Origin of the sequence: Hydrogenophaga sp. Root209 (genome assembly GCF_001428625.1) — a bacterium.
In the GTDB taxonomy this organism is placed as follows: Bacteria; Pseudomonadota; Gammaproteobacteria; order Burkholderiales; family Burkholderiaceae_C; genus Hydrogenophaga.
In genome coordinates this window covers 169378-225831 of record NZ_LMIE01000031.1, presented here as the reverse complement: position 1 = coordinate 225831, position 56454 = coordinate 169378, and the positions used below count along the sequence as shown (strand labels likewise).

The 56454-nt window shown below is 65.7% G+C and carries 51 protein-coding genes, 1 tRNA gene and 1 pseudogene (2 of these 53 cut by a window edge); 23 read left to right on the top strand and 30 right to left on the bottom strand.

From position 1 onward, the window contains the following. The 9 genes from ASE11_RS19545 to ASE11_RS19505 form a co-directional block, all read right to left on the bottom strand. Positions 1-296 carry the 5' portion of a type IV pilin protein gene (locus ASE11_RS19545; protein WP_056275441.1) on the bottom strand. Its footprint begins 190 nt before the window's first position, so 296 of the gene's 486 nt are visible here — the first part of the coding sequence; the start codon lies at positions 294-296; its stop codon lies beyond the left edge, outside the window. Positions 297-300: 4 nt separating this feature from the next. Beyond that, a complete protein-coding gene (locus ASE11_RS19540) occupies positions 301-3984 on the bottom strand; it encodes a pilus assembly protein (protein WP_162258071.1) in 3684 nt (1227 codons plus the stop codon). A 132-nt stretch (positions 3985-4116) separates the two neighbouring features. Then, positions 4117-4839, bottom strand: coding sequence for a PilX N-terminal domain-containing pilus assembly protein (locus tag ASE11_RS26170; RefSeq protein ID WP_056275437.1), 723 nt, complete (start codon positions 4837-4839; stop codon positions 4117-4119). A gap of 7 nt (positions 4840-4846) precedes the next feature. Then, complete coding sequence (locus tag ASE11_RS19530) at positions 4847-5905, bottom strand: PilW family protein (protein ID WP_082585915.1); 1059 nt, start codon at positions 5903-5905, stop codon at positions 4847-4849. Then, the gene (gene pilV / locus ASE11_RS19525) at positions 5902-6498 is read right to left on the bottom strand and encodes a type IV pilus modification protein PilV (RefSeq protein ID WP_056275432.1); all 597 of its coding nucleotides are present in this window, start codon (positions 6496-6498) and stop codon (positions 5902-5904) included. The genes ASE11_RS19530 and pilV overlap by 4 nt, the downstream gene beginning before the upstream one ends. After that, positions 6495-7037 carry a GspH/FimT family pseudopilin gene (locus tag ASE11_RS19520; protein WP_056275430.1) on the bottom strand — a complete coding sequence of 181 codons (543 nt, stop codon included), beginning with the start codon at positions 7035-7037 and terminating at the stop codon, positions 6495-6497. Before ASE11_RS19520 ends, pilV begins: the two co-directional genes overlap by 4 nt. A 195-nt stretch (positions 7038-7232) precedes the next feature. Next, the gene (gene nrdR / locus ASE11_RS19515; RefSeq protein ID WP_056275427.1) at positions 7233-7682 is read right to left on the bottom strand and encodes a transcriptional regulator NrdR; all 450 of its coding nucleotides are present in this window, start codon (positions 7680-7682) and stop codon (positions 7233-7235) included. A gap of 17 nt (positions 7683-7699) precedes the next feature. Next, positions 7700-8944, bottom strand: coding sequence for a serine hydroxymethyltransferase (gene glyA, locus ASE11_RS19510; protein WP_056275424.1), 1245 nt, complete (start codon positions 8942-8944; stop codon positions 7700-7702). 270 nt (positions 8945-9214) lie between these two features. After that, positions 9215-10111 carry a lytic transglycosylase domain-containing protein gene (locus tag ASE11_RS19505; protein ID WP_082585878.1) on the bottom strand — a complete coding sequence of 299 codons (897 nt, stop codon included), beginning with the start codon at positions 10109-10111 and terminating at the stop codon, positions 9215-9217. A 711-nt stretch (positions 10112-10822) separates the two neighbouring features. Here ASE11_RS19505 and ASE11_RS19500 point away from each other — a divergent pair. After that, the gene (locus tag ASE11_RS19500) at positions 10823-14461 is read left to right on the top strand and encodes a DUF748 domain-containing protein (RefSeq protein WP_082585877.1); all 3639 of its coding nucleotides are present in this window, start codon (positions 10823-10825) and stop codon (positions 14459-14461) included. A 121-nt stretch (positions 14462-14582) separates the two neighbouring features. Further along, the gene (locus tag ASE11_RS19495; RefSeq protein WP_056275418.1) at positions 14583-17321 is read left to right on the top strand and encodes a DUF349 domain-containing protein; all 2739 of its coding nucleotides are present in this window, start codon (positions 14583-14585) and stop codon (positions 17319-17321) included. Between the two features lie 36 nt (positions 17322-17357). Here the strand turns inward: ASE11_RS19495 and ASE11_RS19490 are convergent, their stop codons facing one another. From ASE11_RS19490 to ASE11_RS19465, 6 genes are all read right to left on the bottom strand, one after another. Next, positions 17358-18233 (bottom strand): zinc-dependent peptidase, encoded by an 876-nt coding sequence (locus ASE11_RS19490; protein ID WP_056275415.1) that lies wholly within the window; start codon positions 18231-18233, stop codon positions 17358-17360. Continuing rightward, positions 18230-19057 carry a UDP-2,3-diacylglucosamine diphosphatase gene (locus tag ASE11_RS19485; RefSeq protein ID WP_056275412.1) on the bottom strand — a complete coding sequence of 276 codons (828 nt, stop codon included), beginning with the start codon at positions 19055-19057 and terminating at the stop codon, positions 18230-18232. Before ASE11_RS19485 ends, ASE11_RS19490 begins: the two co-directional genes overlap by 4 nt. Positions 19058-19092: 35 nt before the next feature. Beyond that, entirely contained in the window at positions 19093-19599 is a 507-nt protein-coding gene (locus tag ASE11_RS19480) for a peptidylprolyl isomerase (protein ID WP_056275409.1), read from the bottom strand. A 2-nt stretch (positions 19600-19601) separates the two neighbouring features. Then, the gene (locus ASE11_RS19475) at positions 19602-20297 is read right to left on the bottom strand and encodes a peptidylprolyl isomerase (protein WP_056275407.1); all 696 of its coding nucleotides are present in this window, start codon (positions 20295-20297) and stop codon (positions 19602-19604) included. Then, on the bottom strand, positions 20297-21697 hold the full coding sequence (locus ASE11_RS19470) for a L,D-transpeptidase (RefSeq protein ID WP_056275404.1): 1401 nt from the start codon (positions 21695-21697) through the stop codon (positions 20297-20299). Before ASE11_RS19470 ends, ASE11_RS19475 begins: the two co-directional genes overlap by 1 nt. 71 nt (positions 21698-21768) lie before the next feature. Further along, complete coding sequence (locus ASE11_RS19465) at positions 21769-22770, bottom strand: nuclear transport factor 2 family protein (RefSeq protein WP_056276383.1); 1002 nt, start codon at positions 22768-22770, stop codon at positions 21769-21771. Between the two features lie 326 nt (positions 22771-23096). Here ASE11_RS19465 and cysS point away from each other — a divergent pair, with 326 nt between their 5' ends. The 6 genes from cysS to ASE11_RS19435 all read left to right on the top strand — a co-directional run bounded on the left by cysS (position 23097) and on the right by ASE11_RS19435 (position 28690). Further along, the gene (gene cysS / locus ASE11_RS19460) at positions 23097-24485 is read left to right on the top strand and encodes a cysteine--tRNA ligase (protein WP_056275401.1); all 1389 of its coding nucleotides are present in this window, start codon (positions 23097-23099) and stop codon (positions 24483-24485) included. After that, positions 24485-25135, top strand: a complete 651-nt coding sequence (locus ASE11_RS19455; RefSeq protein ID WP_056275398.1) for a DNA-3-methyladenine glycosylase family protein — start codon at positions 24485-24487, stop codon at positions 25133-25135. The genes cysS and ASE11_RS19455 overlap by 1 nt, the downstream gene beginning before the upstream one ends. 106 nt (positions 25136-25241) lie before the next feature. After that, a complete protein-coding gene (locus tag ASE11_RS19450; RefSeq protein WP_056275395.1) occupies positions 25242-26231 on the top strand; it encodes an acetyl-CoA carboxylase carboxyltransferase subunit alpha in 990 nt (329 codons plus the stop codon). A gap of 1 nt (position 26232) precedes the next feature. Further along, positions 26233-27207, top strand: coding sequence for a tRNA lysidine(34) synthetase TilS (tilS, locus tag ASE11_RS19445; RefSeq protein ID WP_414842469.1), 975 nt, complete (start codon positions 26233-26235; stop codon positions 27205-27207). 56 nt (positions 27208-27263) lie between these two features. Next, positions 27264-28544: an aspartate kinase gene (locus tag ASE11_RS19440; protein WP_056275390.1), complete on the top strand. Its 1281-nt coding sequence runs from the start codon at positions 27264-27266 to the stop codon at positions 28542-28544. A gap of 53 nt (positions 28545-28597) precedes the next feature. After that, a tRNA-Ser gene (locus ASE11_RS19435) sits at positions 28598-28690 on the top strand. An 82-nt stretch (positions 28691-28772) separates the two neighbouring features. Here ASE11_RS19435 and ASE11_RS19430 read toward each other — a convergent pair. From ASE11_RS19430 to ASE11_RS19385, 10 genes are all read right to left on the bottom strand, one after another. Then, the gene (locus ASE11_RS19430; protein ID WP_082585875.1) at positions 28773-29225 is read right to left on the bottom strand and encodes a nuclear transport factor 2 family protein; all 453 of its coding nucleotides are present in this window, start codon (positions 29223-29225) and stop codon (positions 28773-28775) included. Next, positions 29222-30085, bottom strand: a complete 864-nt coding sequence (locus ASE11_RS19425; protein ID WP_056275387.1) for a class III extradiol dioxygenase subunit beta — start codon at positions 30083-30085, stop codon at positions 29222-29224. Before ASE11_RS19425 ends, ASE11_RS19430 begins: the two co-directional genes overlap by 4 nt. After that, positions 30085-30489, bottom strand: a complete 405-nt coding sequence (ligA, locus tag ASE11_RS19420; RefSeq protein WP_056275385.1) for a protocatechuate 4,5-dioxygenase subunit alpha — start codon at positions 30487-30489, stop codon at positions 30085-30087. Before ligA ends, ASE11_RS19425 begins: the two co-directional genes overlap by 1 nt. Before the next feature lie 13 nt (positions 30490-30502). Beyond that, positions 30503-31234, bottom strand: coding sequence for an alpha/beta fold hydrolase (locus ASE11_RS19415; protein WP_056275382.1), 732 nt, complete (start codon positions 31232-31234; stop codon positions 30503-30505). Beyond that, on the bottom strand, positions 31224-31973 hold the full coding sequence (locus ASE11_RS19410) for an ABC transporter ATP-binding protein (RefSeq protein ID WP_056275379.1): 750 nt from the start codon (positions 31971-31973) through the stop codon (positions 31224-31226). The genes ASE11_RS19415 and ASE11_RS19410 overlap by 11 nt, the downstream gene beginning before the upstream one ends. After that, positions 31966-32748 (bottom strand): ABC transporter ATP-binding protein, encoded by a 783-nt coding sequence (locus tag ASE11_RS19405; protein WP_056275376.1) that lies wholly within the window; start codon positions 32746-32748, stop codon positions 31966-31968. Before ASE11_RS19405 ends, ASE11_RS19410 begins: the two co-directional genes overlap by 8 nt. After that, the gene (locus ASE11_RS19400; RefSeq protein ID WP_056275372.1) at positions 32745-33731 is read right to left on the bottom strand and encodes a branched-chain amino acid ABC transporter permease; all 987 of its coding nucleotides are present in this window, start codon (positions 33729-33731) and stop codon (positions 32745-32747) included. Before ASE11_RS19400 ends, ASE11_RS19405 begins: the two co-directional genes overlap by 4 nt. Beyond that, complete coding sequence (locus ASE11_RS19395) at positions 33728-34597, bottom strand: branched-chain amino acid ABC transporter permease (RefSeq protein ID WP_056275369.1); 870 nt, start codon at positions 34595-34597, stop codon at positions 33728-33730. The genes ASE11_RS19400 and ASE11_RS19395 overlap by 4 nt, the downstream gene beginning before the upstream one ends. Positions 34598-34673: 76 nt before the next feature. Further along, the gene (locus ASE11_RS19390; protein WP_056275366.1) at positions 34674-35843 is read right to left on the bottom strand and encodes an ABC transporter substrate-binding protein; all 1170 of its coding nucleotides are present in this window, start codon (positions 35841-35843) and stop codon (positions 34674-34676) included. A 115-nt stretch (positions 35844-35958) separates the two neighbouring features. After that, positions 35959-37230, bottom strand: a complete 1272-nt coding sequence (locus ASE11_RS19385; protein ID WP_056275363.1) for a LysR family transcriptional regulator — start codon at positions 37228-37230, stop codon at positions 35959-35961. Between the two features lie 139 nt (positions 37231-37369). Here ASE11_RS19385 and ASE11_RS19380 point away from each other — a divergent pair, with 139 nt between their 5' ends. From ASE11_RS19380 to ASE11_RS19365, 4 genes are all read left to right on the top strand, one after another. Beyond that, on the top strand, positions 37370-37873 hold the full coding sequence (locus tag ASE11_RS19380) for a MarR family winged helix-turn-helix transcriptional regulator (protein WP_082585874.1): 504 nt from the start codon (positions 37370-37372) through the stop codon (positions 37871-37873). 111 nt (positions 37874-37984) lie between these two features. Continuing rightward, complete coding sequence (locus ASE11_RS19375) at positions 37985-39022, top strand: aromatic ring-hydroxylating oxygenase subunit alpha (protein ID WP_056275358.1); 1038 nt, start codon at positions 37985-37987, stop codon at positions 39020-39022. Positions 39023-39044: 22 nt separating this feature from the next. Further along, on the top strand, positions 39045-40016 hold the full coding sequence (locus tag ASE11_RS19370; protein WP_056275355.1) for a PDR/VanB family oxidoreductase: 972 nt from the start codon (positions 39045-39047) through the stop codon (positions 40014-40016). Positions 40017-40093: 77 nt separating this feature from the next. Then, a complete protein-coding gene (locus ASE11_RS19365) occupies positions 40094-41008 on the top strand; it encodes a DMT family transporter (RefSeq protein WP_056275351.1) in 915 nt (304 codons plus the stop codon). 223 nt (positions 41009-41231) lie between these two features. On the opposite strand, the gene ASE11_RS19360 is transcribed toward ASE11_RS19365, so the two are convergent. Genes ASE11_RS19360 through ASE11_RS19350 form a run of 3 tightly spaced genes read right to left on the bottom strand, consistent with a single transcriptional unit; the run spans position 41232 to position 43821 of the window. Further along, the gene (locus ASE11_RS19360; protein ID WP_056275346.1) at positions 41232-41690 is read right to left on the bottom strand and encodes an RNA-binding S4 domain-containing protein; all 459 of its coding nucleotides are present in this window, start codon (positions 41688-41690) and stop codon (positions 41232-41234) included. After that, complete coding sequence (locus tag ASE11_RS19355) at positions 41687-43138, bottom strand: sensor histidine kinase (protein ID WP_056275345.1); 1452 nt, start codon at positions 43136-43138, stop codon at positions 41687-41689. Before ASE11_RS19355 ends, ASE11_RS19360 begins: the two co-directional genes overlap by 4 nt. Continuing rightward, entirely contained in the window at positions 43138-43821 is a 684-nt protein-coding gene (locus ASE11_RS19350; RefSeq protein WP_056275341.1) for a response regulator transcription factor, read from the bottom strand. Before ASE11_RS19350 ends, ASE11_RS19355 begins: the two co-directional genes overlap by 1 nt. A 179-nt stretch (positions 43822-44000) precedes the next feature. Here ASE11_RS19350 and ASE11_RS19345 point away from each other — a divergent pair, with 179 nt between their 5' ends. The 11 genes and pseudogenes from ASE11_RS19345 to ASE11_RS19300 all read left to right on the top strand — a co-directional run bounded on the left by ASE11_RS19345 (position 44001) and on the right by ASE11_RS19300 (position 55882). After that, positions 44001-45017, top strand: coding sequence for a porin (locus tag ASE11_RS19345; RefSeq protein ID WP_056275338.1), 1017 nt, complete (start codon positions 44001-44003; stop codon positions 45015-45017). 109 nt (positions 45018-45126) lie between these two features. Then, a pseudogene (locus ASE11_RS26325) lies at positions 45127-46011 on the top strand (tripartite tricarboxylate transporter substrate binding protein); the annotation flags it as partial. Next, complete coding sequence (locus ASE11_RS26320) at positions 45991-46659, top strand: tripartite tricarboxylate transporter TctB family protein (protein ID WP_321166271.1); 669 nt, start codon at positions 45991-45993, stop codon at positions 46657-46659. The pseudogene ASE11_RS26325 and the gene ASE11_RS26320, both read left to right, overlap by 21 nt. Before the next feature lie 7 nt (positions 46660-46666). Further along, a complete protein-coding gene (locus tag ASE11_RS19335; RefSeq protein WP_056275334.1) occupies positions 46667-48157 on the top strand; it encodes a tripartite tricarboxylate transporter permease in 1491 nt (496 codons plus the stop codon). Positions 48158-48359: 202 nt separating this feature from the next. After that, complete coding sequence (locus tag ASE11_RS19330; RefSeq protein ID WP_056275331.1) at positions 48360-49841, top strand: sigma-54 interaction domain-containing protein; 1482 nt, start codon at positions 48360-48362, stop codon at positions 49839-49841. 162 nt (positions 49842-50003) lie between these two features. Beyond that, entirely contained in the window at positions 50004-51212 is a 1209-nt protein-coding gene (locus ASE11_RS19325) for a substrate-binding domain-containing protein (protein ID WP_056275328.1), read from the top strand. 140 nt (positions 51213-51352) lie between these two features. Then, the gene (locus ASE11_RS19320) at positions 51353-52105 is read left to right on the top strand and encodes an ABC transporter ATP-binding protein (protein ID WP_056275325.1); all 753 of its coding nucleotides are present in this window, start codon (positions 51353-51355) and stop codon (positions 52103-52105) included. An 85-nt stretch (positions 52106-52190) separates the two neighbouring features. After that, positions 52191-52925 carry an ABC transporter ATP-binding protein gene (locus ASE11_RS19315; protein ID WP_056275322.1) on the top strand — a complete coding sequence of 245 codons (735 nt, stop codon included), beginning with the start codon at positions 52191-52193 and terminating at the stop codon, positions 52923-52925. Beyond that, the gene (locus ASE11_RS19310) at positions 52922-53911 is read left to right on the top strand and encodes a branched-chain amino acid ABC transporter permease (RefSeq protein ID WP_056275319.1); all 990 of its coding nucleotides are present in this window, start codon (positions 52922-52924) and stop codon (positions 53909-53911) included. The genes ASE11_RS19315 and ASE11_RS19310 overlap by 4 nt, the downstream gene beginning before the upstream one ends. Before the next feature lie 10 nt (positions 53912-53921). Then, positions 53922-55022, top strand: coding sequence for a branched-chain amino acid ABC transporter permease (locus ASE11_RS19305; RefSeq protein ID WP_056275316.1), 1101 nt, complete (start codon positions 53922-53924; stop codon positions 55020-55022). Next, positions 55019-55882 carry an alpha/beta fold hydrolase gene (locus ASE11_RS19300; RefSeq protein WP_056275312.1) on the top strand — a complete coding sequence of 288 codons (864 nt, stop codon included), beginning with the start codon at positions 55019-55021 and terminating at the stop codon, positions 55880-55882. Before ASE11_RS19305 ends, ASE11_RS19300 begins: the two co-directional genes overlap by 4 nt. A gap of 28 nt (positions 55883-55910) precedes the next feature. On the opposite strand, the gene ASE11_RS19295 is transcribed toward ASE11_RS19300, so the two are convergent. Further along, on the bottom strand, positions 55911-56261 hold the full coding sequence (locus ASE11_RS19295) for a DUF2200 domain-containing protein (RefSeq protein WP_056276376.1): 351 nt from the start codon (positions 56259-56261) through the stop codon (positions 55911-55913). Positions 56262-56285: 24 nt separating this feature from the next. Then, on the bottom strand, positions 56286-56454 hold the 3' portion of the coding sequence (gene hemH / locus ASE11_RS19290; RefSeq protein ID WP_056275309.1) for a ferrochelatase. It continues 923 nt past the right edge of the window; the window shows 169 of its 1092 coding nt (coding positions 924-1092); its start codon lies beyond the right edge, outside the window; the stop codon is at positions 56286-56288.

Below are 56454 nucleotides of genomic sequence, written 5' to 3'. Positions count from 1 at the left end.
ATGTTGTACCGGGGGGGTCCACCCGCAGGCACCACGGCAAAGCCGGTCGCGTTGATGAAGGCAGCGCCGATGGCTACACCGTCCTGCGTGGCGTCGTAGCGGCCGGCCAGTGAGTAGTTCTGCTCCAGCCGCTGTGCCACGGACTGCAGATAACTCTTGGCGTCCGCGCGGTGGCTGCGCTGCACGTAGGCGGTGTAGCTTGGGAACGCAATGGCGGACAGGATGCCGATCACCGCGACCACGATCATCACCTCAATCAGGGTGAAGCCGTGGCTGTGAGTTCTGAAGGATTTCATGGTGTCACTTCGAAAGGATTTCACGCCAAGAATAACGGCCACGCGGAGCCGACTGCCCCAGCAGGCTGGGCGGGCGGCATTCAGCTTTGGTCTGGTCCGCGCAGCGAGGTTTGCAGTCGTCTTGGTTGCACACCACCGTCTGCTTGTTGTCCGTGTTGGTGTAGGTGTTGCTGACCTTGACGATACCCGAAGAGTCGATGGCCAAACCTCCCACAGACACGCCGTTGACGATCAGGTCGCCGGTTTTGCCCGAGCAGACGTTGACCGACATGAGGTAGCCGGAGTTGCCCGGCGTGCAGACATCTCCCGTGGGTTGCGTGGTTCCGAACAGCACCGCACCGGTGTCGGGTGGCAACGTGGAGTTGGTCAGCACCCGCTCGCCACCGGTGAAGGTCATTCTCCACCCGCGTTTGGAGGTCATGTCCGGTGTGTCCCAGATCCGCCCGACCACGCCCACATCAAGCGTGGTTTCAGTGAGGGGAGAGATGTGGGCGAGATCGGACTTTGGCACGGTGAGTGTCGAGGACGGAGACTTGTCCAGCACGTTGTAGAAGCCGCGTGCAACAGTGTCGGTGTAGTCAGCGTCTTCGTTGAGCTTGCCCGTACCGAAGAGCACATTCCAGCCCACACCTTCGCACGCTGGCACGACCGATGGAGCTGTGGTGATGGGTTCAATCTTGGGGACGGTTTCCGATGTGGTGGCGGTGTACACCTTGCCCAGGTAGCGCCATGCCGCACCTGAATCCGATGGTCGTGCCAGCACGAAGTCCGGTCCCAGGACTTTCGAAAACTGGAACTTGTGCATATTGCCCTTGATGTCCCCGGCATAAATCGTGTCCATCAGACCGTCACGATCGGTGTCCACGGGCGTGGGTGACGACAAGCCGTTGGCGCCAGTGCTGTCGGCGATCAGTTTGGTCTCGGCTGCACCGGTGTTGGCATTGAGCAAGAAGAGCACGGCCTTTCCGCCGCCCGTCGAGGTGCCATCGCCTACAGAGCCATAGCCGTTGCCGACCAGGACTCGCCACGCCCCCGTGGTCACCGAAGCATCGGCCATCTTCGCAATCTGTCTGTAAACGCCGTTGACCGGATTGATCGATGGTTCGTTGAAGGTGTATCCCAGGTCGGTGTCCTGCACATCGGTGAACTCCCACATGGGCAGGGTGGATGCCAGCGAGGCTTCGGTGGCGGTGGAAAAAGTGCTCTGGCTGCTGATATCCAGGGCGTAGTAGCCCTTGCCGCCAGCGCCGAGACCGCCAACCAGCATCGTTCCCCAACTGGGGGAGGTCGGAGTTGAGCCTGCTTTCTCGAAGTCACCGACCATCGGCGTGCTGTCGACGAAATACTGGTGCCTGAAGCTGAAGTCCGAAAGGCCTTTGAGCTTGCCAAACACGCTTCGAGGGATGTAGCCGAAGAGCTCCTTGCCATTGGAGCCATTCAGTGCGTGCAGCATGCCATCGTTGCCACCCACATAGACGACGGCGGGACGGGTGCGGGTGGTGTCGCGGTAGATCTTGTGCCCGGGGAATTTGCTGCCAGTCAGTGCAGGCCCCGCTCCTGCCAGGTAGGTGACGCCGGAGTTGACGATGTCGCCGAAGAGGTTGCTTGGACGGGTGCGGAAGAGCGTGCCTTCGTGCGTGCGGCTGCCGCGCAGGAACTCGACCCGGTTGGCGCCGTTGCTGTCGGTGTTCAGCTCACCTTGTTGCGTGGAGTTGAGACTGTCCCATTTGAAGGGCATGGAAGAGAAGGCAAACGGGGTGGTCGGGTTGCGGAACGACGTGAAGATCTTGCGCGTGGCCGACGTGAGTTTGGCGGCATCGGCCACCGCGGTGGAGTCGCGATTGATCCAGTTGGAGGCATCCCAGCTCGGGCTGGTGGAACACTCCAATGCGGTTTGCTCAGGTGCGCAAGCGCGCACGTTGCCCGTCCAGTCCTTTGGGTTGTACCCGGCGTAAATGATTTCGCTGCTGGAGGTCTGGCGGCTGGAGGTCACGGCGGCGCTGGATGCTGCGGCTGCGCCTGCCTCGCTGTTGATCTTGCTGAAGGCGGCCGAGAGGCCCGACTTCAACAGGCTGGGGGTGCTTCCCGCAAACCAGTTGTCGGGCACGCCATCGGCGTTCTTGTCCCACGCCACAGCGACCGTAGCGTCTGCAGGATCGATCTTGACATTGGGGTTGTCTCCCGGCGTCAGCGTCGTGTCGAACCCGCCGTATTTCGCGGCCAGCCAGTACTGCGTTTTCAATGTGCCGGCGGACGGCATGCCACCCACACCGTTGCCATTTTCCAGCACGTCGACCCAGTAGGTCGCCATGGTTTGGGTGCCCGTCAGATCGCTGCGGATGTCGTTCGTGTTGGCCCAGTGCGCCAGGGCCGCCATGTAGGGCGTACCGCCGCTGGATCCCCCTGTCCAGCTTGCAGATCCCTCTTGAGTCGTCAGGCGGGTCCACAAGGTATCAACGTTCAAGCTGTCGGCGTCGGTGGGACCACCCGTTCTGCCTGGCAGCTGGCCGTCCTGGTGGGTGTAGATGTCGCCGATACCCAGCATGAAGTTTTTCTGGCATGTGTTGATGATCGGATCGCGGCTGCCGCCGCGCCCGTGCGCGGCGCCAGTGATGACGGGGAACCCGTCTTTGTAGGCATCGGTCAGGCCGTTGGTGTACGAGTCGGGCAGTGCATAACCACGCATGTAGCGCTGGGCAGCGTAGTACATCTCGCTCACTGGGTCGTTGCCCTTGTATCCGGCGGTGTAGCCGAACTTGTTGAGGTAGTTCATCAGCCCCGAATTGCTCACGCCGCTGGCCGTGGCGTCGTCTGGATTCGGGTTGGCGAGGATCACGCCCGTCGTGGTGTTCCATTCGAAATTGGGGTTGGCGACAACACCGGTGCTGGTGGCTGCTACCGGTCCCACGCTCTTCATTGCGGCTCGCAGAACGCCGCCGTTGCGGTCGTTACCGGTTTGGTTCAGATAGCCGAAAGCACCAAATCGCAAGGAGGCGGCATATTCCTGAATCAGGCCTTCGGGCTTTGCAACGCCCGAATACTTGGCTTGGCAATTGGCCTCCCGAGTGTCCCCGCTGACCCCTTGCGCCGGCGACATGACGCAGGCGGACACGCGAATGTTGAAGCAACCCAGGCGGTTCAGTCCGGTGTGCCCGCTGCAACTTTGTCTTTGTTGTGTGGTGGTCATGTCGGAGAAACCACTGTCCGAGATGATGAATTTGGAACCATATCCCCCCGAGCGCACCGTTTTCCCTCTGAAACCGCTGGGAATCGGCGCGCTGGCGCCCGAGGGCAAAGTCTTGTTGGGGTTGTATTCGTTGCGGTCGCTGAACGAACGAATCAGGATGGTTCTGGCGGTCGTGTCACCGTGGTAGTCGCTGCTGCTCAGGGCCTTGGTGGTGAAGTTGTCGCGCGTGCCTCCCGTCATGACCGAGCGAAACTGATCGATGTTCGTCATCGTCAGCCAGTTGAGCAAATTACCGCTCCATTCCGCGCTTCCGCAGAGACCATCGCTGGTGATCGCAGTGCCGGGGTTGAACACCTCGCCCGTGCTGTCATACGTATAGCACTTGCGATTGTCGAAATAGCCGTCGTACTTCACCGGACTGCTGTAGGTCGTGCCCCGATAGGACACCTGCAGGCCGGTCGGGTGTTCCACCGAGAGTGCCAGCATCACGTTGCCAGGCACGGCAGTGCTCTCGGGCGGTTGGGCGCTGGGTGTGAACCCCCATGCGCACACCGTGAACAGCGTGATGACCAGGCCGACGAAGAGGCGGCGTTGCGACGGTGTATTCATGTCATGTTCCCTGAGCAAGATTCGTCAAAGCGGTGAGAAAACCGATTGCAAGGTCACTGACGTAGCACGGCCGCCAGGTCCTTGGGTGCGGCCAAAGCCCACGGCCGTGATGCGAAAGAAGAGCTTGTTGGAGGTCGGCGTGATGTTGAGGTCGTCAGCCCTGAACATCTCGATCATGTAGCGGGGCGCAATGGTTCCAGCCGGTCCGTTGAGTGGAGCGTCGGTGAAGGTGCCGTATGCCACTGTTGGAACCGGTGCAGCGATAGATCCAGCGCAACTGCGAGCAGGCAGTGTTCCATCTACCCAATTGGCGCCGCTCCAGATGGGCATGCCGCAGGCCGTGGAAGAGCTTGCGGTGTACAACCCAAGGAGGTTCGCAGTGCCCCCAATCCCGCCTCCGTCGTCCAGTCCGATATCGTCGATCACCGGGTTGGCGGCAACCCAGAAATTGCCTGCATCCAATGCATTCGTGGGGCGTGTTCCCTGGGGGCGGACCAGTGTGCAGTTGGTCGTCCCATCGGGCGCTCGGCAGTATGTTCCATCAAAGCGCAAACCGAGGATATCGCGCTCGCCATCGCGCAACGCCAGTTCGGCCAGTTCTCTGGCCATCGCGAGGTCGCGGTCGTTTGCCGACATGCGTTCCTCAAACAACGAGCCCCGCATGGCCATGACACCCAGGAGTGACAGAACGACCAGGAAAATGAGGCTGGTGACCAGCACGAAGCCATTGTTTTTTTGCCGTTTCATGCCGTGCTCACAGAGGGGTGGCGAAGACCGCGTTGCGCACCGATACGACCGAGGTGTAGCGTTTCCAGAGGCGGGTATCTCCGGCCGCACGCGCAATGTTGGCGTCGAAAACGCCATCGTCGTCGCGCGTGCAGGTTGGCCGGGTGGGTTGCAGCGCCGCCGTGCCCGGGGCCGCGGGGCCGCTGGTGCCGGGCGTGGCCGATACAACGCAGATCTCCACTGCGGTCACCCCCGCCCAGCCCATGGCGCTGGCCGACACCTCGGTGGCGCTGAGGTAGCGCTGCTGAGCGCCACCCGCTGCCGAAGGGTTGGCTGCATTGCCGGGTGCAGCCATCTGATAGCGAAGAACGAATTCCTCAACACCAGCGGCGATCGACTGGGCACCCGCGGCGCCCGAACCTTCGCAGTTCAGTTGAGAGACAGCGCCTGCCGCGGGTGCGGGCGCAGAGAAGCGGTTGATCACCATCACTTCACCCGCCGGGGGAATGCGCTGAAGGCAATCAAGGCCCTCGCCGGTGGTGGTGTCGGCCGGCAGCAGGCTGTTGGGAAGGTTGGTTGTGGTGATGGGGATGCCTTGATAGGCCACTTGCAGCGTGTGTCGTGTGGCGCTGGCTGCACCACAAGCCTGAACCGCCGCAGCCGAGACAACGATGGCGTTTGGTGTGCTGGTCATGGCGCCATCGCATCCAAACACCGGCGTCAGGCCGGGGAAGAACTGGCTGATGGGCGCCGGCACCGGGGTTGCGGCAGTGGCCCTGACGAACATGTTGGTGCGATCGGCGTTGCCTGGCATGAACAGAGTCGCGGCTTGCGCGCGACTGGTGGTCGCGTCAAGGTCGAAAATGTCGACATAGCCCGCTTGCATGAGGTTCTGCTTCAGCATCCGCATCACGTTGCGCGCGGGATCGTTCAGCTCTGCCTGGTTTTCCCGTTGCCGCGTGGTGTTGGTGGTGTTGAGGTAAGCCGTCCCGATGGCGGTGAGTATCACGAGGCCGATGGCAATGCTCACCAGCAGTTCGATAAGGGAAAGACCTCGTTGGCGTCGGACCGGTATCAGATGCTTCATGGCGTCACCCACAGGTTGAGACAGCGGATACCTGCGACGGCATCGTCCGGGCAACTCGCGTCGGTACCCTCGGTGGCGGCCAAGCCTGCTGTGTTGTCTGTGGCAGCTTCTGTCTTTTCTCGCCACATCACGACCACCCGACGTGCGTTCGGCTCGGTATCGCCGCCGTCGGCCACCGCGAAGATGGCGCCCCGGCCACCAGGCAATTCGCGCGCAAGCGACATGCGCCACTCACGCAGGTCGCGTTGAGCGGCTTGTGCTGCAGTGCAGTCGGGCAATCCGGTCAGACCACAGGCGGGATCGTCGGGCAGATCGGCGGCATCGTCATACCCATCCTCGGCCAGATAGGCCGTTTCCGGGTTCGCCACCGCGGTGGCGAGGTTTGTCAACGTGAGGTTGGCACTGTTGACCCTCATCTTTTCGATGATGAAATCTGCCTGAATGAGCGCCTGCGTTCGCACGGTGGAGGTCTGCTGAAAACGCGTGGATGCCAGCTGCAGACCGGCTGCACCGAGCAATCCTACGGCCACCACCATCATGGTGATGAGCACCTCAAGCAGGGTTGCACCGCCTTGGAGCTTGGAATGGTTCATGGTGGAGGCGCGGGAATGTTGCAGACGCCGGGGGTCAGCACGTTGATGCGCGCCGTTCGGTTCATGGCAATGTCACGGGAGAGGTTGTCGAGATCAGCCTCTGTGGGACACACGAACAGGGTGTTGCCTGCGTAGGCTGCAACAGGTTGCCCGTTGGGGAGAAATGTCACTGCGCGGTTGGCCAATGTGTTGTCCGCAAAGGCGGTGCGCACGCGCGGGCGGGCAGGGGTGTCTTGCAGCAACACGGGGACCGCAGCATCGGGCAAGCCGACGAAGACCACCCAACCATCTTCCAGCCCACTGTCCGTGCAAGTGGCGCCGTCGGAGCTGGGGCACACCGTGACAGGTGCGTTTTGACGAACGGCCTCAGTTTTCGCGAAGTAAACCGAGAGCGTGTAGTCGTTCACCAATGTCCGAATGGTGTTGCGTACCTGCATGGATCGCCAACTCGGGATGGCGATCATCGCCATCACAGCGACTATCACCATGACGACCATGAGTTCAACCAGAGTGAAGCCGGCCTGGCGGGCTGGCTTCATGACACTGAACGGGGTAAGGGAATGTTTCACGCTGAGATTTTCAGCTTGAAGCACGTATCGGCCCGGAACAGACGCTGAAATGCTCCCTGCGCAGGACAGACGGTTGACTTTCAAGAGCAGCGTCTTGAAATCGGGGAATACTTCAGGTGCATTATTTTTTGGTCGGCACAGTAACAAAAATGGAATAAGCGCGTTTCAACGTCGCACTTCATCCACCAATGCCCGGAACTCGTCGATGTCTTCGAAGCTGCGGTACACGCTGGCAAAGCGCACATAAGCCACTTTGTCGAGCTTTTTGAGCTCGCGCATCACCATCTCGCCCAGTCGGTTGGCAGCCACCTCCCGGTTGCCCAGGTTGAGCAGCTTCTCTTCGATGCGTTCGATGGCGGCGTCAACCTGCTCCGTGCTGACGGGGCGCTTGCGCAGCGCCAGGGAGAACGAAGCACGCAGCTTGTCTGGTGCGTAGTCCACCCGGCGACCGTCCTTCTTCACCACCGCTGGAAAACTGACTTCGGGCCGTTCGTACGTGGTGAAGCGCTTTTCGCACTGGCCGCACTGGCGCCGGCGCCGGATGAAGTCCGCGTCTTCCGTCACCCGGGTCTCGACAACCTGGGTTTCAAGGTGACCGCAGAAGGGGCATTTCATCGGGCCGGACTCAGGGGTCAGCGGTAGACGGGAAAGCGTGCGGTCAAGGCATTGACCTTGGCGCGAACCGCTTCGATGTTGGCTGGGTCGCGCGGGTTGTCCAGCACATCGGCGATCAGGTTGGCCGTCATGCGGGCCTCTTCGTCCTTGAAGCCGCGGGTGGTCATGGCGGGGGTCCCGATGCGCACGCCGCTGGTGACCATGGGTTTTTCGGGGTCGTTGGGGATGGCGTTCTTGTTGATGGTCATGTGCGCGCTGCCCAACACCGCCTCAGCCTCTTTGCCGGTGATGCCCTTGGCGCGCAGATCGACCAGCATGACGTGGCTCTCGGTTCGTCCGCTGACGATGCGCAGGCCGCGCGAGGTGAGTGTTTCGGCGACGATGCGTGCATTTGTCAGCACTTGTTGCTGGTAGGTCTTGAATTCGGGTGCCAATGCTTCCTTGAAGGCCACTGCTTTGGCGGCGATCACGTGCATCAGCGGGCCGCCTTGCAGGCCGGGGAAGATGGCGCTGTTGATGGCCTTTTCATGTTGCGCCTTCATCAGGATGATGCCGCCGCGCGGACCACGCAGGCTCTTGTGGGTGGTGGAGGTGACCACGTCGGCATGGGGCACCGGGTTGGGGTAGATGCCCGCTGCGATCAGGCCGGCGTAGTGGGCCATGTCGACCATGAAGATGGCGCCCACGTCCTTCGCGACCTTGGCGAAGCGCTCGAAATCGATGCGCAGGCTGTAGGCAGATGCGCCGGCGATGATCAGTTTGGGCTTGGTCTCGTGCGCCTTGCGCTCCATGGCGTCGTAGTCGATTTCTTCCTTGTCATTGAGACCATAGGAGACCACGTTGAACCACTTGCCGCTCATGTTGAGCGCCATGCCGTGGGTGAGGTGGCCGCCTTCGGCCAGGCTCATGCCCATGATGGTGTCGCCGGGTTTGAGGAAGGCGAGGAAGACGGCTTCGTTGGCAGAGGCGCCGCAGTGGGGTTGCACGTTGGCCGCATCAGCACCAAAGATCTGCTTCACGCGATCAATGGCCAGTTGCTCGGCGATGTCGACGAACTCGCAGCCGCCGTAGTAACGCTTGCCGGGGTAACCCTCGGCGTATTTGTTGGTGAGCTGAGTGCCTTGAGCGGCCATCACCGCGGGTGAGGCGTAGTTCTCGCTGGCGATCAGCTCGATGTGGTGTTCCTGGCGGGTGTTTTCGGCCTGAATGGCTGCGAACAGCTCGGGGTCGGTTTGCTCGATGAGAATGTTGCGGTCGAACATGGCAGTCCTTCTAGAGGTGAATCCTTGCGCATTGACAAGGGCTGCCCAGGCGAACGGCTGAACACCCGCGCTGCATCAGCTGGGGTGGCACGCTTCCCAGTGGTTGTCCCGGCCGCAGATCGATGTTGGGTGTGATCGGGCAGGGGGGCCACGTCAGCGGCAGACCTCCCGGATCGATCCGAGGGTTGCGCGCCTATCGCCAGTTGCGTACTCGGCGAGTTTAGCCGAGGGGCACGAGATTCGTCGCTCAATGCCGCAAAACCGGGACGTTCAGGATTGCGCCAGAGAGGTCGTCAGCGGTGTGGTGGCTGGAGCCGCAGGGCCGGCTTCGATTTCCGTGCCGGGTGCAACGACTGGAGCGGAAGTCGAGGCAGGCGCCACCACTTGGGTGGGGCGTGCCTGCGGAATGTAGCGCTGCAGCGGCTTGCCCAGGGCCACGCTCTGAATGCGCATGTGCTCGGACATCACCTTGTCGATGTACCAGCCGCCGTCGGTGGTGACAGCGCCCACGTACAGGCGCAGGCCGCCTTCGACCGACCCGGCGCGCTTGATGCAGTCCTGCAGTACCCGCACACCCACACGCAGGTTGGACACGGGGTCGAAAGCGGCGAGGTGGCCCCCGAAGTCTTCGTACTTGTCGGTGTGGACCCGGGTCAACACCTGCATCAGTCCCTGAGCACCCACGGGGCTTTGGGCAAACGGATTGAAGCGGGACTCGATGGCCATGATGGCCAGGATCAGCGTCGGGTCCAATTTGGCTTTCTCGCCAATCTCGAACGCCTCGGCTACCAAGGCTCCCAATGGCTCGGGCGCTACGCGGTACTTGCGGCTTAGCCAGTAGGTCACATTGGCCTGCTGCTTGGGCAGATCCCCGAGATGCGCCGCGGTCACGCGATCGATGGCGGAGGGCTCCACTGCGATCAGGGGCTCTTCCAGTGTGGCTTCCTGGCGCTGCAGCAGCCAGCCCAGCAGCTGCTGTTCGGCGCTCTGGCGCAGGTCGGCCCGCGCGCTCAGCACGATCAGGCTCACGGCGAACAGGGTGCCCAGCAAGGCAACGCTGTTGTGCGTGATGTCGAGAAAGCCGCGGTAGGTGTCTCCCAGCGTGGCCTTGAGGGATGCCACGACACCTGAGGTGCCCTTGTGTGGCGAAGTCGTGAAAGTTGTCATGTTGTCGCTCCTGTCATGGCCGCCACCGATGTGGGTCGGTTCGCTGAGTGAGGTCGCCGCTGAAGGCCGGACACATCGGTCTGGCGATCAACTTAGCCTGGGAGGGCAGCGTTCGGGGTTTACCCTTGGCGGGCAAAGTTGGCGGATGGTAGGAGGTTATAAATACCCAGTCAATGTTTAAGCGTAGATCTAAAGCAACTTTTGGTTATGAACAATTCGTTGCAATTCACCGCTCAAGCGGTTCGCTAGCGGGAAACCCAATGCCTGTGGGGCTTGCAGCGGTGCCGTCCGGATTTTGCCGCTTGTCGGCCGACGGCCACCTTTCATGTCGCAAAACGGGGTTTCGGGTCTGCCGAATAGGCTTCCAACCCGTGATTGAAAAGCTTCATGGGCGATCCGACCGACTTGTCTTGCCGCTGGAGAGCCCCGGGAGTACGCTTGGCGTGCCAGTCGTGATGACCGGCATCAGCCGACCCAGCGGTGTAGCCGCATGACGGCCCCCAACGGGAGCAATCTGTTGCTTCCAGGCTGGAGAGACATCAAACTCCCTCCGCCAAAACAGACGGCATGAGCATTCAAGCCCGCCGTCAACCCCGGCAGACCTCGTCTGTCGGGGTTTCTTGTTTCCGGGGGCCCCGTCGGCAGATGGGGTGCAGCGGGACCTGAGTTCGGAGACACTGGCGCGATGCCTTACGTTCATCCCTCGCGCCCATGAGCAACAGCCATTTCAGTTTCCCGTCCAACCCGTGGCTCAGACGTCTGGCCTGGACCGTTCTGGTAGTGATGTTGCTGTGGCTGGTCACGTGGCTCGCGGTGCCCGCGCTCCTGAAATGGCAGCTGCAAAAGCAAGCCAGCCAAGCCTTGGGCCGCAGCGTGACGGTGCAACGGGTGGATTTCCGGCCCTGGTCGCTGGAGCTGTCGATCGAGGGAGTGCGCATCGCCACCGCCCAGGGTGATGGTGAGCAGCTGTCGGTGGCCCGGCTTTATCTGAACGCCGAGTTGCAGTCGATCCTGCGGTTGGCGCCCGTGATCGATGCCTTGAAGATCGAGGAACCGCGTCTGGCGATGCGGCACCTGGGTGGCGGGCGCTACGACGTGGACGACATCGTCCAGCGCCTTCGTGTGCCCCCCTCGGAGACATCGAGCGAGCCCGCGCGGTTTGCGCTGTTCAACATCGGGCTGGCCGGTGGCGAATTCACCTTGGTGGACGACACCGTGGGCGTGACGCACCATTTGCGCAGTCTGGCGCTGAGCGTGCCGTTTCTCAGCAACCTGGCTTCGCGCCGCGAGGTGGTGACCGAGCCGCACCTGGCCTTCGAGCTCAACGGAAGCGCTTTTGATTCGCGCGCAGCCTCTACCCCGTTTGCCGTCGACCGCGAGACCGACGCCAGCCTGTCGATTCCTGCACTCGATCTGGCACCCTATTTCCCTTACTGGCCCGCGGCCTGGAACCTCAAGCCCGAGGCTGGTGTCTTGAATCTGAACCTGAAGCTGGCCTTTGCGCAGCGCGACGTGCCGCAGGTGTGGCTCTCGGGCGATGTCGCGCTCACGGGGTTGAAACTGGTGGAACGTGCGCCAGGCGGTGGCACGGCGGGCGTCTTGTCGTGGGAGCGCCTGGGCGTGAACCTCAACCGCGTCGAGCCGCTGGCGCGCAGGGTGGATCTGGCGGCCATCGAACTGAAGTCGCCGAACCTGACCATCTCGCGCGATGCCCAGGGGCGGCTCAACCTGACCCGCTTGGCCAATGGCTTCGGGACGGTCGGACCGCAGGCGCCGGCCGGTGCCCAGGCGCCAGCGGCGGCATCCGTACCTTGGGAAATCCAGTTAGGCCGATTGGATCTGGATGGTGGACGTGTTCAGTGGCGTGACGATGCGGTAGAGCCAGCTGCCGAGATGGCGCTGGACGCGTTGCGTGTGCAAACCAGCGGGCTGAGCTGGCCGGTGCGCGCCCCGATGCCTTTCGAGGTGTCGGCCCAGCTCGACAAGACCAGCATCAATGTGAAGGGCACCGCCACCGATGCCACTGCACAAGCAGAACTGTCTCTGGGAGACATTCCACTGGAGCGATTCGCTCCTTATATATCCAGTGTTCTCAAGCCTGCCCTGCAGGGGCGCCTGGGTGCTGAAGGTCGCATCGAATGGCGAGCCGCGCAAGGTGATCGGGCCATGGCCCTTCAGTTGACGGCTGCCCGGATCGACCTCAACGAGCTGAAACTCGGGCCCACCCGGCAACCCCTGGCCAGCCTGAAGCGTTTGCTGGTGGAAGACCTGCGGGTCGATCTTGCCCAGCGCAGCGTCGACGTGGGCAGCCTGACCCTCACCCAACCCCAGTTGAAGGTGCAGCGTGAGGCCAATGGCAGCTGGATGTTCGAGCCCTGGCTGGCGACTGCAACACCTCCAGCGAGAGGGTCAACCGCAGATCCCACAGGGCAGGCGACCCCTTGGCGGGTGGGCCTGGCCGCCTTGCAGGTTGCGGGTGGTTCGGTGGGGTTTGTCGACCGCAGGCCTGCGCGCCCGGTGACGCTGGACATTTCCGGTCTACAACTGGACCTCAAGGGTTTTCGGCCGCTGGACGCAGTCCAGAAAGACATGGCGTTGGCGATCAAGGCCCGGGTGGGCGCGGGCAGCCAGGTCGCGCCCGGCCAGATATCGCTCGGCGGGTCCCTGCGGCTGCCGGCCCCAGGAGCTTCGGATGGTGCGGGCATGAGGCTGGAGGCCCAGGTGCGGGTTGATCGCCTGCCCGCGCACGCGCTGGAGCCGTACTTTGCCGATCGGCTCAACCTCGAACTGCTGCGCGCCGACGCGAGCTACCGGGGGACGGTGAAGGCCAGCCTGCCCGGCGGCGCCCTGGCTCTCAACCTGCAAGGCGACGCCGCGCTGGATGAACTGAGTGCCAATACCCTGTCGCCCGCTGAAGACCTGTTGGCCTGGAAGTCGCTGCAGGTGCGCGGCCTGCAGTTCGCTCTGGTGCCAGGGCAGGCAACCAAGGTGGCGGTGCGCGAGACGGTGCTCAGTGACTACTTCGCCCGCGTGATCATTGACGAGGCCGGCAAGATCAACCTTCAGGGCTTGGTCAAACACCCCGATGGTCCAGCCGGTCCCGAAGCAGCACCACCGCAGACCACGGTGGCTGCCAGTGGGCCCGGTCCCGACATCCGCCTGGGTCCGATCAGCCTGGTCAATGGCCGCGTTCTGTTCTCCGACCGCTTCATCAAGCCCAACTACACCGCCAACCTGAGCGAACTCACCGGCAGCCTGGGCGCTTTCTCCAACTTGACGCCTGCGGGCGCCGCACCCGAACTGGCGGCCTTGTCCTTGCGCGGGCGCGCCGAGGGCACGGCCGCGCTGGAGATCGACGGCCAGCTCAACCCGCTGGCCCAGCCGCTGGCACTCGACATCAAAGGCCGCGTGCGCAACCTGGAGTTGCCCCCGCTGTCGCCCTACACCGTGAAGTACGCCGGTTACGGCATCGAGCGCGGCAAGCTCAGCGTGGACGTGGCCTACAAGATCGACCCCGACGGCCAGCTCAGCGCGAGCAACCAGATCGTGCTCAACCAGCTCAGCTTTGGCGACCGCGTGGCCGGCAGTGAAGCGCCCAACCTGCCGGTGAAACTGGCGGTGGCGCTGCTGGCCGACCGCAACGGCGTGATCGACATCAACCTGCCGGTGAGTGGTTCGATCAACGACCCCCAGTTCCGCCTGGCACCCATCATCTTCAAGCTCATCCTCAACCTGATCGGCAAGGCCATCACCGCGCCGTTCTCGCTGATCGCCAGCGCGTTCGCCGGGGGTGCCGAGTCGCCCGGCCAAGTGGTGTTTGCGCCGGGCAGCGCGGTGCTGGCACCCGAGAACCAGCCGCAGCTGGAATCGGTGGCCAAGGCGCTGGCCGAGCGCCCGGCGCTGCAGATCACGGTGGTGGGGCACAGCGATCTGGAGACCGAGCGCAGCGGCTACCAGCGCAGCCGGCTCGACGAACGCGTGCTGGCCGAGAAGCGCCGGGCCCTGGCGCGCGAGGGCAAGCCGATCGCCAGCACGCTGGCGGTGTCTGCCGACGAATACCCCGCGCTGCTCAAAGAGGTGTACCGGCGAGCCGACATCCCCAAGCCGCGCAACCTGATCGGCATGGCCAAGGACATTCCGCAACCCGAGATGGAAGCCTTGCTGCTGGCCTCGATACCCGTCACGCCCGACGCGCTGCGCGATCTGGCGGTGGCGCGTGGGCAGGCGGTGAAGGATTTCCTGGCCAGCCGGTCACTGCCCGAAGACCGCATGTTTCTGGGTGCGCCGCAGCTGGCCCGCCAGGGCGATGACTGGCGCCCGCAAGCCGAACTGCGTCTGGCGCCACGCTGATCCAGCCTCCCGCCAAGGCCCCATCGGGCGCGAGCGGTGGCGCGCAGGCGAACAGCGGCGACAATACGCGTTTGCCGCGCCGATCTGGCGCGGCCTCTGTCTTGATTGAACTGACACCTCCATGTCGCTGTTTTCCTTGCGCAAGTCTTCCTCTTCCCCTCAAGCTTCTCCACCTGCCGTGAACACGCCCACCCCTTCCAAGTCCGCAGCTGCTGCGGCCCATCCCCTGGACGCCGTGACCGGTGGTGCGTTCTCCGCGCCCACTTCAGGCGAGCGCGCTGCGCGCATTCGCGAGTGGCTTGCCACCGAGCCGGGTCTGGAGCAGATGAACGAGGTCTACAAGGAGTTGTCCAACCGCGACCGCGGCGCGGCCAAGCCCCTAAAGGAAAAGCTGGACGAGCAGAAGCGCTTGAAGTCGCAGGAGCAGATGGCGGTGGAATGGGCGCAGAAGGCGCAGGCCTTGCTGGACCATTCGCGTCTGAACCTGGCCGACGCGCTGGCCTGGCAGCGCGATGCTGCCCGCGCGGGCGCACCGCTTTCACGTGAGCCCCTGGCCACGTTGCGCCAGTCGCTGGCCGAGCGCGTCAAAGCCATTGAAGACTTGCAACACCGTGTGCAGGTGGAGCGCGAGGCCGCGGTGTTGATCGCCCAACGCATCGAGGTGCTGTCCACCAAACCCTGGCGCGAAGCCCAGCACAGCGCCCAGACGTTGCAGGCCGATGTGGCCCAGTGGCAGGAGCAGGCCAGCGGTCTGGCGCAGGACCCCCAGTGGGCCAGCGTGGACGTGAAGTTCCCGCCCATGCTCGACGCTTCGCGCAAGCAATTGCAACTGGTGTGGGACGCGTTCGAAGCGGCCCTGGCTCAGGCCGTGGCCGCAGACGCCGATGCGCAGGCACCGCTGCCCGCCGTGCCGGTGTGGGCCGACGAGCTGCGCGTGGCGCGCGGCGGCGAAGCCGCTGCCGTGGCCGAGAAGCCCGCCGTGGACACGCAGGCCCAGCAAGAGCGCCGCGCCCGCGTGAGCACCGAACTCGGCCATGCGCTGGATGTGCTGGAGCGCGAACTCGCCGAAGGCCATGGCAAGGCCACGCCCAAGGCCGCCGCCGATGTGCGCGCGATCCTCAAGTCCAACGGTCGTTTTGTGAGCGCCGCGCTTGATGCCCGCGCCCACGCGGCGCTCAGCCAGGCCGGTGAACTCGAAGGCTGGCAGCGCTGGCGCGCCGACCAGTTGCGCGAAGAACTCGTGGCCAAGGCAGAGGCCTTGCTGCAAGCGCCCGAAGGCCAGCGCCTCGGTGGCCGCAAGATGCAGGAAACCCTGCGCGGCCTGCGCGACCAATGGAAGACCACCGACCAGGGCGGCCAGCCCAACCACGCCTTGTGGAAGCGTTTTGACGAAGCCTGCACCGAAGCCCACAAGCTGGTGGAAACCTGGCTGGTGCAGGTGCGCCAGCAGGCCGAAGCACACAAGGCCCAGCGCCAGGCCATCATTGCCGAATTGAGGGCATGGACCGAGGCCCACGCCGGCAACACCGACTGGAAAGCCCAGGTGCGCGCGCTGCACACGTTCTCCGAGCGCTGGCGTGAAGCCGGCCACATGAGCGAAAAGGCGTTTGCCGAAATGCAGCCGCAGTGGAAAGATGCCATGCATGCGGCCCATGCGGGCCTGGAAGCAGCGCAGGCCGAGAGCACGGCTCGTCGCAAGGCCCTGATTGAAGAAGCCACCGCACTGGGCGCCGCGCCCATGCTGCGCATCGATGCGGTGAAGACCCTGCAGCAGCGCTGGCAGGCCGAAGCGCATGCCGTGCCGCTGGAGCGCAAGCACGAGCAGAAACTCTGGGAAGCGTTTCGCCAGCCCATCGATGAAGCGTTTGCGCGCAAGAGCACCGAGCGCGAGAAGGCTGCCACGTCGCTCAACGCGCACGACCAGCGCGTGCTCGACGCCTCGCGTGCGCTGGAGCAAGCCAGCGCGAGCGGCGATGCGCAGCGCATCCGCGCGGCCATGCACGAACTTGAGTCGGCGCTGGCCGGTCGGCCGGCTGCGGTCGAGGCTGCGCCAGCGCCTGTTGTTGTCGCCGACAAAGCCGCACCGAGCGAGCCTGTGGAGCCCGTGGTGGACGCGGCCGAAGAACCTGGTGAATCCGATGAAGCCGAGGCGGCAGACGTTGCTGCGCCCGCTGAGCCGGTGGCGCCTGCCAAACCCGCCGCACCGCCCAAGAAGCTGGTGGCCATGCGCGGGGACGACCGTCCCGGCATGAAGAAGGCCGAGCCGGCCGGCCGCGATGCGCGCGGGGGTCGTCCTGACGGGCGCCGTGACGGTGGCGCAGGTCGCCCCGATTCGCGGGGTCCACGCGATGCACGCGGTGCTGGCGCAGCGCCATGGCGCGACGAGCGCGAACAGCGTGGTCCGCGCCTGGGCGATGCGGCGTTCCGCGCCCAGCGCCAGGCCATCGAATCGGCCGAAGCCAGCCTGCGCAAGCTCGCAGCGCAAGCCCACGGCGAGGTGCTCACGCAGCTCATGACGGCCTGGGAACAGCGCGACGCCGAGCAGATGCCCTCGGCCCAGGCGCTGGGTTCGCGCGTGAGCGCCGCCAGCCGCGGTGCGTGGTCAGCCGCCTTGTCCAAGGCAGCCAGCGCCTTGCAAGGTGAGACGGTGTTGCGCCTGGAGATGGCCGCCGAAGTGCCCACGCCGGCCGAACACCTGAGCGAACGCCGCATGCTGCAACTGCAGTTGCTCACGAGTCGCCACGCAGCGGCACCGAGCGACACCTGGGTGGAAGACGTGGCGGGTGTGCTCGCGTCGCCATTCGATGCGTCGGTCGCGCGCCGACTTCAAACCGTCTTGAAGGTATTGCTCAAACGCTGAATCCGTCGCCCCCCAACGCGCAAGGCCCGCGCAGACTCAGTCTGCACGGGCCTTTTTCATGGTGCTGGAGGCGGGTCTGAAAAATCCGTCGTACAGCGCCACCAGCGCGGGAAATTCCTGCGCGAATCGGTCGCGGCTCACGAAGTAGCCCTCGCAGGTGACGGCGAAAAACTCGGCGGGATCCTTGGCCGCGTAGTCGTCGAGCCATGGGCGCTCGGCGCCGAAGCGCTCGGCCATGGTGACCGCCTCGCGGAATCCATCGAAGGCGAGCTGCATCGTTTGACGCCACACACCCCTGGCCTCCGAGGCGCTGCGCGTGCCCATGAACCCTTTGGGCAGCGGTGGGGCGCCGTCCGGGTGTTCCCCGAGCGAGATGCCGCGCATGTCCATCTTGTGCACGAACTCGTGGATCACGACATTGCTGCCGCTGTGCGCGGCCACGCTGGCGTGGGCGACTTCCTCCCAGCTCAACATCAGCGGTCCGCGGTCCATGGCTTCGCCGGCCAGCACTTCGTCGTAGTGGTGGACCACGCCCGCACCGTCGGTGGTCTTGCGCCGCGCCACCACGGCACCAGGCTGCACCACGATGCCGACGAAATCGCCGTACCAGTCGAGCAGCTTCAGAGGATCGCGCACCGCGTCACCCGACGTGCCGTGCATGTGCAACAGCGGCAGGCACGCCTGCGCCGCGATGGCGAGCGCCATCGCGTCGGTGAGCGCCAGGCCGTTGGCGCCGTGGAACTCCTTCTCCGCCAGGAAGTGCGTGCTCAGCAGGCGCAGGCGCGCGCGCTCTTCTCGGTCGAGCGCCGACAGGAACGGGTGGGCGATGAGGGTGGATTGCCAGAGCGCGTCGGGTACCGGTGTCGGTTGGCGCAGCGAGCGCGGCAGCAGGCGCTGGAGCAGATCGATCATGACAGCGGCAGGGGGAGGCGGCGCAGCCCCCGTGCGTCGAGTCGCAGCACCTCTGCGCGCGGTGGTTGAGCGGCGGCGTCCCAGTCGCTGAGCACCACGCGCTGCAGGCCGTTGCCCAGGGTGTGTTCGGCCGGACGGTGGGTGTGGCCATGGATCAAGGTGCTGGCGCCGGCGGCCTGCAGGGAGTCGCGTGCCGCGGTGGTGTCCACATCGGCCCACAGGCTGGGGTCGCTCGCGGTGCTGCGTTTGCGCGCCTCACTCTGCTCGCGCAGACCGCGCGCTATCGCGGTGCGTTCGGCCAAGGGGCGGGCCAGGAACTCACGTTGCCAGATGGGCTGGCGAACCTGCTCGCGAAAACGCATGTAGTCGGTGTCGGCCAGGCACAGCGCGTCGCCATGGCTGAGCAACCAGTGCTGGCCCAGGAAATCGAGTGCGGTCGGATCGCTCAATCCCTGCATGCCGCAGGCCTTGAGGCCTTCGGCACCCAGCAGGAAGTCGCGGTTGCCAGCCATGAAATGCACAGGGGTGTGCAGGCTGAACGCTTTGAGCGCATCGGCGCAAGCGCGCCAGAAGGCCTGGTCGGTGGAGGCGCTGGAGTCGAGCACGTCGTCACCCACCCAGACCTCGAACAGGTCGCCCAGGATGAAGAGGGCGTCGGCCCGTTCGTGCGCGGGGCGCTGCAGAAAGGCGCGCCAGACCTCGAAGGTCTTCGGCTCGCCGGGCTGCAGGTGCAGGTCTGAAATGAACTCGACCGCTTGCCAGTGCGCGGGTGCGCGCAACTGGGCAGAGCGGTCGGAAGAGGGGTCGAAGGAGGGCGTGGACATCAAACCAGGGGCTGCCAGGGGCCAAGCCCCCGGGGTCACAGAGCGACGGCTTTTTCGATCACGACGTCGTCCTTCGGGACGTCGTCGTGGAATCCCTTGCGACCGGTGGGCAAGCCTTCAATTTTCTTGACGATGTCGGCGCCCGCAACCACCTTGCCGAACACGGCATAGCCCCAACCCTGCGCGCTGGGCGCGGTGTGGTTGAGGAAACCGTTGTTGGAGACGTTGATGAAGAACTGCGCGGTGGCCGAGTGCGGGTCGCTGGTGCGCGCCATGGCCAGGGTGTAGGTGTCGTTCTTCAGGCCATTGTTGGCCTCGTTGGTGATCGGCGCGTCGGTGGGCTTTTGGGTCATGCCGGGCTCGAAGCCGCCGCCTTGCACCATGAAACCAGGGATGACGCGGTGGAACACGGTGTTGTTGTAGTGGCCCTTGTTCACGTAGGCCAGGAAGTTGGCGGCGGACAGGGGGGCTTTTTCAGCGTCGAGTTCGATCGTGATGACACCGTGACCGGTGATGTGCAGTTCGACTTGGGGGTTGGCCATGGTCATTTCTCCAGGGTGGCTTTGAGGATGGTGATGGGGGTTTTGGGAACGTCGGTGGGAAACGGGCCGCCGGAGCCGGTCGGGGTTTCCTTGATCTTGTTGACCACGTCCATGCCCGAGACGACTTTGCCGAACACGGTGTAGCCGTAGAGCTCGCCGGCGTTGAGCAGGCTCGCGCGCGGCACGTCCTTGTAGACCTTGCCGCGGTACTCGAACTGGGGCACCGGGTCCCCGGGGGGGATCGGGGTGGGGTCGAGGAAGGCGTTGTTCTGGACGTTGATGAAGAACTGTGACGAAGCGGACTGCGGGTCGTTGGTGCGGGCCATCGCCACCGTGCCGACCGTGTTGCGCGGGCCCCCGCGCTGCAGCGCGGCCTGGCCTTCGTGCACCACGGGCGCGCGGGTGGGCTTCTGTTTGTAGCTGGCGTCAAAGCCACCGCCTTGGACCATGAAGTTGCTGATCACGCGGTGAAACACCGTGCCGTCGTAGTGCTTGTCTTTCACGTACTGCAGGAAGTTCTCGACCGTCTTGGGCGCCTTGTCGGGGTAGAGCTCCAGCACGATGTCACCCATGGAGGTGGTGAGCTTCACGCGGGGTGGGGCGTCCTGTGCCATGGAGGGCAGCCAGACCATGGAAGCAGTCACGGCGAGGGCGCCGAGCATTCCACGGCGCAGCGGGTTGAGGGCGTGCATTGTCATCAGAGGGTTCCTTCGAAGAAGATGGTCCAGCGGTCGCTTTCGCGGATCCAGTACTGGCGCTTGGTCACGCCGCGGCTCTGGCCTGCCGCGACCTCGCCGAACGTGACGACGCGGGTGTCATCGGTGTCGCTCCAGCGCAGGACCGACAGGTCCTTGATCGCCAGCTCGCGCGGGCCGGTGCTGCGCAGTTCGCCCTCCACCCTGGGCCACCATTGAGCCAGATCGCGGCCCTGGTTCGAGAAGCGGTTTGAATAAAACCCTTTGAGTTCGGTCAGCTTGCCTTCGCTGCGGCTGCGGCGCCAGGCCTCCAGCACGCTTTCGAACTGCTCGCGGTCGCTGCTCAGAGCGTCGGGTTGGGCCCACTGCAGTTCGGGTGCAATGACCACCGGTGTGGTGCGAATCTGCACCGTGGCGAGCACGCGCTCGAGGTCCGGGTTGGACAGCACGACACATCCGTCCGACGCCTGCGGCGCGCGCACGAACTGCTCGCTGGGCGTGCCGTGCAGCCAGATGCCACTGCCGGTTTTGCCGCGCTGCACGTCCAGCGGGTTTGGATAGTTGATGGGCAGGGCTCCCACGCCGTAGAGGTCGGGCAGATCGGCGGGGTTCAGGCTGCTGGTGATGTAGTACACGCCCAGCGGCGTGCGCTTGTCACCCTCGACGGTTTTTTCAATGCCGGACAGACCCACCGAAATGTAGAAGTCTGCGACCAGCCGCAACCTGGGCTGGCGGTCGGCATCGGGGCTGGGGCGCGCCGGCTTGAGGTTTTCGAACAGGTACAGGCGCGAGCGCGATGCGTCGATGGCAATGGCGTGGCGGCTCTGTGGTGCAAGCGTGAGGAACTGGGTGGGAATGCTGCCTTCGGGCGGGCGTTCGGTGAGTGCCAGCAGGCGGCGGCGCGACTCTTCGCGCAGCGTGGACAGTTGCTGGCTGGCGGCCAGGGCCTTGGTGTCGGGCACGTCACCGAGCTGGCGCACTGGCCGTGCCTGCAGGCTCAACAGATCACCGTGCACCAGGTGGGCCAACTGGAAATTGGGGTGATCCTTGACCAGCTTGTCGGCCAGCGCGAGCGCTTCCCGGTGCTGGCCCTGGCTGATGAGCTGATAGATCCCGATCAGGCGCGCTTCGGCCTGCCCCAGCATCGGCTTGACCGCATCGAATCGCGCGGCGGTCAGACTGGTGGTCTCCAGGCCCGAAGGGTTGACCGGCAACTGGCTGCGCGCCGCGTCTTGAACGCGGGCCATGGCCTGGTTGAGCAGCGAAGGTTCGATGGTGTCGAGGGAAGTGACTGGACCGGGGCTGTTGGCCAGTGCCACGTCTTGTCGGCCGGCGTTGATGAGCACGACAAGCAGCACGCCCCCCGCCAGCGCGCCTAGCACCCAGGCGGCGCGTCGGCTCATGCCCGGTCCTTGCCCCAGCAGACCCGCGGGCACACTGGCATGACCGCGTTGACCCATCCTCCGACCGGCCATCAAGAGCCCGTGGATTCGCGCACGATCAGCCAGCGACTGCCGCTCTTGACCATCTCGAGCGTTTTGCGGCTGGTGACGTTGAGGGTGTCGGAGGTGTAGTCCTGGCGGAACCTGGCGGTGGCCTTGTCGGCGTTGACCGTGACTTCCAGATCACTCACGTCCACCCCGATGCGCGTGCGGGGTTCGATGCGGGCACGGCGATCCGACTCCCAGGCCTTGCGGGCCTGGCCACCGGGCGGTGCGAAGCTGCTGGCGTACGCGCCGAGATAGGCGCTCATGTCCTTGGATGACCAAGCGCCGGCCCAGGTGCGCACGGCCGCCTCGACTTCACGCTGGGCATCGGCCGCCACCGCGGGCGCAGTCGCTGCCGCAGCGGGGCTGGCCGGCTTGGTGACCGCCGCCACGGGCGCCGGGCTGGCCGGTTTGGCCGTTGCCGGGGCGCTGGCAGGAGCCGCGGCCACCGAAGCCGCCGCACCACCCGAGCGGGTGTCGGCTGCAAACAGGTTGCGGATCAGGCTGAGCTTGGGAGCCACGGCGGGGTTGGTGCCGTCGAGCTGCAGCGCCTTGCTGTAGGCCTGGCTGGCGAGCTTGGCATACACATCGCCCAGGTTTTCGTGGGCGGTGGCGTAGCTCGGGTTGGTGCGGATCGCCATCTCGAGCGCGGCACGTGCCTTGTCGAACTGGCTCTGGCCGGCGTAGAGCACGGCGAGGTTGTTGTAGGGCTCGGGCAGTTCGGGGAAGTCTTCGGTGAGCTTGCTGAAGGTCGTGATCGCGTCTTGTGTCTTGCCGCTCTCGGTGAGGATCACGCCCTTGATGAAGCGCATCTGCGGGTCGCGAGCCTTGCCCACCAGGTACTGGTCGGCCTTGGACAGAGCCTCGGCCAGTTGGCCACTGCGCAACAGGCGGTTGACTTCGGCGTACTCCTCGTTCTGCGCCAAGGCCATCGACGTGCCCAGTCCGATGGCCACCGCCACCGCCAGGCTGCGCAAACGCGAAGCCATGCCGGAGCGAACCACGAAGGGAGCGGTACCACGCAGGGTGGTTTGAAGATTCACAGGGTGGGACATGGGACCTCGGAGAGCGAACCTGGGCCACCGCAAGACGGTTGCATCCAGCGACACGTTGATCGAAGGCCCGACGTTGCATGGCACGCATCGTCGGGCTGGATATACTGGCGCATTGTATCTGAGGGGTCTGTTTCTCATGGCTGATCCAGACCGCCCGCAGCACCCCGCGTGGCCTGTGTGACACAGGTCGGCCGCACCAGCTGCCGCGTCAGGTTTTCCACCCCGTTTCGCCGCGCTGAACCCGTGCCCGCTTTCCCGACATGACCCTGAAAATCCACAACACGCTCACGCGCCGCCTGGAGGACTTCCAGCCGATCGAACCCGGTCATGTGCGCATGTACGTCTGCGGCATGACGATCTACGACCTGTGCCACATCGGCCACGCCCGCATGATGATGGCGTTTGACGTGGTGCAGCGCTGGCTGAAGGTGAGCGGTTACCGAGTGACTTACGTTCGCAACATCACCGACATCGACGACAAGATCATCAAGCGCGCGGTCGAACGCGGCATCACGCTTCGGGCCCTCACCGACGAGATGACCGCCGCCATGCACCAGGACATCGGCCTGCTGGGCATCGAGCCCCCGAGCCTGGAGCCGCGCGCCACCGAGTACGTGCCGCAGATGCTGTCGCTGATCGACACGCTGCAGAAGAAGGGCTTGGCCTACCAGTCCGACAACGGCGACGTGAACTTCGCCGTGCGCAAGTTCGAGGGCTACGGCAAGCTCTCCGGCAAGTCGCTTGACGACCTGCGCGCTGGCGAACGTGTGGCCGTGGCCAGCGACAAGAACGACCCGCTGGACTTCGTGCTCTGGAAGTCGGCCAAGCCCGACGAACCGGCCGAAGCCCAATGGGCCAGCGCTTACGGTGCAGGTCGCCCGGGTTGGCACATCGAGTGCTCGGCCATGAGCTGCGCCACGCTGGGTGAGACCTTCGACATCCACGGCGGCGGCGCCGACCTGCAGTTTCCGCACCACGAAAACGAGATCGCCCAGAGCGAAGGCGCCACCGGCCAACCCCTGGCGCGCTTCTGGATGCACAACGGCTTCGTGCGAGTGGACAACGAAAAGATGTCCAAGAGCCTGGGCAACTTCTTCACCATCCGCGAGGTGCTGGCGAAGTACGACCCGGAGACGGTGCGCTTCTTCATCCTGCGCGCGCACTACCGCAGCGCGCTGAACTACAGCGATGTGCACCTGGACGACGCCCGTGGCGCGCTCAAACGCCTGTACACCGCGCTCTCGCTGGTGCCGCCCGCGCCCATGGCCGCGATTGACTGGAGCCAGCCGCACGCGCAGCGTTTCCGCGCGGCGATGGACGAAGACTTCGGCACACCCGAGGCGGTGGCCGTGCTGTTCGAGTTGGCCGGCGAGGTCAACCGCAGCAAGGATCCTGCGTTGGCGGGTTTGCTGAGGGCGCTGGGTGGCACGCTGGGTTTGCTGCAAGCCGATCCCGCGGCCTACCTGCAGGGCGGGGCAGGGTCGACAGACGGTCTGGATGAAGCAACCATTGCCACGCAGATTGCCGCGCGCGTTGCCGCCAAACAGGCCAAAGACTTCGCCGAAGCCGACCGCATCCGCAAGGTCTTGCTGGAGCAGGGCGTCGTGCTCAAGGACAGCCCCACCGGCACCACCTGGGAACGCACCTGATGGTCGCGTCCATCCTGCCCGACGTGGGCCCCGATGCGCCCGACTACTGGTTGGAGGCGTGCCGCCACCTGATGAAGCGCGACCGCGTGATGAAGAAGCTCATCCCGCAGCACGGTGGTGTGAGCCTGCAATCGCGCGGGGATGCCTTCGTGACGCTGGCGCGCAGCATCGTCGGCCAGCAGATCTCGGTGAAAGCGGCGCAATCGGTCTGGGACCGGTTTGCCGTGCTGCCCAAGAAGATGGTGCCCGCCCAGGTGCTCAAGCTCAAGGTCGACGACATGCGCGCGGCCGGTTTGTCGGCCCGCAAGGTCGAGTACCTGGTGGACCTGGCGCTGCACTTCGCCAATGACCAGGTGCACGTGAAAGGCTGGGCGGAGATGGACGATGAGGCCATCATTGCCGAGCTGGTGGCCATCCGCGGCATTGGACGCTGGACGGCCGAGATGTTTCTCATCTTCCACCTCATGCGGCCCAACGTACTACCGCTGGACGACCTTGGTCTTCAGAACGGCATCAGCCGCTGCTACTTTTCGGGCGAACCGGTAAGCCGCAGCGAAATCCGCGAAGTGGCGAGCTCGTGGGCCCCTTTCAGCAGCGTGGCGACTTGGTATATTTGGCGCTCTCTCGACCCGGCCCCGGTCGCTTACTGAACCCGATACGTCGTTGACAACCGCGCCCGATGGATTCGGGCCATGGCCGATGGCCTGATGACTTTCAGGACACCGGCCTCGCACCACAAGACCACAGGAGTCCACCTTGGCCAAAAAGAACTTTCTCGACTTCGAGCAACCCATTGCCGAACTCGAAACCAAGATCGAGGAACTGCGCTACGTGCAGACGGAATCCGCGGTCGACATTTCCGAAGAAATCGAACAGCTCGCCGGCAAGAGCCTGCAGCTCACCAAAGACATCTACAGCAGCCTCACGCCCTGGCAGATCACCAAGATCGCGCGCCACGCCGACCGCCCTTACACGCTGGACTACGTGCGCGAGATCTTCACGCACTTCCAGGAGCTGCACGGTGACCGCCATTTCTCCGACGACCTGAGCATCGTCGGCGGCCTGGCCCGCTTCAATGGTCAGCCCTGCATGGTGCTGGGCCATCAGAAGGGACGCGACACGAAAGAGCGTGGACTGCGCAACTTCGGCATGACCAAGCCCGAGGGTTACCGCAAGGCGCTGCGCCTGATGAAACTGGCCGAAAAATTCCGCCTGCCGGTCTTCACCTTTGTCGACACTCCCGGCGCGTACCCCGGCATTGACGCCGAAGAGCGCGGGCAGTCCGAAGCCATCGGGCGCAACATCTTCGAGATGGCGCAGCTCGAAGTGCCCATCATCTCCACCATCATCGGCGAAGGGGGCTCCGGCGGCGCACTGGCCATTTCGGTGGCCGACCAGGTGCTGATGCTGCAGTACTCGGTGTACTCGGTGATCAGCCCGGAAGGCTGTGCCTCCATCCTCTGGAAGACGAGCGACCGCGCCAGCGACGCGGCCGATGCGCTGGGCATCACCGCGCACCGGCTCAAGGCGCTGGGGCTGGTTGACAAGATCGTCAACGAGCCGGTGGGTGGTGCGCACCGCGATCACAAGCAGATGGCGGCCTTCCTCAAGCGCGCGTTGGGCGATGCTTGGCGCCAGGTGACCGACCTCAAGGTCAAGGAACTGGTGGACCGTCGCTATGCGCGCCTCAACAGCTACGGCCGCTTCACCGACACCAAGGCCGACAGCAAGAGCGACAAGCGCTGACGTGACCCGCAGCACCGCGTCCGCCAACCCCTGTGAGCAGGCGTTGGCACGGTGGTGCGATCGCTGCGCTCCCAACATGATGAAGGTGGCGGTGGCCTACAGCGGCGGCGCCGATTCCACTGCCCTGCTGCTCGCTGCACACCAACGCTGGCCCGCCCATGTGGTGGCATTGCACGTGCACCACGGCTTGCAGGCGGCTGGCGACGACTTTGAGCGACAGGCACGCCAGTTCTGCGCACAGCACGGCATTGCGCTGCAGGTGCAGCATGTGCAGGCCGTGCACGAGCCGGGACAGAGTCCGGAAGATGCGGCCCGGCTGGCCCGATACGCCGCCCTGGCGCGCATGGCCCGGGAGGTTGGTGCCGATGGCGTGCTGCTCGGGCAGCATGCAGACGACCAGGCCGAGACGCTGCTGCTCGCGCTGAGCCGCGGCGCAGGGTTGCCGGGAATGGCTTCCATGCCTGAACACTTCGAGCGCGCGGGCATGCGCTTCGGCCGGCCCTTGCTTGACGTGCCGGCCAGCGACTTGCGCGCGTGGTTGCTGGCGCAGGGACACGCCTTTGTGGACGACCCCAGCAACACCGACACGCGCTTCACCCGCAATCGCATCCGCGCCCTGCTCATGCCCGCGTGGGAAGCCTGCTTCCCCGGATTTCGGCCCATGCTCGCGCGCAGCGCACGCCACGCCGCGCAGGCCCAGCGCCTGCTCGATGAGCTGGCTGCTCTCGATCTGTCGCACACCGGCGTGCCGCCGCAGATCGTGCGCTTGCAGTCGCTCTCGCGCGATCGTCAGGCCAACGCCTTGCGCCACTGGTTGCGCACCAGCGCGGGCGTGGCCGCTGCAACCGCGCAGCTGGACGAACTGCTCGACCAGATCGCGGCCTGCACCACGCGGGGCCACCGCATCCACATCAAGGTGGGTCCGGGCCATGTGGAGCGCATCGGAGCGTGTCTCGGGTATACCCCCGCCCTATAATTGCGGGCTTTGCCCGGCGGCGCAGCCGGCGCTTCCAACCCAACCAATCCAACCCGATGGCCTTGATAGTTCACAAGTACGGCGGCACCTCCATGGGGTCGACCGAGCGCATCCGCAACGTCGCCAAACGCGTGGCCAAGTGGCACCGCGCGGGCCACCATCTCGTGGTGGTGCCCAGCGCCATGAGCGGTGAGACCAACCGCCTGCTCGGCCTTGCCAGGGAGCTCGCACCGAGCAAGGCCACCACCGCCTACAGCCGCGAACTCGACATGCTGGCCTCCACCGGCGAGCAGGCTTCTTCGGCGCTGCTGGCCATTGCGCTGCAGGCCGAGGGTCTGGAATCGGTGAGCTACGCCGGTTGGCAGGTGCCGATCAAGACCAACAGCGCGTTCACCAAGGCCCGCATCGAGTCGATCGACGACGTGCGCATCCGCGCCGACCTGGCCGCCGGCAAGGTCGTCATCGTCACCGGCTTCCAGGGCGTGGACCCCGAAGGCCACATCACCACGCTGGGTCGCGGCGGCAGCGACACCTCGGCCGTGGCCGTGGCGGCCGCGCTCAAGGCCGCCGAGTGCCTGATCTACACCGACGTCGACGGCGTCTACACCACCGATCCGCGCGTCGTGCCCGAAGCGCGCCGCCTCAGGCGCGTGAGCTTTGAAGAGATGCTGGAGATGGCCAGCATGGGCAGCAAGGTGCTGCAGATCCGTTCGGTGGAATTCGCCGGCAAGTACAAAGTGCCCCTGCGCGTGCTCTCCAGCTTCACGCCCTGGGACATTGACCTGAATGAAGAAGCCGCCTCCGGCACCCTGATCACTTTTGAGGAAGAAGAAACCATGGAACAAGCCGTCGTTTCCGGCATTGCGTTCAACCGCGACGAAGCCAAGATCTCCGTGCTCGGCGTGCCCGACACCCCCGGCATCGCCTACCAGATCCTGGGCGCGGTGGCCGACGCCAACATCGAAGTCGACGTGATCATCCAGAACCTGAGCAAGGACGGAAAGACCGACTTCAGTTTCACGGTGCACCGCAACGATTTCCAGAAGACCGTGGACCTGCTCAAGGCCAAGGTCGTGCCCGCGCTGGGTGCTGCCGAGGTGGTGGGTGATGCGCGCATCTGCAAGGTCAGCATCGTGGGCATCGGCATGCGCAGCCACGTGGGCGTGGCCAGCCGCATGTTCAAGTGCCTGAGCACCGAAGGCATCAACATCCAGATGATCTCGACCTCGGAGATCAAGACCTCGGTGGTGATCGACGAGAAGTACATGGAACTGGCCGTGCGTTCACTGCATCGCGAATTCGACCTCGACCAGACCGCCGACACCATCACTGGTTGATCCCTTCGCCCAGAGAGAAGGGCGGGTGACTTGAGGCATAATACGCAGCTTCCGGAGCGATGACCGAGTGGCCGAAGGTGCTCCCCTGCTAAGGGAGTATGGGGTGTAGAGCCTCATCGAGGGTTCGAATCCCTCTCGCTCCGCCAGACCTGATTTCACGACTTTTCAACAGGTCGATGACATCGCAAAAAAGCCCTGCAGTGCAGGGCTTTTTTGCGTCTGATGGTCCTACGGCGTCGAGCCGGTCTGGAACAGCGTGAACCACGCTTCCCGGCGGCTGATGCGCCAGCCTTGTGGTGTTTTGGCGAGCAGGTCGCGGATCTCGCCCACCTGCTGCACCGGATCGGCCGGGCGCCCGCGCGGGGTGGCCGCGTCGCTGTGCCGGCCGCTCCACAGCAACACGGAACAGGTGGCGCGCGCGGTGCCGGCGGCCAGGTCCACGCTCACGCGTTGGTTGCTCACCAAGTGGCGCGTCAGGCGGTAGGGGTCGCGCGCGGCATAGGCCGCCACGATGGCATCCCGGCCGCTCAGTTCCACCCCGTCGGGTCGCACCAGCACGCCGTCGGGTTCGAACATCGCAGCCAGTGCCAGGAAGTCGCGGCCATCAACCGCTTCGGCGGCAGCCAGCACGAGATCGCGGCAGGCTTGTTGGGCCAGCAGGGTATCGAGTTCAAGGATCATGGTGTCAGCACCAGATGGCCCACGGCGGTATTGGACGCCGGCACGTGATAGAAGCGGTGCACACAGGTCGGTGCTCGACCGTCGGGGCGTTCGGGCATCGCTCCGCGCGCAATCAGCCACATCACCAACTCGATGCCTTCGCTGCCGGCCTCGCGCACAAAATCCACGTGAGAGATGGCCGCAGCGGCCTCCGGCACGGCGGTGAGCATGTCCATGAAGGCGTTGTCAAACGTGGGGTTGATCAGGCCGGCGCGCTGTCCTTGCAGCTGATGGCTCATGCCGCCCGTGCCCCAGACCTGCACGTTCAGATTCTCGCCATAGCTCTCGATGGCTTTGCGCACCGCGCGGCCCAGCGCGAGGCAACGCCGACCGCTGGGCACGGGGTACTGAATCACGTTGACGGCCAGCGGGATCACAGGGCAAGGCCAACGGAAATCATCCGCCGGCGGTTGTCCGAACAGCAGCGACAGCGGAACAGTCAGGCCGTGGTCCACGTCCATGCAGTTGACCAGCGTGAGGTCAAAGTCGTCCTGGATCACGCTCTGCGCGATGTGGGCGGCCAGCTCGGGGTGGCCCTGCACCATCGGCACCGGGCGTGCGCCCCAGCCTTCGTCGGCGGGTGCGAAGCGCTCGCCGGTGCCGATGGCAAAGGTGGGGATCAAGTCCGGCCCGAAGGCGGTGGCGTGGTCGTTGAAGACGAGCACGATCACATCGGGCGGGTGTTGGCGCAGCCAGGCGCGCGAGGCCTCGTAGCCGCCGAACACCGGCGCCCAGTAGGGCTCTGCCGCGCGTCCCTGGTCGAGCGCTGCACCGATCGCTGGCACGTGCGAGGTGTAGACGCTGGCGCTCACGTGGGCCATCAGACGGATCCTTTGCGCCCGGACCACTCGTGCAGGTAGCGGTTGCCCTCGATCGGCCTTCCGCCGCGCAGCATCATGGCGCGGTAGTCGGCCTCGCTCATCCCGGTCATGCCACCCACCATCTCCTGCACGCTGATGCCGTCGGTGGCAGCGATCTTGACCAGGAAGTACACGTTGCCACCCAGGGCCAGGCAGCGGTTCATGTCGCGGGCAAGCACCGCTTCGCGCTGTTCTGGTGTCATCGGCCATTCGGCGAGGTAGGCGGGTTCGTCGGCGCGAAAGCGCTCACGGTTGGCCGACTGCATCAGCGACATGCAGAACTGGTTGAGTGCGTAGCCCTTTCGCGACTGCTGGGCGTCAAACAGCACGGTGCCTGGGATGTCGGCGAAATCGGCGGCGGTCATAGGGGTCTCCGGTTCACTGCGCGTTCAGCCAGCGCAACAGCAGCGAGGCCACGGCATCGGGTTGCTCCATCGGCGCCATGTGGCCGGCGTTTTCCACCACGTCGAGTGCGGCGCCGGGTATCAGCGCGTGCATGGCCTGGTGTTGCGCCACGGGAGCCCAGCTGTCCTGCCGGCCGCACATCACGAGCGACGGGACCTGGATGCTGCGCAGCACCCCCGACGCATCGGGTCGCTGCAGCAACGCACGCAACTGGCGTTCGAAGGTCTCGGCGCTCTTGCGCTCGAACATGGTGACGATGGCTTCCATGAGCGCTGCATCGCTCAGGCGCTGTGGATGCACCATGCCTCGCACCCACTGCAAGGCCATGGCTCGCACGCCTTGCTTGCGCGCCACGTCCAGAAGCGCCAGGCGTTTGTGGGTCTCTTCTTCCCCCGCGGCGCCGGCGGCGCGCGCCAGGTAGCCGGTGTCGAGCAGGGCGACACGGCTCACGCGCTCGGGGGCCTGGCGCAATACCTCCAATGCCACACGCGCGCCCATGGAATGGCCCGCTATCGCGAAACGCGCAGGCGCGGTGGTCAGCAACTGTCGCGCCATCTGTTCCAGCGAGTCGGCGTTGCCGTGGTCGATCACATGGCACGCCCGTCCCGGCGACAGCGCAGGCAACACCGGCTGCCAGACCGCTGCATCACACATGAGGCCGGGCACCAGGAATAGCGGTTCCGTTGGCGCTGGGTCATGCGACATGCGTGGCTCCTGAAGAGCGCACCACGCCGAGCAGGCCGTCAAGCAGCTCTGGCTGCATGGCCAGCACCGCGGCTTCGCCGTTGTGCACCACGTTGCCATGGTCGAGTACCACCGCGCGGTGGCTGATGCGCAGAATCGCCTGCGGATGCTGCTCGACGATGATGGCCGAGAGCCCTTCGTCGCGCGTGATGCGCGCAATGGCGCGCAACAGCTCTTCCACGATGATGGGCGCCAGGCCTTCCAGTGGCTCGTCCAGCAGCAGCAGGCGCGGATTGAGGACCAGCGCGCGTCCCACGGCCAGCATTTGCTGCTCGCCGCCAGACAGCTGGGTGCCCAGGTTGGTCTTGCGCTCGGCCAGGCGCGGGAACAGCTCGTACACGCGCTCGGGTGTCCAGGGCCGGTTGCTGCTGCCGGCGCGCGCCGGGCGCGCCACCGCCGTCAGGTTCTCGTGCACCGTCAGGGATTTGAAGATGTTGCGCTCCTGCGGCACCCAGCCGATGCCGGCCGCCGCGCGCTCATGCGCCGGCAGCCGGTGCAGCTCGACGCCGGCCAGCCGGATGCTGCCGCCGTGCTGGCGCGTGGCACCGGCCAGGGTGTTCATGAGCGTGGTCTTGCCAGTGCCGTTGCGGCCCAGCAGAGCAAGTGTTTCGCCTTCGGGCAGCGAGAAGTTCACGCCTTGAAGCACCACGGCCTCGCCATAGCCGGCGCTCAGGTGGTCGATGTGCAGCAGATCAGCCATGGATGGCCTCCCCATGGCCGAGGTACACGGCTTTGACCCGCGGGTCGTTGGCAATTTCTCCGGGTGTGCCTTCGACCAGCACCGCGCCATTGACCAGCACGGTGATGAAGCGGGCGAATTCGAACACCAGGTCCATGTCGTGCTCGATCAGCAGCACCGACACGTCGGCCGGCAGTGCGGCCACGGTGTGCAGCAGCTCCTCGCGCTCACCCGCAGGCACGCCGGCCACCGGCTCGTCGAGCAGCAGCACGCGCGGCTCGCACGCCAGGGCGATGGCGATCTCCAGCAGGCGGCGCTTGCCGTAGGCCAGGTGCTCGGTGCGCACGTGGCTCACATCGGCCAGGTGAAACTGCTCCAGCAACTGTTCGCAGCGTTGGTTGACCGCCGGCTGGCGGCCCAGAGGCTGCCACCAGCGTCCACCCAAACCCAGGTGCTGGGCCACCACCATGGCCAGGGTTTCCCGTGGCGTGAGGCTGTTGAACAACTGGTTGATCTGGAAGGTGCGCACCATGCCGCGCCGCACGCGCTGGTGGGGTGCGAGCGTGGTGATGTCGTCGCCGTCGAGCAGGATGCGACCCGCCGAGGGATCGAGCACGCCGGTCAGCAGGTTGATCAGCGTGGTCTTGCCCGCGCCGTTGGGGCCGATGAGCGCGTGGCGTGCGCCGTGGCTCACGTTCAGGCTCACGTCTTGCGTGGCGACAATGCCGCCGAAGCGTTTGACCAGGCCCTCCGTCTTCAGAACGGTCTTTGCGTTCGTGTCGATCGGGGCGTTCATGCGGCGTCCTTGCGCGAAAACCAGGTCCAGGGCCGCAGCAGGCGTTCGCGCCCCACCAGCACCAGCACCACCAGGAACAGGCCGACCCAGAAGGTCCAGTACTGCGGCGTGATGCCGGCAATCACATCGTGCAGCAGCTTGAACACCACCGCGCCGAGCACACCGCCGTAGAGCCAGCCGACACCGCCGATCACCAGCATCAACACCACGTCGGCCGAGCGCTCGATGGAGAACACATCGAGCGAGGCGAAACCTGTGGTCTGTGCCAGCAAGGCGCCGGCCGCGCCGGCCATGCCGGCGGCGATGGTGTAAACCACCGCCAGCCTGGAGGCGACCGGGATGCCGATGGCCATGGCACGCAGCCGGTTGTCGCGCACCGCCTTGAGGGTGGCGCCAAAGGGTGAGTGCACCAGCCGGCGCGCCAGCAGAAAACCCACCAGCAGCACCGCGATCGAGTAAGCCGCGGCCACTTGCCCGTACAGATCGAACTCGAAGCGGCCCAGCAGCGGCCCCATGACCACGCCCTGCAGGCCGTCGGCACCGCCGGTGAGCCAGTCGAGCTTGTTGGCCAGCTCGAACAGGATCAACGTGAGACCCAGCGTGACCATGATGCGGGTGAGATCGGTGCCGCGCATGATGGTGAGCGAGCTGAGAGCGCCGAGTGCGGTGGCCGCCGCGGTGCCCACCACCAGACCCACCATCGGGTCGGGGTGGATGTGTTTGGCAAACAGCGCCGCGCTGTACGCCCCGAAGCCCAGGAAGGCCGCATGGCCCAGGGAGACGATGCCGGTGTAGCCCAGGATCAGGTCCAGCGAGACCGCAAACAGCGCGACGATGGCGACCTCGTTGATGATCAGCGCGTGCTCCTTGAGCAGCCAGGGCGCGGCCAGCGCGGCCAGCCAGAGCACGGGCTCCCAGGGGCGCCAGCGGGCCTGGTCCATCAGGCTGCGAGCAGGCGTTGAGCTTGTGGTGGTGGGATTCATTTGCCGCCTCCAAGACGGGAGAACAGGCCGTGTGGCCGCCAGAGCAGGATGGCGATCATCAGGGTGTAGACGATGAAGCCGCCGAGCTTGGGGATGTAGTACTTGCCCGCCACGTCGGCAATGCCCAGCAACAGCGCCGCCAGCAGCGGGCCGGTGATGGACGAGGTGCCGCCGACGGCAACCACGATCAGGAAATAGACCAGAAACTTCAACGGGAAGCTCGGGTCCAGCCCCAGCACCTCTGCGCCCAGAGCACCGCCCAGGCCCGCCAGGCCCGAGCCCACCGCGAACGTGGCAGCGAACACCACGTTGACATTGATGCCCAGGCTGGCGGCCACGCGAGGGTCGTCCACGCTGGCGCGCAGCCGGCTGCCGAAGCGGGTGCGCGAGAGGATGAACTGCAGCCCCACGGTGAGCGCCGCGCAGATGGCGATGATGAAGAGTCGGTAGTGCCCCATGCCGAGCGCTCCGTCAAACAGCTCCGTGCGCCCGAGCAGCCACGAGGGCAGCTGGATGATCTGCTGCTGCGAGCCCATGAAGAAATCGGTGGCGGCCACGGCCATGAAAGTCAGGCCGATCGAGAACAGCACCTGATCCAGATGCGGCTTCTTGTACATGGGCCGGTAGAGCGTGCGCTCCAGCACCGCCCCCACCAGCGCCGTGATGCCGAAGGCCAGCGGCAGACAAGCCAGGAATGGCAGACCCTGGTGCTGCATCAGGGCCACCGTGAGGTAGCCGCCGAGCATGGCGAAGGCGCCGTGGGCCAGGTTGATGAAATTCATCAGGCCCATGGTCACGGACAGGCCCACCGCCAGAATGAACAGAAGCATGCCGTAGGCGATGCCGTCGAAGAGGATGGTCAGCATGGGCGTGGCATCTCACTGGCGGGTGCGCTGGGCACCCGCCGTCATGACAAAGAAGGGAACGGAGGTTGGGCGCGGCTTATTTGGCCTTGCCCGGGTCCTTCATGTCGGTGACGGTTTCGATCTCGGTGTTCCACATCTGGCCGTTGATCTTCTCGACCTTGCGAACGTAGACGTTGTGCACCACATCACGGGTCTGCGCGTCGATGTAGATCGGACCGCGCGGGCTCTCGAACACCTGGCCTTTCATGGCATTGAGCAAGGCCTCGCCGCCTTCACCCTTGGTTTTTTTGGCGCCTTCGTAGATCACCCGCATGCCGTCGTACGCGCCCACGGCCATGAAGTTGGGGCGCATGCCGTTGTTGGCTTTGCCGAAGGCCTCGACGAACTTTTTGTTCAGCGGCGAGTTGTGCGCGGCCGAGTAGTGGTGGGCGGTCACCACGCCCAGGGCCACGTCGCCCATGCCATTGAGGATGTCGTCATCGGTCACGCTGCCTTCGGCAATCATGCGGATGCCGGCCTTGTCCAGGCCGCGCTCGGCGAACTGCTTCATCAGTGCCGAACCGGCGCCCGAGGGCACGAAGGTGAACAGCGCGTCGGGTTTGGCATCACGCACCTTCTGCAGGAAGGGCGCGAAGTCGGGGCCGCGCAGAGGCACGCGCAGCGACTCGACCACCACGCCACCGTTGGCCTGGAAGCGCTGGTTGAAGTACTTCTCGGAGTCCACGCCCGGTGCGTAGTCGGTGACCAGCGTCACCACGCGCTTGATGTTGTTCCTGGTCGCCCAGTCAGCCAGCACGGTGACGACCTGCGGCACGGTGAAGCTGGTGCGCACGATGTAGGGCGAAGCCTCCGTGATGCTGGAGGTGGCCGCCGCCATCACCACCAGTGGCGTTTTGGACTGCGTGGCCACCGGAGCAGTGGCGAAGGCCAGCGGCGTCAGGCCGAAGCCGGCCAGCACCTGCACCTTGTCGTTGATCACCAGTTCTTGTGCGATGCGCTTGGTCACGTCGGGTGCGCCGGTGTCGTCCTTCACGATCAGCTGCACTTTCTTGCCGGCGACGGTGTCGCCGTTCTGCGCCATGTAGAGGCGGGCGGCAGCTTCAAGCTGCTTGCCGGTGGAGGCGAACGGCCCGGTCATGGGCAGGATCAGGCCAATCTTGAATGTGTTGTCCTGAGCTGCGACGTGGCCGAGGGCTCCGACGAGCGCGAGGGCAACGGCGGTGCGGATGAAGTTGCGTTTCTGCATGGTGCGTCTCCGGTGGGTTGCGGGTTTTCCCGTATGCATGCCGCTGCGTGCTGGCGGCTTCACAGGCCACGCATGATCCTGCCGCCGCCATGGAAGGTCCAATGCTTTTGTGGGACTACCTATGCACTTTGCTTATTTCGATGTGTGCATCAGCATCATCGGCTATGTCCCGGGCCACGCTGCGCAGTGCGTCAAGCAGAGACTGCGCGGCCGGTGTGGGCAGGTAGTCCGCGCGCCGCACCAGACCGATCATTCGCGGCTCGTGCCGAACCGGCACACCCAGCTGAACCAACAAGCCGGCGCGGATTTCGGCTTGCACCTGTCTCGGCGACATCAGCGCCAACCGGTCGCTCTGCGCCAGCAGTGCCTGCATCATCAACGCGCTGTTCACGCGCAGGGGATCGGCAGGAATGGGGATTCCCGCCACTTTCAGCGCCTGCTCGAACGCCACCTGCGCGGGCGTGTTGGGCATGGGCATGATCCAGCCGCAATCGCGCAGGTCTTGCCAGCTCAGATGGCTTCGCGCGGCCAGTGGGTGCGCCGCGCGCGCCACCACCGCAAGGCGGTCGAGGAACAGGGTTTCCTGCGCCAGCTCGGCGCCTGCAAGTGCCGGCCGGGTCGCCCCTACGATGAAGTCGATGTCGGCCTGGCGCAACTGGTGCAGCAGGGCGTCGTAGGTGCCGTCAACGATGGTGACGGCCAGCCCGGGGTGGGACTGCAGCACGCGGTCCACCGCCCCGGACAGCAGGCGCCCGGTGGAAAACGGCAGCGTGCCGATGACCAGGCGTCCCTGCACGACGCCACGCTGCGCGGCCAGCGCGTCGCTGGCCTGTTGCAGCTCGGCCCGGGCCAGCTTGAAAGCCTGTTGGGTGGCCTCGCCAGCCTCGGTCAGGCGCAAGCCCTTGCGCGCACGCACGAACAGTGCCGCACCGGCCATGTGCTCCAGTTGGGCCAGCGTCTGGTGCACGGCCGGCTGGCTGATGCCCAGTGCTGCCGCGCTGGCGGTCTCTGAAGCGGTCTGCGCCAGCGACAGCAGCACCCCGACGTGGCGAGCGCCCACCCCTGCTGCCAGGCGGCTGCCGGTCCAGGCCAGCGCGTGGTTCCTGGCCGAGCGGCGGGCGGGCGCATCGGCCTGTGCCAGGTGGCTCAGCGCACGCGAAGCGCGAAGAGCCAGCTCTTGCCCCATGGGCGTGGGCTGCATGCCACGGGCAGAACGCTCGAACAGGGTGCCTGCCAGATCTGCCTCCAGCGACTGGATGGCCCGCACCACCGAGGACTGCGACAGGTGGAGTGCTTCTGCCGCCGCCACCGTGCTGCCGGTGGCCGTCACGGCGCAGAGCGCGCGCAGCGGCTTGAGCAGATCGACCAGTGGAGCAACGGTGTACATGTGGAGCAGGGTTGTGGAGCGTGGGGTCGGTCGATTATGGAAGCCGCCCCGCCCGCCGCCATGGGTGGATGTGCTCGTCGCATGGTCCGCTGTGCGGCTGACCTATAGTCCCGCACATGGCCCACTGTGAACCCACCCGATGACTTCTCCCCGCTCCGCCGTCTCTCGCTCGGCACCCCGTGCAGTGACCGCCAGCCCCATCCCCGACAGCGGTATCGAGCTGCATGCCGAACCCGGCCACCTGATCCGCCGCGCGCATCAGGTGGCGGTTTCGACTTTCCACGGCACCCACGGCCGCCAGATAACGCCGGTGCAATACGCCATCCTGCGGGCACTGCAGGACACCCCCGGCATGGACCAGGTGACGCTGGCGGAGAAGGTGGCGCTGGACACCTCGACCACCGCCGACATCGCCACCCGGCTGGAAAGCAAGGGCTGGATCGTGCGCGAGCTGATGCCGCGGCGCCAGCGCAGCCTCACGTTGACGGCCGAGGGGCTCGCCGTGCTGGCCGACATGCTGCCCAAGGTCGCGCCGATGTATCGCGAGCTGCTGGCCCCGCTTGAGCCGGCAGAGCAGGCCGAATTTCTGCGCCTGCTGCGCAAGTTCGTGCAACTGAACGAAAGTGCCGCCCGGTCGGAGTGATTCGGGTAAACCCTGAGCTTTCGCCCTTTTTTTTCGCCGAGACATTCCGTATACTGATGGTCATTCAGCATACTGAATGAATTCGATTTGCCCCACTCAAGGAGACCTTGCATGTTCCCGAAAAACACCTGGTACGTGGCCTGCACGGCCGATGAGATCGACGAAAAACCGCTGGGCCGCACCGTCTGCAACCAGCGCATCGTGTTCTACCGGGCGTTGCAGGGCAAGGTGGCTGCGGTGGAAGACTTCTGCCCGCACCGCGGCGCTCCGCTCTCGCTGGGCTATGTCTGCGAAGGCAAGCTGGTCTGCGGCTACCACGGTCTGGAAATGGGCTGCGACGGCAAGACCATCGCCATGCCGGGCCAGCGCGTCGGGGGCTTCCCGGCGATCCGCAGCTATCCGGTGGAGGAGCGTTACGGCTTCGTCTGGGTCTGGCCGGGTGAAGCGGCCAAGGCCGATGCCGCGCTGATCCCCCACATGGAGTGGTACGACAACCCCGAATGGGCATACGGCGGCGGGCTCTACCACGTGAAGGCCGACTACCGGCTCATGGTCGACAACCTCATGGACCTGACGCACGAAACCTACGTGCACTCCACCAGCATCGGCCAGAAGGAGATCGACGAGGTGCCGTGCAAGACGGTGGTCGATGGTGACACCGTGGTCACCAGCCGCTTCATGGAAAACATCACCGCACCTCCGTTCTGGAAATCCGCACTGCGTGCCAACCACCTGGCCGACGACGTGCCGGTGGACCGCTGGCAGATCTGCCGCTTCACGCCGCCAAGCCACGTGATGATCGAAGTGGGTGTGGCCCACGCCGGCCACGGTGGCTATGAGGCACCGGCCGAGCACAAGGTCTACAGCGTGGTGGTGGACTTCATCACGCCCGAAACCGACACCTCCATGCACTACTTCTGGGGCATGGCGCGCAAGTTCAATCCGGGCGACAAGGCACTCACCGCGCAGATCCGCGAAGGCCAGGGCAAGATCTTTTCGGAAGACCTGGACATGCTGGAGCGGCAGCAGCGCAACATCAGCGACTTTCCCGAGCGCAAGCTGCTCAAGCTCAACATCGACGCCGGTGGCGTGCAGTCGCGCAAGGTGATCGAGCGCGTCGTGGCGGCGGAGCAGGGCACACCCGCCTGAGTCGCCCGACAACGCAGACACCATGAGCGAACCCCAAACCCCTGTGCTGGTGCGTGTGGCGCGCAAGCGCGTCGAGGCCCTGGACATCTGCGGCCTCGACCTGGTGGCAGAGCCGGGCCACACCCTGCCTGCCTTCAGCGCAGGCGCCCACATCGACGTGCACCTGGCCGACGGCCTGGTGCGCCAGTACTCCCTGTGCAACCCGTCGGGCAGCCCCTCGCATTACCAGATCGCGGTGCTGCGCGACGCCGCCTCGCGCGGTGGCTCTCGGGCGGTGCACGACGCGGTGCGCGAGGGCTCGACGCTGCACATCAGCACGCCGAAGAACCACTTTCCGCTGGCCTGCGACGCGGCGCACCACCTGCTGCTGGCCGGTGGCATCGGCATCACGCCGCTGCTGGCCATGGCTGAACAGCTCACGCGCGATGGCGCCAGCTTCGAACTGCACCACGCCAGTCGCACGCGCGAGCGCACGGCCTTCGTGGAACACATGGCCACAGCGCCCTTTGCCCGCCAGGTGCACCACCACTTCGATGATGGCGATGCGGCCCAGAAACTCGACATTGCCGCCTTGCTGCAACAGGCCGCACCGGGCACTCACCTCTACACCTGCGGGCCGCAGGGCTTCATGGACGCTGTGCTCGGCACGGCTCGCGCACAGGGCTGGCCCGAGGAGCGGCTGCACTTCGAGTTTTTCGGTGCCGCCCCGGTGGACACCAGCGGCGACGGCAGCTTCGAGTTGGAGATCGCAAGCACCGGTCGGGTGATCGTGGTTCAGCCCGAACAGACCGCGCTCGCTGCCCTGCAAGCCGCCGGCCTGGACATTCCCATGTCGTGCGAGCAAGGCGTGTGCGGTACCTGCCTCACGGGCTTGAAAGCGGGCGTGCCCGACCACCGGGACCACTACCTCACCCCGGAGGAAAAGGCGGACAACAGCCAGTTCCTGCCATGCTGCTCCCGTGCTTGCAGCGCGCGCCTGGTGCTGGACCTCTGAGCACGGGAGCCCTGCGGGGCTGATGCACCGGTGCCGATGTGACACGCGCTTCCTTGTCGGCCCAGCAGAATGCAGGCATGTCTGCATCCCCATCTCCTACCGGCGCTCTGTCCACATCCGCCTTCGCCACCCTGCTGCTCATCGCCCTGATGATGGGCGCCAACCACGTGGCCGCCCGCCTGGCCTTCGACGACGGCGTGAGCGTGGCCACGGCGGTGGTGTTTCGCAGTGGCGTCACGGCCCTGGTGGTCGGTTCGCTTTTGTTGATCTACCGCGTGCCGGTGCGTCTGCAACCGCACCACCGCAAGGCACTGCTCGCCATCGGTCTGCTGGTGGGTGTACAGAGCCTGTGTCTTTATGCTTCGGTGGCGCGCTTGCCGGTGGCGCTGGCCTTGCTGGCCTTCAACACCTACCCGTTGTGGACGGCACTGTGGGCGCGCGTGGTCTACGGGCAGCGACCACAGCCGCGCGTGTTGCGCGCCATGCCGGTGATGCTGCTGGGCCTGGCGCTCGCGCTCGACGTGTCCGGCGCCGCCTCGGGTCTCGGCGCCTCCGGGCATTGGGCGCAGATCGGCGTGGGCGTGGCGTTCGCCCTCACGGCGGCGGCCACCTTTGGTCTGGCCCTGGTGATCACGCAGCACGAAACCGAGGGCCTGGACGGTCGTCTTCGCACCGCCACCACCATGACCATCGTGGGTCTCATGGCCCTGATCGCCTGTGGCGTGCAGGGGGGGCTGGCGTTGCCGCAGGCGGCGGTGGGCTGGTGGGGGCTGTTCGGCTTGACGCTGCTCTACGGCACGGCCTTCACCATCATGTTCACCGTGCTGCCCAAGCTCGGCGTGGTGGGCAACTCGGCCATCATGAACATCGAACCCATCTTCGCGCTGGTGCTGGCGTGGGCGATCCTGGGGCAGTCGATCGCAGCGGTGCAGGTGGCGGGCGGCCTGCTGGTGGTGGCCACGGTGATGTGGCTGGGGTTGAGGAGAGGGTGAACTCCCCCAAGGAGCGAGGAGCTCCCCCCTGCGCCGCTGACGCGGCTTCCCCCCTCTCTGGCGCGCCTTCGGCGCTGGGAGGGGGGACGGCATCTTGGGCCGGCGGAGCCGGACCCTCGATGCCTCCGGGCCTTGCGTTGCTTCGTGCGTTGCGGGTTTTGCTCCCTTTCCCTCCGGGAGAGGCTTGGCCTGCCCTGAGCTTGTCGAAGGAGGGTGAGGGCGGTCACTCGTCCAGCGAGGCGCTCCAACGATCGTTCCAGTCGTCCTTTGGGGCGTCTTCTTTCAACCCGTCGATGTCGCGCCGGTTCCGCTTGGTCGGCCGCCCCATGGTCTGGCTGTGTGCGGGCTCGGGCGCGAGGCGCCGCATCTCGGCGTTGGCTGCGCGTTGCGCCAGCGATGCCGCCGTTTCCTCAAAGAGCAGGGCCGCCACCGGCGCTGAAGCGCGCACGCCGCTCAAAGCCTTGACCACCACCGTGCGCACCTCGTGGCCGATGCGCAGTTCCAGCGTGTCGCCGATCTTCACGTCCTTGGAGGGCTTCGCCAACTGGCCGTTGAGCCTGACGCGACCCTTGTCGATTTCCTCGCTGCTCAGGCCCCGCGTCTTGTAGAAGCGCGCGGCCCAGAGCCATTTGTCGAGACGGACCTTGGTGGACTGCAGTTCTTTTGTGGTGGCGGGTTTCATGCAGAGGGGTTGGGTGTGGCCAGGGGCAGTCGCACGGTGGCGTCCAGCCCGCGCACCTGGCCCGATTGTGTGCGGTTGTCCAGATCGATCGCGCCGCCGAGCGACTGCACGATCTCGCGGCAGATCGCCAGGCCCAGCCCGGAGCCCGGGACGCTGGTGTTCTGCCGGGGTTCGGTGGCAAACGGCTGGAACAGGCGCTCGCGCAGCGCGGCCGAGATGCCCGGACCTTCGTCGCTGATGGTGAGGGCCGCGGTCCGCGCATCCGTCACCAGCGCCACGGTCAGCGCGGTGCCCGCGGGCGTGTTCTTGATGGCGTTGTGCAGCAGGTTGCGGCTGAGTTCGCGCAGCGCCCATTCGTGGGCGCGCACAGACGCGGGTTGCGTGGTGATGGAGAAATCGAGCGCGCGCTCGGCAATGAGTGCCGAGAGGTCGAGTGCCACCAGGCGCACCACGGCCGACCAATCGTGCACTGGCGCGCTCTTCTCCTGGCGCAGCTGCTCCACCTTGGCCAGCGCGAGCATCTGGTTGGCCAGCTCGGTGGCGCGCTGCACCGTGTGGCCGATTTCCTCCAGTGCCTGGAGCGGTTCCACATCGCCCCGCTGTGCCGATTGCACCTGCGTCTTGAGCACGGCCAGTGGCGTGCGCAGCTGGTGCGAGGTGTCGCGCACAAACCGCTTCTGGTGTTCCAGCAGGTGCGAGAGGCGCAGCATGTGCTGGTTGGTGGCGTCCAGCAACGGCAGCAGTTCGCGCGGCGCGCCTTCGGTGGGCAGGGGTGAGAGATCGTTCTCGCTGCGAGCGCCCAGCGCATGGCTGATCGCGCGCACCGGGCGCGTGGCGCGTTGCACCACGAACACCACCACCAGCGCGATCAACAGCACCAGCGCGGCCTGCCGCCAGAGTGTGTCGATCAGGATCTGGCGCGCCAGGGTCTCGCGCAGCTCCAGCGTCTCGGCCACCTGGATGGTGGCCATGCCCTGCTCGTACACGCCGGAGACCGGTTGCAGCAGCACGGCCATGCGCACCGGCACGCCGCGGTACTCGTCGTCGTAGAAGTTCACCAGCGCGGCATAGAGGTTTTCTTGCGGGATGTCGCGCCGCCAGGCCGGCATGTCGTCAAAGCCCGAGACCATCTCACCCTGCAGGCCGCTCACGCGGTAGTAGATGCGGCTGCGGTTGTCGGCCTCGAAGGCCTCCAGCGCCGAATAGAGCAGGGTGGATTCGATCCGGACGTCGTTGCCCGAGCCGGTGACGCGCAGCTGTTCGCCGAGCGATTTGGCGGTGGCGAGCAAGGTGCGGTCGTAGGCGGTGTCGGCCGCGTCCAGGGCCTGGCGGTACAGCACCAGGGTGTTGATCAGCAGGAAGGCGAACACCGGCAGCAGGATGCCGAGCAACAGGGTGCGGCGCAGCGAGAGCGCGTGCTGCCGGGGGGCCGTGACGGGCTGAGGCATCAGCTGTCGGCCTTGAGCAGGTAGCCCAGACCGCGCAAGGTGACCAGCTGTGCGCCGGTGTGGGCGATCTTCTTGCGCAGGCGGTAGGCCACCACCTCGATGGCTTCCGGCTGCACATGGCTTTCACCCGGAAACACCAGCTCGAACAGGCGCTCCTTGGCGATCGCGTGCCCCGGCTTGCCGAGCAGGGCTTGCAGCATGGACAACTCGCGCGGTGCCAGCTCCATGGGCTGGCCAGCGAAGTACACCGCGCCGCTGTCTTTTTCCACGTGCATGCCGCACCACACCGGCCCGCGGCCGGCGCCCGACGAGCTGTCGGCGTTGCCCGAACGGCGCACCAGCGCGCGCAGACGCGCCTCCAGTTCGTCGAGATCAAAAGGCTTGGGCAGGTAGTCGTCGGCGCCGGTGTTCAGGCCCAGGATGCGGTCGCCCACCGTGCCGCGCGCGGTGAGGATGATCACCGGTGTTTCCAGGCCCGCGGCGCGCGCCTGGCTGAGCACCTCCAGGCCGTCCATGCCGGGCAGACTCAGGTCAAGCAGCACCGCGTCGGGCAGGCTAGCCTGCCACAAGGCCAGCGCGCGGGCGCCGTCCTCACAACCGATCACCTGCACGCCGCGCCGCTCGAAGCTGCGCCGCAGGGTGGTCTGCATGGTGGCGTTGTCTTCGATCAGCAGCAGTTTCATGGCCCTCGATTATGGGCAAGGGATGCGCCACTCCCACCCGGGGATCGGTTTTGCACAGGGTTTGTACGCATGCCGTGGACAGCGAACTGACAGCCAGCGAAACGAGCATTGCAGCCTGTCCGACGCCGCACCGGACACGTCGGGCTTGTTGCGGTTGTTCATCCAATCTAGAGGTCAATATGAAAAGAAATGCAGTCGCCCTGGCCGTTCTCGGGCTGTTCACCGGACTGGCGAGCGCTCAGTCATCCGTGACCTTGTATGGCGTCGTCGACGTGGCGGTGGAGCGCGTCAAGGGCGCGACTTCGATCACCCGCATGGTCTCGGGTCAGCAGCAGGGTTCGCGCTGGGGTGTGCGCGGCACGGAAGACCTGGGCGGCGGGCTCAAGGCCGTGTTCGTGCTGGAGTCCGGCATCAACGCTCAGTCGGGCACCCTGGGGCAGGGCGGGCGTGCATTTGGCCGGCAGAGTTTCGTCGGGCTGGGCGGCGGATGGGGCACCGTGCGCCTGGGCCGCCAGTACTCGCCCATGGACGACATCGCCGGCATCGTCGGCACCAAGACGTACGACGTGCTGAGCGTGGTCCCGATCATCGGCAACGGCGACTACAACCGGGTGGACAGCGCCATCACCTACGTCTCGCCGACCGTGGCCAACACCGTTTTCCAGTTGCAGCACAGCCTGGGCGACGGCCGCGCAAGCACCGATCCCAGCAAGGATTTCGCCAAGCAGGTGAGCGCGCATGCGCTGTACGCCAACGGACCGCTGACGGCCGGCGTCTCGATCATGCAGGTGACCGATGCCGACGGCGTGCTGGCCGGCAAGCAGGGCAAGGATGCGGTGTTGCTGGCCGGTGCCTACGACTTCGGCGCGTTCAAACTCTCCGCCTACTACGACGCGGAAGACAAGGCGGCGAAGAAGCTCAAGGTTTACGGTCTGGCCGCAGCATTCAGGTTCGGCGAGACCACGGTGTCGGTGGGTGCGGCGCAAGCCAAGGACGTCAACGGTTCGGCAGCAGCCGCCAGCGACGACGCGAAGATCTACACGCTGCAGGCCAGCCACAACCTGTCCAAGCGCACCGCGGTCTACGGCCACCTCACCGCCGTGTCGAACGACGCTGCAGCCGCCCTGGGCTTCAACAGCCCGGTGGCCGGCTCGAATTCCAACGGCATCCAGTTCGGCTTGCGCCACCGTTTTTGATTCTTTGAGATCCATCACCCTAGGGTTTGTCCTAGGGTGATGGACAGCGAACTGACAGCGCTCAGTTGCAAGATACAACCGTCTGATCACACATTGCAGGAGACACACCATGCGCCGCGATACCTTCCTCAAATCCCTGGCCGCACTGGCCGCTGCCGGTGCTTTGCCCAATGCCGCCTGGGCCAATGCCAACATCAAGATGATGATCCCGGCCAACCCGGGCGGTGGCTGGGACGGCACGGGCCGAGCGCTGGGCGAAGCCCTGCGCGACGCCGGCGTGGCCTCCTCGGTCACCTTCGAGAACAAGGGCGGCGCGGCCGGTGCCATCGGCCTCGCCCAGTTCTACAACGCCAGCAAGGGTGACCCGAACGCGTTGATGGTGATGGGCGCCGTGATGCTCGGCGGCATCATCACCGGCAAGCCGCCGGTCTCCATCACGCAACTCACGCCCATTGCGCGCCTGACCACCGAATACAACGTGTTCGTGCTGCCGTCGAACTCGCCCTACAAGACCATGAAGGACGTCGTCGAGCAGCTCAAGAAGGACCCGGGCAGCATCAAGTGGGGCGGCGGTTCGCGCGGCGCCACCGAGCACATCGCTGCCGCGCAGATCGCGCAGTCGGTCGGCGTGCCGGCTTCCAAGATCAACTATGTGCCCTTCCGTGGCGGTGGTGAGGCCACGGCGGCCATCCTGGGCGGCAACGTCACCGTGGGCGGCAGCGGCTACAGCGAGTTCCAGCAGTACATCGAGAGCGGCAAGATGCGCGCGATCGCCGTCACCTCGCCGCAGCGCGTCAAGGGCATCGACGTGCCCACGCTGAAAGAGCAGGGCATCGACGTGGAGATCGGCAACTGGCGCGGCGTGTATGGCGCACCCGGCATCACCCAGGCGCAGCGCGACGCGCTGACCGCCATGGTGGTGAAGGCCACGCAGAGCAAGGCCTGGGCCGCCGCGATCGAGAAGAACAACTGGATGCCTGCGTTGCTGACCGGCAAGGCCGCCTTCGGCGCTGGGAGGGGGACGGCATCTTGGGCCGGCGGAGCCGGACCCTTGATGCCCCTGGAGGGGCTTCCTCTCTCGCTGCGGGGCTCTCGCTTTGGGCTCAGGAATAACGATATGAACAACGACTCCTCACCCACACCCAACCACCGCCCTGGTCAGCTCGCCATGGGTATCGGTGCTCTCATCGTGGCGGTGGTGCTCGCCTGGGGCGCGATGGACATTCCTTCCGACGCGGGCTATGCCGGCGTTGGCCCCAACTTTTTGCCCTGGGTGATCAGCGCGGCGCTGGGCCTGTGTGGCGTGATGCTGATCCGCGAGGTGCTCACCGGCGGCTACCGCCAGATGGAGGAGCCCTCGGGTGCGGCGCGCGGCGACTGGCGCGCATTGGCCTGGGTGTCGGCCGGTGTGCTGCTCAATGCAGCGCTCATCACCACCATCGGCTTCATCCTGAGCTGCTCGTTGTGTTTCGTGCTCGCGGTGCGCGGCCTGCGTGCCAGCGAAGGCAAGCCTGGTGGCGATCTTCGCCAGACCGTCAAGGACGCCGTCACCGGCATGCTGATCGCAGCGCCCGTGTACTGGCTCTTCACCAAACTGCTGGCCGTGAACCTGCCAGGCATCACCGCCAGCGGCTGGATCTGACACCATGATGGACACCCTCACCCAATTGCTCGGCGGTTTCGCCACCGCCGGCACCCCCATCAACCTGCTGTGGGCCTTCGCCGGCTGCGCACTGGGCACCGCCATCGGTGTGCTGCCTGGCCTGGGCCCTGCCGTGACCGTGGCCATGCTGCTGCCCATCACCGGCCAGGTCGAGCCCACGGCCTCGATGATCTTCTTCGCCGGCATCTATTACGGCGCGATGTACGGCGGCTCGACCACCTCGATCCTGCTCAACACGCCGGGTGAAACCGGCACCATGGTCACCGCGCTCGAAGGCTTCAAGATGGCCAAGAGCGGGCGCGCCGGCGCGGCCCTGGCCAGCGCGGCCGTCGGCTCGTTCGTGGCCGGCAGCATCGCCACCATCCTGGTCACGCTGTTCGCGCCCATCCTGGCCGAGTTCGCGGTGCAGCTTGGCCCGCCCGAGTATTTCTGCCTGATGCTGCTGGCCTTCACCACGGTGAGCGCGGTGCTCGGCCAGAGCACGCTGCGTGGCCTGACCGCGCTGTTCTTCGGGCTGGCGCTGGGCCTCATCGGCATCGACCAGATCACCGCGCAGGTGCGCTTCACCGCTGGTGTGCTCGAGTTCATGGACGGCATCGAGGTGGTGCTGGTGGCCGTGGGTCTCTTTGCCGTGGCCGAGGCGCTCTACAACGCGCTCTACGAAGGCCGAAGCCCGGCTTTCATGAACAAGATGACCAAGGTGCACATGTCGCGCTCCGACTGGCGCCGCTCGTGGCCGGCCTGGCTGCGCGGTACCGCCATCGGCTTTCCGTTCGGCACCATCCCGGCCGGCGGCTCCGAGATTCCCACCTTCCTGAGCTACGCCACCGAACGCAAGCTGGCCAGCCCCGAACACAAGGCCGAGTTCGGCACCACCGGCGCCATCGAAGGCGTGGCCGGACCCGAGGCGGCGAACAACGCCGCCGTGACCGGCACGCTGGTGCCGCTGCTCACGCTGGGCATTCCCACCTCGGTCACGGCGGCCATCCTGCTGAGCGCGCTGCAGAACTACGGCATCAACGCCGGGCCGCAGCTGTTCCAGACGTCGTCCAACCTGGTGTGGGCGCTGATCGCTTCGCTCTACATCGGCAACGTGATGCTGCTGGTGCTCAACCTGCCGATGGTGGGCTTGTGGGTCAAGCTCTTGAAGATCCCGCGCCCGCAGCTCTACGCCGGCATCCTGATCTTCGCCACCGTGGGTGTCTACGGCATGCGCCAGAGCGCGTTCGACCTGTTCCTCATGTACGGCCTGGGCCTGCTGGGTGTGGTGATGCGCCGATACGACTTCCCCACCGCGCCGGTGATCGTGGGCCTGATCCTGGGTCCCATGGCCGAGGCGCAGATGCGCAATGCGCTGTCCATTGGCGAGGGCAACTGGATGGTGTTTTTGCAGCGGCCGATGTCGGCGACCTTGCTGGCGGTGGTGGTGATGGTGTTGCTGGTGCCGCGCTTGTTGGCTCGACGGGTTCGGGCTTAGAGCGTCAAACCTCGCGGGCTCGTGAGCGAGCGGCGCTCTGCTCCGCGGCTGTCCCCCGAGGCGGCTTTGCCGCCTCTCCTCAGCGAAATCAAGGAGGAGGGGCCAAAGGCCCCGGGGGACATTCGCGGAGCCGTGCCCCGTGGCCGCCGATGACCGGGCCAGCCGGAGGAAACCTGATACCCACCAGGGGTACCATCCAGCCATGATCCGGGACAACCGCCTGCCGCGCGACGCGCAAAGCATTCTTGAACTGGCCGCGAGGTCGATGTTCGATCTGTTTGCCAACGCCAGCGAAGGCATGATGCTGGTGGACCGCGACGCGCGCGTGGTCTGGATCAACGACCAGTACCGCCGCTTCCTGCCCGCGCTGGGCTTCGAGCGCGAGGAGGACTTTGTGGGCCACCCCGTCTCGCGCGTGGTGCAGAACACGCAGATGCACCAGGTGCTGGCCACCGGCAAACCCATTCTCATCGACCTCTTGACCAACAAGGCCGGCACCTTCGTGGTCAGCCGCATCCCGCTGCGCGACGACGCGGGGGAAGTCATCGGCGTGCTGGGCATCGTGCTGTTCGACCACCCCGAGACCACGCTGCAGCCGCTCATCAGCAAGTTTGCGCGGCTGGAGCAGGACCTGAGCGATGCGCGCCGCGAACTCGCCAGCCAGCGCCGCACCAAGTACACCTTTGCCAGCTTCGTGGGCAGCAGCGCCGCCGCACTCGAGGTGAAGCGCCAGGCGCGCCGCGCGGCGCAGTCGGCCAGCCCGGTGCTGCTGCTGGGCGAGACCGGCACCGGCAAGGAGCTGCTCGCGCACGCGATCCACGCCGCCTCACCACGCGCGGGCCGCCCGTTCGTGAGCGTGAACATGGCGGCCGTGCCCGATACCTTGCTGGAGGCCGAGTTCTTCGGCGTGGCCCCAGGCGCCTACACCGGTGCCGACAAGAAGGGCCGCGACGGCAAGTTCAAACTGGCCGACGGCGGCACGCTGTTCCTCGACGAACTCGGCGACATGCCGATGTCGGTGCAGGTCAAGCTGCTGCGCGCGCTGCAGGAAGGCGAGATCGAGCCACTGGGCTCGAACAAGCTGGTGCATTTCGACGTGCGCGTGGTCGCGGCCACCTCGCGCGACCTGCAGCAGATGGTGCGTGAAGGCAGCTTTCGCGAAGACCTCTACTACCGGCTCAACGTGTTGCCGATCCGCGTGCCACCGCTGCGCGAGCGGCAGGATGACATCGCGCTGCTGATCGAGGCCCTGTGCGAGGACATCGCCGCGCGCGGCGGTGGCGCGCAGCTGGAGCTCACTGCTGATGCGCAAGCCCTGCTGGCCGCGCAACCCTGGCGCGGCAACATCCGCGAGCTGCGCAACGTGCTGGAGCAGCTCGCGTTGCGCAGCGACACGCATCACATCGCGGGCGCCCAGGTGGGCATGGTGTTGCAGGAAGCGGGTCTGCCCGCGCTGGCACCGGCCGCTGCCGTGCGCGCGCCGCAGCGCGCTGCCCCGGGTGACGCTCTGCGCCCCTTGCCCGAGCAGATTGCCGAGCTGGAACACCGGGCGATTGCCCAAGCGCTGACGCACACCGGTGGCAACCGCACGGCGGCGGCCAAGCTGCTCGGCATCTCGCGCGCCAGCCTGTACGACCGCCTCACCGCCATGGGGCTTGTGTCTGATATTCAGACGGTTGACTGAATATCAGACAGATCAATTCGATTCTTGCGTCTGAAAATCAGACGTAGCAGGCATGCCGGCTGAAAAAAGTCAGCGAAATCAAGGGTCTTCTGAACTGGCACGAAGCCTGCAATGTCTGCGCACGGCGCAAGCTGTGAATCGTTCAAAACCAGGAGACAAGACATGACAAATCCCACCCGCCGCCTGGCGGTCATCGCGCTCGCCTGCACCGCCGCATTCGGCTCCTCGACGGCCATGGCGCAGGCCGGCAAGGGCGAGATCCGCATTGCCCACATCCACAGCAAGACCGGCCCGCTCGAGGCCTACGCCAAGCAGACCCAGGCCGGCCTGATGATGGGTCTGAGCTATGCCACCGGCGGCACCATGATGGTGGCCGGCAAGAAGATCGTGGTGATCGAGAAGGACGACCAGGGCAAGCCCGACGTGGGCAAGAGCCTGCTGGCCGCGGCCTACGCCGACGACAAGGTCGACCTGGCCATTGGCCCGACGGCATCGCCCGTGGCGCTGGCCATGCTGCCGGTGGCCGAGGAGTACAAGAAGATCCTGCTGGTCGAGCCCGCCGTGGCCGACTCGATCACCGGTGACAAGTGGAACAAATACATCTTCCGCACCGGGCGCAACAGCAGCCAGGACGCCGCCGCCAACGCCGTGGCGCTGGACCAACCCGGCAATGTGGTCGCCTTGCTCGCCAACGACAACGCCTTCGGCCGCGACGGTGTGAAGGCCACCAAGGACTTCATCAAGAAGGCCAAGATCGTTCACGAGGAATACCTGCCCGTGGGCACGACCGACTTCACCGCCGGCCTGCTGCGCATCGTCGACAAACTCAAGGACCAGCCCGGCACCAAGTACATCTCGGTGGGCTGGTCGGGTGCTCCCACGCCGTTCAGCAAGATTGCTGAAATGGATCTGGAAAAACGCTACGGCATCAAGCTGGCCACGGGCGGCAACATCCTGCCGGCGATGGTGGCCTACAAGCAGTTCCCCGGCATGGAAGGCGCGCTGTACTACTACTTCGGCATCCCCAAGAACCCGGTGAACGACGCCATGGTGGCCGAGCACTACAAGCAGTACAAGACACCACCAGACTTCTTCACCGCGGGCGGTTTCTCTGCCGCGATGGCGGTGGTGACGGCGCTGAAGAAAACCAACGGCGATACCAACACCGAGAAGCTCATCAGCACCATGGAAGGCATGAGCTTCGACACGCCCAAGGGCAAGATGACCTTCCGCAAGGAAGACCACCAGGCCATGCAGAGCATGTACCACTTCAAGATCAAGGTGGACCCGGCGTTTGCGTGGGGTGTGCCTGAGCTGGTGCGGGAAATCAAGCCTGAAGATCTGGCGATACCCATCCGCAACAAGCGCTGATTCTTTTCCGCGGCGCCCATCACACCCGTTCGCCCTGAGCTTGTCGAAGGGCCTCCATGTGTGGATGGGCTTCGACAGGCTCAGCCCGAACGGTGGGTGGGTGGATTTCTCACCGATACGCGCCCCGGCGCAGTTCTTCCATGCTTGAAACCCAAGACCTCACGGTCCGCTTTGGCGGGCACGTGGCGGTGAATGCTGTCTCCTGCGCTTTCGCGCCGGGCACGCTCACCGCCATCGTCGGCCCCAATGGCGCCGGCAAGACGACCTACTTCAACCTGATCTCTGGCCAGATCAAGGCCAGCGCGGGCAGCGTGCGCCTGGGTGGGCACGACATCTCGTCACTCGGCGCACCGGCGCGCGCGCAGGCCGGGCTGGGCCGGGCCTTCCAGCTCACCAATTTGTTTCCCAACCTCACGGTGCAGGAGAACGTGCGCCTGGCGGTGCAGGCCAAGGCCAGGGCGGGCCTCAATCTCTGGCGCATCTGGAGCGACCGGCGAGACCTGCTGCAGCGCGCTGACGAGGTGCTGGAGACGGTGGCCCTGGCCGACAAGCGCGATGCGCTGGCCAGCAGCCTGCCGCACGGCGACCAGCGCAAGCTGGAGGTCGGCATCCTGATGGCGCTGGAGCCGCAGGTGTTCATGTTCGACGAGCCCACGGCCGGCATGAGCGTGGACGAGGTCCCGGTGATCCTGAACCTGATCCGCCAGCTCAAGAACGACAAGACCAAAACCATCCTGCTGGTCGAACACAAGATGGACGTGGTGCGCGAACTCTCGGACCGAATCATCGTGCTGCACAACGGCGAACTGGTGGCCGATGGCGACCCCGCCACCGTGATCGCCTCGCCCGTGGTGCAGCAGGCCTACCTCGGCATCAACCCCGAAACCGTATGAGCCCCCACGTTCATCACTTCGTGTATTCACTGCCCCCCAAGGGGGCGCGCGCCTCCCTTGGGGCGGCCCGGCGGGAGTCCCATCCATGAGCAATTTTCTGACCTTGAGCGGCGTGCACACCCACATCGGCGCGTACCACATCCTGCACGGCGTGGACCTGGCCGTGCCCGAGGGCCAGCTCACCATGCTGCTGGGCCGCAACGGCGCGGGCAAGACCACCACGCTGCGCACCATCATGGGCCTGTGGCACGCCAGCCAGGGCAAGGTGGTGCTCGACGGCGTCGACATCACGAAGCAGCCCACACCCGACACCGCGCAGAGCGGCGTGGCCTACGTGCCCGAGAGCATGGGCATCTTTTCCGACCTCTCGGTGCGCGAGAACATGCTGCTGGCCGCGCGCGGCGCGCGCACGCTGGACGACATCGACACCGTGCGGCTCGAATGGATTTTCGGCCTGTTCCCTGCCATCAAGAAGTTCTGGCTGCACCCCGCCGGCAAACTGAGCGGCGGGCAGAAGCAGATGCTGGCGGTCTCGCGCGCGATCGTCGAGCCGCGCCGCCTGCTGTTGATCGATGAACCCAGCAAGGGCCTGGCGCCCGCGATCATCCAGAACATGATCGCGGCCTTTCGCGAACTCAAGGCCGCCAGGACCACCATCCTGCTGGTCGAACAGAACTTCAACTTCGCGCGCCAGCTCGGCGACACCGTGGCCGTCATGGACGACGGGCGCGTGGTGCACAGCGGGTCCATGGCCGAGCTCGCGGCAGACGAGAACATGCAATCCAGGCTGCTCGGCCTCTCCCTCGGAGCACACCAATGACACTTCTCAAAGCCGACTTCGACTGGAAGCCGCTCGCGTTGGTGCCGGCGCTGGCGCTGATTGCACTGCCCGCCGTGGGCAGCGGCTCCACCTGGCTCACGCTCACCGTGGCGGGTCTGGCCATGGGCATGATCATCTTCATCATCGCCTCGGGCCTCACGCTGGTGTTCGGCCTCATGGACGTGCTCAACTTCGGCCACGGCGTGTTCATCGCGCTTGGCGCCTTCGTGGCCACCACCGTGCTGGCCAGCATGGGCAGCTACACCACGGCCGACAGCCTCTGGCTCAACCTGGTGGCGCTGCTGCCCGCGATGCTGGTGGCCATGGCGGTGGCGGGTGCGCTGGGCTGGGTGTTCGAGCGGCTCATCATTCGCCCGGTCTACGGCATGCACCTCAAGCAGATCCTCATCACCATGGGCGGCATGATCATTGGTGAAGAAATGATCAAGGTCGTCTGGGGCCCCGAGCAGATCGCGCTGCCATTGCCCGAGAGCCTGCGCGGCTCCTTCATTTTCGGCGACGCGGCGGTGGAGAAGTACCGCCTGCTCGCGGTGCTGGTGGGCGCCGCGGTGTTCGCCGCGATGGTGTGGACGCTCAACCGCACCAAGGTCGGCCTGCTGGTGCGCGCCGGCGTGCAGGACCGCGAGATGGTCGAGTCGCTCGGCTACCGCATCCGCCAGCTCTTCATCGGCGTGTTCGTGGTGGGCAGTGCGCTCGCGGGCCTGGGCGGTGTGATGTGGGGCCTCTACCAGCAGACCGTCACGCCGCAGATGGGCGCGCAGGTCAACGTGTTGATCTTCATCGTCATCATCATCGGCGGCCTGGGCTCCACGCTGGGCGCGCTGATCGGCGCGCTGCTGGTGGGCCTGATGGCCAACTACACCGGCTTCCTGGTGCCCAAGGTCGCGCTGTTTTCCAACATCGCGCTGATGGTGGCGATTCTCTTGTGGCGGCCACAAGGTGTTTACCCGGTCACGAACCGATAAGGAGCCGACCATGATTTCCCGTCTCCTGTCCAACGACCTGCCGCGCAGCCGCTGGCTCACCGCCTTGCTGATCGTGCTGTTCCTCGGCCTGGCCTTCGCGCCCTTCCTGTTCCCCGGCGTGAAAGCGCTCAACGTCGCAGCCAAGGTGCTGATCTTCGTGGCGCTGGTGGCCAGCTTTGATTTGCTGCTGGGCTACACCGGCATCGTGAGCTTTGCGCACACCATGTTCTTCGGCATCGGTGCCTATGGCGTGGCGATCGCGCTCAATTCGGTGGAGCAGGCGAGCTGGGGCGCGTTGGCCGTGGGTGTGGTCTGCGCGCTGCTGATCTCGCTCGTGCTGTCGCTGCTCATCGGCCTGTTTTCGTTGCGCGTGAAGGCGATCTTTTTCGCCATGATCACGCTGGCCGTGGCCTCGGCCTTCCTCACGCTGGCCTCGCAGTTGTCGGACTTCACCGGTGGCGAAGACGGCCTGAGTTTTCGCGTGCCCGAGCTGCTCTCGCCCGGCTTCATGCTGCGCGAGGAGCCCCTGGTGACACCGCTGGGCGAGGTCGATCTGAATGGCCGCCTGATCACCTACTACCTGATCTTCGTGGCGGTGACGGCGATTTTCCTGACCATCCTGCGCATCGTGAATTCACCGTTCGGCCGCGTGCTGCAAGCCATTCGAGAGAACGACTTTCGCGCCGAGGCGCTGGGTTATCGCACGGTGGTCTATCGCACGCTGTCCAACGTGCTCTCGGCGTCGTTCGCCACGCTCGCGGGCTGCCTGCTGGCGATCTGGCTGCGCTACAACGGGCCCGACACCTCGCTCTCGTTCGAGATCATGCTGGACATCCTGCTCATCGTCGTGATCGGCGGCATGGGCACGCTGTATGGCGCGCTGATCGGCAGCGTCCTGTTCCTGGTGGCACAGAGTTACCTGCAGGACCTGCTGCGCGTCGCGGGCCAGGCCACCGAAGGTATTCCGTTGCTGCCCGCGCTGCTCACGCCCGACCGCTGGCTGCTCTGGCTGGGCGTGCTGTTCGTGCTCTCGGTCTACTACTTTCCCACCGGCATCGTGGGCAAGCTGCGCGAGCGCGCCGCGCTGGCGCGGCTGAAAGGCACGCCATGAACCGCGCCGCCGTCACCCCACGCTCGCGCTACATCATCTGCGAAGGGCGGGAGATCCATTTCATGGACTGGGAGCCTGAGGCCCCCGCGGGCCCGGTCGTGGTGGCCTGGCACGGCCTGGCGCGCACCGGGCGCGACATGGACCCTTTGGCTGCGCACCTCAGTGCGCAGGGCTGGCGCGTCATCTGTCCCGACACCATTGGTCGCGGCCTGAGCCAGTGGAGCCCGAAGCCCGAGTCCGAGTACTGCCTGGACTTCTACAGCCGCATCGCCACATCGCTGGTGGACCAGCTCGCGCTCAAGCGCTTCCACTGGGTGGGCACCTCCATGGGCGGCGCCATCGGCATGGTGTGCGCGGCCGGCCCGCTGCACGGGCGCATCGAGCGCCTGGTGCTCAACGACATTGGCCCCAAGACCGCGGACGCGGCCATTGCGCGCATCCGCAGCTACGCCGGCAACCCGGCCGCCTTCGACACGGTGGGCGAGCTGCAGCGGTACTTCCGCACCATCTACCAGCCGTATGGCTACTTGAGCGATGCCCAGTGGACGCTGCTCACCGAGAGTTCCACGCGTCGCCTGCCCGATGGCCGCGTGACGCCGCACTACGACCCGGCCATGGTGCAACAGTTCACCCACCACCCCACCGACTACGAACTGTGGCCGACCTACGACCGCATCGACGTGCCGGTGCTGTGCCTGCGCGGTGCCGATTCCGATCTGCTGTTGGCTGACACGGCGGAGGCCATGCGTGACCGTGGACCGCGCGCGCTGGTGGTGACGATGGCTGGCTGCGGGCATGCACCGGCTTTGAACGTGCCCGAGCAGTTCGAGCTGGTGCAGCGGTTTCTGGCGGGGCACTGAGCGCGCTGCTGTCCGGTCACCATTGGCACTACGTCCGCAGAATCTTCTCCATCTTCCTGCCCTTCGCCAGCTCGTCGATCAGCTTGTCGAGGTAACGGATTCGCTGCATCAACGGATCCTCGACTTCCTCCACGCGCACACCGCAGACGACGCCCTTGATCAATGAGGTGTTCGGGTGCATCGCCGGGGCTTGCGCGAAGAAGGTTTCAAAGTCGTTGCCCCGTTCGATCTGCCGCTCCAGCCCCGCCCGGTCGTAGCCTGTCAACCAGCGGATGATCTCGTCGACTTCCTCTTTCGTTCGGTTCTTGCGCACCGCCTTCTGAACGTACAGCGGATAGACCTTTGAAAATGCTGTCTTGAAAATGGAGTGGGTTGGCATCGTCATCGCTCCCGCGAACCACAGTCAGTCTTTCGCCCCCAACGCCAGCGCCCGCTCGCGGCTGCCTTGCAACTCCATCGGGCTGTCCGCAGTCTTCGTGGGCCAGCCTTGCAGGTGCTGCTCGGCCACGTCGGTGAGCGCGCGGATCCACTCGGGCTGATCGTTGAGGCAGGGGATGTACTGGAAGTTGCTG

Coding starts and splice junctions, on each gene's coding strand:
- ASE11_RS26170 (WP_056275437.1), bottom strand. CDS start 4,839: ATGAAACGGCAAAAAAACAATGGCTTCGTGCTGGTCACCAGCCTCATT.
- ASE11_RS19530 (WP_082585915.1), bottom strand. CDS start 5,905: ATGAAGCATCTGATACCGGTCCGACGCCAACGAGGTCTTTCCCTTATC.
- pilV (WP_056275432.1), bottom strand. CDS start 6,498: ATGAACCATTCCAAGCTCCAAGGCGGTGCAACCCTGCTTGAGGTGCTC.
- ASE11_RS19520 (WP_056275430.1), bottom strand. CDS start 7,037: ATGAAGCCAGCCCGCCAGGCCGGCTTCACTCTGGTTGAACTCATGGTC.
- nrdR (WP_056275427.1), bottom strand. CDS start 7,682: ATGAAATGCCCCTTCTGCGGTCACCTTGAAACCCAGGTTGTCGAGACC.
- glyA (WP_056275424.1), bottom strand. CDS start 8,944: ATGTTCGACCGCAACATTCTCATCGAGCAAACCGACCCCGAGCTGTTC.
- ASE11_RS19505 (WP_082585878.1), bottom strand. CDS start 10,111: ATGACAACTTTCACGACTTCGCCACACAAGGGCACCTCAGGTGTCGTG.
- ASE11_RS19500 (WP_082585877.1), top strand. CDS start 10,823: ATGAGCAACAGCCATTTCAGTTTCCCGTCCAACCCGTGGCTCAGACGT.
- ASE11_RS19495 (WP_056275418.1), top strand. CDS start 14,583: ATGTCGCTGTTTTCCTTGCGCAAGTCTTCCTCTTCCCCTCAAGCTTCT.
- ASE11_RS19490 (WP_056275415.1), bottom strand. CDS start 18,233: ATGATCGATCTGCTCCAGCGCCTGCTGCCGCGCTCGCTGCGCCAACCG.
- ASE11_RS19485 (WP_056275412.1), bottom strand. CDS start 19,057: ATGTCCACGCCCTCCTTCGACCCCTCTTCCGACCGCTCTGCCCAGTTG.
- ASE11_RS19480 (WP_056275409.1), bottom strand. CDS start 19,599: ATGGCCAACCCCCAAGTCGAACTGCACATCACCGGTCACGGTGTCATC.
- ASE11_RS19475 (WP_056275407.1), bottom strand. CDS start 20,297: ATGACAATGCACGCCCTCAACCCGCTGCGCCGTGGAATGCTCGGCGCC.
- ASE11_RS19470 (WP_056275404.1), bottom strand. CDS start 21,697: ATGAGCCGACGCGCCGCCTGGGTGCTAGGCGCGCTGGCGGGGGGCGTG.
- ASE11_RS19465 (WP_056276383.1), bottom strand. CDS start 22,770: ATGGCTTCGCGTTTGCGCAGCCTGGCGGTGGCGGTGGCCATCGGACTG.
- cysS (WP_056275401.1), top strand. CDS start 23,097: ATGACCCTGAAAATCCACAACACGCTCACGCGCCGCCTGGAGGACTTC.
- ASE11_RS19455 (WP_056275398.1), top strand. CDS start 24,485: ATGGTCGCGTCCATCCTGCCCGACGTGGGCCCCGATGCGCCCGACTAC.
- ASE11_RS19440 (WP_056275390.1), top strand. CDS start 27,264: ATGGCCTTGATAGTTCACAAGTACGGCGGCACCTCCATGGGGTCGACC.
- ASE11_RS19430 (WP_082585875.1), bottom strand. CDS start 29,225: ATGATCCTTGAACTCGATACCCTGCTGGCCCAACAAGCCTGCCGCGAT.
- ASE11_RS19425 (WP_056275387.1), bottom strand. CDS start 30,085: ATGGCCCACGTGAGCGCCAGCGTCTACACCTCGCACGTGCCAGCGATC.
- ligA (WP_056275385.1), bottom strand. CDS start 30,489: ATGACCGCCGCCGATTTCGCCGACATCCCAGGCACCGTGCTGTTTGAC.
- ASE11_RS19415 (WP_056275382.1), bottom strand. CDS start 31,234: ATGTCGCATGACCCAGCGCCAACGGAACCGCTATTCCTGGTGCCCGGC.
- ASE11_RS19410 (WP_056275379.1), bottom strand. CDS start 31,973: ATGGCTGATCTGCTGCACATCGACCACCTGAGCGCCGGCTATGGCGAG.
- ASE11_RS19405 (WP_056275376.1), bottom strand. CDS start 32,748: ATGAACGCCCCGATCGACACGAACGCAAAGACCGTTCTGAAGACGGAG.
- ASE11_RS19400 (WP_056275372.1), bottom strand. CDS start 33,731: ATGAATCCCACCACCACAAGCTCAACGCCTGCTCGCAGCCTGATGGAC.
- ASE11_RS19395 (WP_056275369.1), bottom strand. CDS start 34,597: ATGCTGACCATCCTCTTCGACGGCATCGCCTACGGCATGCTTCTGTTC.
- ASE11_RS19390 (WP_056275366.1), bottom strand. CDS start 35,843: ATGCAGAAACGCAACTTCATCCGCACCGCCGTTGCCCTCGCGCTCGTC.
- ASE11_RS19385 (WP_056275363.1), bottom strand. CDS start 37,230: ATGTACACCGTTGCTCCACTGGTCGATCTGCTCAAGCCGCTGCGCGCG.
- ASE11_RS19380 (WP_082585874.1), top strand. CDS start 37,370: ATGACTTCTCCCCGCTCCGCCGTCTCTCGCTCGGCACCCCGTGCAGTG.
- ASE11_RS19375 (WP_056275358.1), top strand. CDS start 37,985: ATGTTCCCGAAAAACACCTGGTACGTGGCCTGCACGGCCGATGAGATC.
- ASE11_RS19370 (WP_056275355.1), top strand. CDS start 39,045: ATGAGCGAACCCCAAACCCCTGTGCTGGTGCGTGTGGCGCGCAAGCGC.
- ASE11_RS19365 (WP_056275351.1), top strand. CDS start 40,094: ATGTCTGCATCCCCATCTCCTACCGGCGCTCTGTCCACATCCGCCTTC.
- ASE11_RS19360 (WP_056275346.1), bottom strand. CDS start 41,690: ATGAAACCCGCCACCACAAAAGAACTGCAGTCCACCAAGGTCCGTCTC.
- ASE11_RS19355 (WP_056275345.1), bottom strand. CDS start 43,138: ATGCCTCAGCCCGTCACGGCCCCCCGGCAGCACGCGCTCTCGCTGCGC.
- ASE11_RS19350 (WP_056275341.1), bottom strand. CDS start 43,821: ATGAAACTGCTGCTGATCGAAGACAACGCCACCATGCAGACCACCCTG.
- ASE11_RS19345 (WP_056275338.1), top strand. CDS start 44,001: ATGAAAAGAAATGCAGTCGCCCTGGCCGTTCTCGGGCTGTTCACCGGA.
- ASE11_RS26320 (WP_321166271.1), top strand. CDS start 45,991: ATGCCTGCGTTGCTGACCGGCAAGGCCGCCTTCGGCGCTGGGAGGGGG.
- ASE11_RS19335 (WP_056275334.1), top strand. CDS start 46,667: ATGGACACCCTCACCCAATTGCTCGGCGGTTTCGCCACCGCCGGCACC.
- ASE11_RS19330 (WP_056275331.1), top strand. CDS start 48,360: ATGATCCGGGACAACCGCCTGCCGCGCGACGCGCAAAGCATTCTTGAA.
- ASE11_RS19325 (WP_056275328.1), top strand. CDS start 50,004: ATGACAAATCCCACCCGCCGCCTGGCGGTCATCGCGCTCGCCTGCACC.
- ASE11_RS19320 (WP_056275325.1), top strand. CDS start 51,353: ATGCTTGAAACCCAAGACCTCACGGTCCGCTTTGGCGGGCACGTGGCG.
- ASE11_RS19315 (WP_056275322.1), top strand. CDS start 52,191: ATGAGCAATTTTCTGACCTTGAGCGGCGTGCACACCCACATCGGCGCG.
- ASE11_RS19310 (WP_056275319.1), top strand. CDS start 52,922: ATGACACTTCTCAAAGCCGACTTCGACTGGAAGCCGCTCGCGTTGGTG.
- ASE11_RS19305 (WP_056275316.1), top strand. CDS start 53,922: ATGATTTCCCGTCTCCTGTCCAACGACCTGCCGCGCAGCCGCTGGCTC.
- ASE11_RS19300 (WP_056275312.1), top strand. CDS start 55,019: ATGAACCGCGCCGCCGTCACCCCACGCTCGCGCTACATCATCTGCGAA.
- ASE11_RS19295 (WP_056276376.1), bottom strand. CDS start 56,261: ATGCCAACCCACTCCATTTTCAAGACAGCATTTTCAAAGGTCTATCCG.